Origin of the sequence: Shewanella sp. YQ_9 (assembly GCF_043103185.1) — a bacterium.
GTDB lineage: Bacteria > Pseudomonadota > Gammaproteobacteria > Enterobacterales > Shewanellaceae > Shewanella > Shewanella algae.
The window spans coordinates 1-46,535 of record NZ_JBICJO010000017.1; the positions used below are offsets into that span (position 1 = coordinate 1).

56 protein-coding genes, 4 tRNA genes and 1 rRNA gene are annotated in these 46,535 nt (G+C 50.1%); 53 read left to right on the top strand and 8 right to left on the bottom strand.

Annotation, left to right across the window (positions count from 1 at the left end):
- Window positions 1-67 precede the first annotated feature (67 nt).
- The 3 genes from rrf (at window position 68) to birA (ending at window position 2,617) form a co-directional block, all read left to right on the top strand.
- A 5S ribosomal RNA gene (rrf, locus tag ACF8D4_RS04830) occupies window positions 68-183 on the top strand.
- Between the two features lie 446 nt (window positions 184-629).
- Window positions 630-1,655: a UDP-N-acetylmuramate dehydrogenase gene (murB, locus tag ACF8D4_RS04835; protein ID WP_392464710.1), complete on the top strand. Its 1,026-nt coding sequence runs from the start codon at window positions 630-632 to the stop codon at window positions 1,653-1,655.
- A gap of 2 nt (window positions 1,656-1,657) precedes the next feature.
- Window positions 1,658-2,617, top strand: a complete 960-nt coding sequence (birA, locus tag ACF8D4_RS04840; RefSeq protein ID WP_345845625.1) for a bifunctional biotin--[acetyl-CoA-carboxylase] ligase/biotin operon repressor BirA — start codon at window positions 1,658-1,660, stop codon at window positions 2,615-2,617.
- On the opposite strand, the gene coaA is transcribed toward birA, so the two are convergent.
- A complete protein-coding gene (coaA, locus tag ACF8D4_RS04845; protein ID WP_096142847.1) occupies window positions 2,618-3,565 on the bottom strand; it encodes a type I pantothenate kinase in 948 nt (315 codons plus the stop codon).
- Between the two features lie 233 nt (window positions 3,566-3,798).
- Between coaA and ACF8D4_RS04850 the strand changes: the two genes are divergently transcribed.
- The 45 genes from ACF8D4_RS04850 (at window position 3,799) to rplQ (ending at window position 36,193) form a co-directional block, all read left to right on the top strand.
- Window positions 3,799-3,874: transfer RNA gene (locus ACF8D4_RS04850), tRNA-Thr, on the top strand.
- Between the two features lie 8 nt (window positions 3,875-3,882).
- Window positions 3,883-3,967: transfer RNA gene (locus tag ACF8D4_RS04855), tRNA-Tyr, on the top strand.
- Window positions 3,968-4,002: 35 nt separating this feature from the next.
- Window positions 4,003-4,076: transfer RNA gene (locus ACF8D4_RS04860), tRNA-Gly, on the top strand.
- Window positions 4,077-4,085: 9 nt separating this feature from the next.
- Window positions 4,086-4,161 (top strand) — tRNA-Thr (locus ACF8D4_RS04865).
- A gap of 116 nt (window positions 4,162-4,277) precedes the next feature.
- Entirely contained in the window at window positions 4,278-5,462 is a 1,185-nt protein-coding gene (gene tuf, locus ACF8D4_RS04870) for an elongation factor Tu (RefSeq protein WP_071239068.1), read from the top strand.
- Window positions 5,463-5,725: 263 nt separating this feature from the next.
- The gene (secE, locus tag ACF8D4_RS04875) at window positions 5,726-6,106 is read left to right on the top strand and encodes a preprotein translocase subunit SecE (protein ID WP_025012048.1); all 381 of its coding nucleotides are present in this window, start codon (window positions 5,726-5,728) and stop codon (window positions 6,104-6,106) included.
- An 8-nt stretch (window positions 6,107-6,114) separates the two neighbouring features.
- Window positions 6,115-6,666 carry a transcription termination/antitermination protein NusG gene (gene nusG, locus ACF8D4_RS04880; RefSeq protein ID WP_025012047.1) on the top strand — a complete coding sequence of 184 codons (552 nt, stop codon included), beginning with the start codon at window positions 6,115-6,117 and terminating at the stop codon, window positions 6,664-6,666.
- 123 nt (window positions 6,667-6,789) lie between these two features.
- The gene (rplK, locus tag ACF8D4_RS04885; RefSeq protein ID WP_025012046.1) at window positions 6,790-7,218 is read left to right on the top strand and encodes a 50S ribosomal protein L11; all 429 of its coding nucleotides are present in this window, start codon (window positions 6,790-6,792) and stop codon (window positions 7,216-7,218) included.
- Window positions 7,219-7,222: 4 nt separating this feature from the next.
- On the top strand, window positions 7,223-7,924 hold the full coding sequence (rplA, locus tag ACF8D4_RS04890) for a 50S ribosomal protein L1 (RefSeq protein ID WP_025012045.1): 702 nt from the start codon (window positions 7,223-7,225) through the stop codon (window positions 7,922-7,924).
- A 262-nt stretch (window positions 7,925-8,186) separates the two neighbouring features.
- A complete protein-coding gene (gene rplJ / locus ACF8D4_RS04895) occupies window positions 8,187-8,687 on the top strand; it encodes a 50S ribosomal protein L10 (RefSeq protein WP_025012044.1) in 501 nt (166 codons plus the stop codon).
- 54 nt (window positions 8,688-8,741) lie between these two features.
- On the top strand, window positions 8,742-9,110 hold the full coding sequence (rplL, locus tag ACF8D4_RS04900; protein ID WP_025890054.1) for a 50S ribosomal protein L7/L12: 369 nt from the start codon (window positions 8,742-8,744) through the stop codon (window positions 9,108-9,110).
- A 233-nt stretch (window positions 9,111-9,343) separates the two neighbouring features.
- Entirely contained in the window at window positions 9,344-13,375 is a 4,032-nt protein-coding gene (gene rpoB, locus ACF8D4_RS04905; RefSeq protein WP_025012043.1) for a DNA-directed RNA polymerase subunit beta, read from the top strand.
- 84 nt (window positions 13,376-13,459) lie between these two features.
- Window positions 13,460-17,671 (top strand): DNA-directed RNA polymerase subunit beta', encoded by a 4,212-nt coding sequence (gene rpoC / locus ACF8D4_RS04910; protein WP_044733357.1) that lies wholly within the window; start codon window positions 13,460-13,462, stop codon window positions 17,669-17,671.
- A 178-nt stretch (window positions 17,672-17,849) separates the two neighbouring features.
- Window positions 17,850-18,224, top strand: coding sequence for a 30S ribosomal protein S12 (rpsL, locus tag ACF8D4_RS04915; RefSeq protein ID WP_025012042.1), 375 nt, complete (start codon window positions 17,850-17,852; stop codon window positions 18,222-18,224).
- A 76-nt stretch (window positions 18,225-18,300) separates the two neighbouring features.
- Complete coding sequence (rpsG, locus tag ACF8D4_RS04920) at window positions 18,301-18,771, top strand: 30S ribosomal protein S7 (protein ID WP_025012041.1); 471 nt, start codon at window positions 18,301-18,303, stop codon at window positions 18,769-18,771.
- Window positions 18,772-18,843: 72 nt separating this feature from the next.
- Window positions 18,844-20,940 carry an elongation factor G gene (fusA, locus tag ACF8D4_RS04925; RefSeq protein ID WP_025890055.1) on the top strand — a complete coding sequence of 699 codons (2,097 nt, stop codon included), beginning with the start codon at window positions 18,844-18,846 and terminating at the stop codon, window positions 20,938-20,940.
- Window positions 20,941-21,020: 80 nt separating this feature from the next.
- The gene (gene tuf, locus ACF8D4_RS04930; RefSeq protein WP_071239068.1) at window positions 21,021-22,205 is read left to right on the top strand and encodes an elongation factor Tu; all 1,185 of its coding nucleotides are present in this window, start codon (window positions 21,021-21,023) and stop codon (window positions 22,203-22,205) included.
- Window positions 22,206-22,565: 360 nt separating this feature from the next.
- Window positions 22,566-22,877, top strand: coding sequence for a 30S ribosomal protein S10 (rpsJ, locus tag ACF8D4_RS04935; RefSeq protein ID WP_011635639.1), 312 nt, complete (start codon window positions 22,566-22,568; stop codon window positions 22,875-22,877).
- A 27-nt stretch (window positions 22,878-22,904) separates the two neighbouring features.
- Window positions 22,905-23,543: a 50S ribosomal protein L3 gene (rplC, locus tag ACF8D4_RS04940; protein ID WP_025889970.1), complete on the top strand. Its 639-nt coding sequence runs from the start codon at window positions 22,905-22,907 to the stop codon at window positions 23,541-23,543.
- 17 nt (window positions 23,544-23,560) lie between these two features.
- Window positions 23,561-24,166 (top strand): 50S ribosomal protein L4, encoded by a 606-nt coding sequence (gene rplD / locus ACF8D4_RS04945; RefSeq protein WP_025011959.1) that lies wholly within the window; start codon window positions 23,561-23,563, stop codon window positions 24,164-24,166.
- The gene (rplW, locus tag ACF8D4_RS04950; protein ID WP_025011960.1) at window positions 24,163-24,465 is read left to right on the top strand and encodes a 50S ribosomal protein L23; all 303 of its coding nucleotides are present in this window, start codon (window positions 24,163-24,165) and stop codon (window positions 24,463-24,465) included. The genes rplD and rplW overlap by 4 nt, the downstream gene beginning before the upstream one ends.
- An 11-nt stretch (window positions 24,466-24,476) precedes the next feature.
- The gene (gene rplB / locus ACF8D4_RS04955; RefSeq protein WP_025011961.1) at window positions 24,477-25,301 is read left to right on the top strand and encodes a 50S ribosomal protein L2; all 825 of its coding nucleotides are present in this window, start codon (window positions 24,477-24,479) and stop codon (window positions 25,299-25,301) included.
- A gap of 14 nt (window positions 25,302-25,315) precedes the next feature.
- Window positions 25,316-25,594, top strand: a complete 279-nt coding sequence (gene rpsS / locus ACF8D4_RS04960) for a 30S ribosomal protein S19 (RefSeq protein ID WP_025011962.1) — start codon at window positions 25,316-25,318, stop codon at window positions 25,592-25,594.
- Window positions 25,595-25,609: 15 nt separating this feature from the next.
- Window positions 25,610-25,942 (top strand): 50S ribosomal protein L22, encoded by a 333-nt coding sequence (gene rplV, locus ACF8D4_RS04965; protein ID WP_025011963.1) that lies wholly within the window; start codon window positions 25,610-25,612, stop codon window positions 25,940-25,942.
- A 9-nt stretch (window positions 25,943-25,951) separates the two neighbouring features.
- Window positions 25,952-26,641, top strand: coding sequence for a 30S ribosomal protein S3 (gene rpsC, locus ACF8D4_RS04970; RefSeq protein ID WP_025011964.1), 690 nt, complete (start codon window positions 25,952-25,954; stop codon window positions 26,639-26,641).
- Between the two features lie 11 nt (window positions 26,642-26,652).
- Complete coding sequence (gene rplP, locus ACF8D4_RS04975; RefSeq protein ID WP_025011965.1) at window positions 26,653-27,063, top strand: 50S ribosomal protein L16; 411 nt, start codon at window positions 26,653-26,655, stop codon at window positions 27,061-27,063.
- On the top strand, window positions 27,063-27,254 hold the full coding sequence (gene rpmC / locus ACF8D4_RS04980; RefSeq protein WP_011758342.1) for a 50S ribosomal protein L29: 192 nt from the start codon (window positions 27,063-27,065) through the stop codon (window positions 27,252-27,254). Before rplP ends, rpmC begins: the two co-directional genes overlap by 1 nt.
- On the top strand, window positions 27,254-27,502 hold the full coding sequence (rpsQ, locus tag ACF8D4_RS04985; protein WP_025011966.1) for a 30S ribosomal protein S17: 249 nt from the start codon (window positions 27,254-27,256) through the stop codon (window positions 27,500-27,502). Before rpmC ends, rpsQ begins: the two co-directional genes overlap by 1 nt.
- Window positions 27,503-27,682: 180 nt before the next feature.
- Window positions 27,683-28,051, top strand: coding sequence for a 50S ribosomal protein L14 (gene rplN / locus ACF8D4_RS04990; RefSeq protein ID WP_011494644.1), 369 nt, complete (start codon window positions 27,683-27,685; stop codon window positions 28,049-28,051).
- A gap of 11 nt (window positions 28,052-28,062) precedes the next feature.
- Entirely contained in the window at window positions 28,063-28,377 is a 315-nt protein-coding gene (rplX, locus tag ACF8D4_RS04995) for a 50S ribosomal protein L24 (RefSeq protein WP_025011967.1), read from the top strand.
- 12 nt (window positions 28,378-28,389) lie between these two features.
- On the top strand, window positions 28,390-28,929 hold the full coding sequence (rplE, locus tag ACF8D4_RS05000; RefSeq protein WP_025011968.1) for a 50S ribosomal protein L5: 540 nt from the start codon (window positions 28,390-28,392) through the stop codon (window positions 28,927-28,929).
- 11 nt (window positions 28,930-28,940) lie between these two features.
- A complete protein-coding gene (gene rpsN, locus ACF8D4_RS05005; RefSeq protein ID WP_025011969.1) occupies window positions 28,941-29,246 on the top strand; it encodes a 30S ribosomal protein S14 in 306 nt (101 codons plus the stop codon).
- Window positions 29,247-29,270: 24 nt separating this feature from the next.
- Window positions 29,271-29,666, top strand: a complete 396-nt coding sequence (gene rpsH / locus ACF8D4_RS05010) for a 30S ribosomal protein S8 (protein WP_025011970.1) — start codon at window positions 29,271-29,273, stop codon at window positions 29,664-29,666.
- A gap of 10 nt (window positions 29,667-29,676) precedes the next feature.
- Window positions 29,677-30,210, top strand: a complete 534-nt coding sequence (gene rplF, locus ACF8D4_RS05015) for a 50S ribosomal protein L6 (RefSeq protein WP_025011971.1) — start codon at window positions 29,677-29,679, stop codon at window positions 30,208-30,210.
- 10 nt (window positions 30,211-30,220) lie between these two features.
- A complete protein-coding gene (gene rplR, locus ACF8D4_RS05020) occupies window positions 30,221-30,571 on the top strand; it encodes a 50S ribosomal protein L18 (protein ID WP_025889969.1) in 351 nt (116 codons plus the stop codon).
- An 11-nt stretch (window positions 30,572-30,582) separates the two neighbouring features.
- Window positions 30,583-31,086, top strand: a complete 504-nt coding sequence (gene rpsE, locus ACF8D4_RS05025; protein WP_025011973.1) for a 30S ribosomal protein S5 — start codon at window positions 30,583-30,585, stop codon at window positions 31,084-31,086.
- Window positions 31,087-31,092: 6 nt separating this feature from the next.
- On the top strand, window positions 31,093-31,275 hold the full coding sequence (gene rpmD, locus ACF8D4_RS05030) for a 50S ribosomal protein L30 (RefSeq protein WP_025011974.1): 183 nt from the start codon (window positions 31,093-31,095) through the stop codon (window positions 31,273-31,275).
- Window positions 31,276-31,278: 3 nt separating this feature from the next.
- The gene (gene rplO, locus ACF8D4_RS05035; RefSeq protein ID WP_025011975.1) at window positions 31,279-31,722 is read left to right on the top strand and encodes a 50S ribosomal protein L15; all 444 of its coding nucleotides are present in this window, start codon (window positions 31,279-31,281) and stop codon (window positions 31,720-31,722) included.
- Window positions 31,723-31,729: 7 nt separating this feature from the next.
- A complete protein-coding gene (secY, locus tag ACF8D4_RS05040) occupies window positions 31,730-33,070 on the top strand; it encodes a preprotein translocase subunit SecY (RefSeq protein ID WP_025011976.1) in 1,341 nt (446 codons plus the stop codon).
- Window positions 33,071-33,092: 22 nt separating this feature from the next.
- On the top strand, window positions 33,093-33,206 hold the full coding sequence (rpmJ, locus tag ACF8D4_RS05045; RefSeq protein ID WP_006083579.1) for a 50S ribosomal protein L36: 114 nt from the start codon (window positions 33,093-33,095) through the stop codon (window positions 33,204-33,206).
- A 114-nt stretch (window positions 33,207-33,320) separates the two neighbouring features.
- Window positions 33,321-33,677 (top strand): 30S ribosomal protein S13, encoded by a 357-nt coding sequence (gene rpsM, locus ACF8D4_RS05050; protein WP_025011977.1) that lies wholly within the window; start codon window positions 33,321-33,323, stop codon window positions 33,675-33,677.
- A 14-nt stretch (window positions 33,678-33,691) separates the two neighbouring features.
- Window positions 33,692-34,084, top strand: a complete 393-nt coding sequence (rpsK, locus tag ACF8D4_RS05055; RefSeq protein ID WP_025011978.1) for a 30S ribosomal protein S11 — start codon at window positions 33,692-33,694, stop codon at window positions 34,082-34,084.
- Window positions 34,085-34,118: 34 nt separating this feature from the next.
- A complete protein-coding gene (rpsD, locus tag ACF8D4_RS05060; RefSeq protein ID WP_025011979.1) occupies window positions 34,119-34,739 on the top strand; it encodes a 30S ribosomal protein S4 in 621 nt (206 codons plus the stop codon).
- Window positions 34,740-34,763: 24 nt separating this feature from the next.
- Entirely contained in the window at window positions 34,764-35,753 is a 990-nt protein-coding gene (locus ACF8D4_RS05065; RefSeq protein ID WP_025011980.1) for a DNA-directed RNA polymerase subunit alpha, read from the top strand.
- A gap of 41 nt (window positions 35,754-35,794) precedes the next feature.
- On the top strand, window positions 35,795-36,193 hold the full coding sequence (rplQ, locus tag ACF8D4_RS05070) for a 50S ribosomal protein L17 (RefSeq protein WP_028781249.1): 399 nt from the start codon (window positions 35,795-35,797) through the stop codon (window positions 36,191-36,193).
- A 64-nt stretch (window positions 36,194-36,257) separates the two neighbouring features.
- On the opposite strand, the gene ACF8D4_RS05075 is transcribed toward rplQ, so the two are convergent.
- The 6 genes from ACF8D4_RS05075 to ccmA form a co-directional block, all read right to left on the bottom strand.
- Window positions 36,258-37,232 (bottom strand): ABC transporter substrate-binding protein, encoded by a 975-nt coding sequence (locus tag ACF8D4_RS05075; RefSeq protein ID WP_045284096.1) that lies wholly within the window; start codon window positions 37,230-37,232, stop codon window positions 36,258-36,260.
- 103 nt (window positions 37,233-37,335) lie between these two features.
- Window positions 37,336-37,824 (bottom strand): cytochrome c maturation protein CcmE, encoded by a 489-nt coding sequence (gene ccmE, locus ACF8D4_RS05080; RefSeq protein ID WP_025889966.1) that lies wholly within the window; start codon window positions 37,822-37,824, stop codon window positions 37,336-37,338.
- On the bottom strand, window positions 37,821-38,021 hold the full coding sequence (gene ccmD / locus ACF8D4_RS05085; RefSeq protein ID WP_025011982.1) for a heme exporter protein CcmD: 201 nt from the start codon (window positions 38,019-38,021) through the stop codon (window positions 37,821-37,823). Before ccmD ends, ccmE begins: the two co-directional genes overlap by 4 nt.
- Entirely contained in the window at window positions 38,021-38,767 is a 747-nt protein-coding gene (locus ACF8D4_RS05090) for a heme ABC transporter permease (RefSeq protein ID WP_025011983.1), read from the bottom strand. Before ACF8D4_RS05090 ends, ccmD begins: the two co-directional genes overlap by 1 nt.
- A gap of 1 nt (window position 38,768) precedes the next feature.
- Window positions 38,769-39,455 (bottom strand): heme exporter protein CcmB, encoded by a 687-nt coding sequence (gene ccmB / locus ACF8D4_RS05095; RefSeq protein WP_025011984.1) that lies wholly within the window; start codon window positions 39,453-39,455, stop codon window positions 38,769-38,771.
- Between the two features lie 12 nt (window positions 39,456-39,467).
- The gene (gene ccmA, locus ACF8D4_RS05100) at window positions 39,468-40,115 is read right to left on the bottom strand and encodes a cytochrome c biogenesis heme-transporting ATPase CcmA (protein WP_028781247.1); all 648 of its coding nucleotides are present in this window, start codon (window positions 40,113-40,115) and stop codon (window positions 39,468-39,470) included.
- Window positions 40,116-40,438: 323 nt separating this feature from the next.
- Here ccmA and ACF8D4_RS05105 point away from each other — a divergent pair, with 323 nt between their 5' ends.
- The gene (locus tag ACF8D4_RS05105; RefSeq protein WP_025011985.1) at window positions 40,439-40,732 is read left to right on the top strand and encodes a cytochrome c5 family protein; all 294 of its coding nucleotides are present in this window, start codon (window positions 40,439-40,441) and stop codon (window positions 40,730-40,732) included.
- A gap of 60 nt (window positions 40,733-40,792) precedes the next feature.
- Here ACF8D4_RS05105 and ccmI read toward each other — a convergent pair whose 3' ends face one another.
- Window positions 40,793-42,046: a c-type cytochrome biogenesis protein CcmI gene (gene ccmI, locus ACF8D4_RS05110; protein ID WP_025011986.1), complete on the bottom strand. Its 1,254-nt coding sequence runs from the start codon at window positions 42,044-42,046 to the stop codon at window positions 40,793-40,795.
- Between the two features lie 454 nt (window positions 42,047-42,500).
- Between ccmI and ACF8D4_RS05115 the strand changes: the two genes are divergently transcribed.
- Genes ACF8D4_RS05115 through ACF8D4_RS05130 form a run of 4 tightly spaced genes read left to right on the top strand, consistent with a single transcriptional unit; the run spans window position 42,501 to window position 46,108 of the window.
- Window positions 42,501-44,477, top strand: coding sequence for a heme lyase CcmF/NrfE family subunit (locus ACF8D4_RS05115; protein ID WP_025011987.1), 1,977 nt, complete (start codon window positions 42,501-42,503; stop codon window positions 44,475-44,477).
- A 16-nt stretch (window positions 44,478-44,493) separates the two neighbouring features.
- Window positions 44,494-45,048: a DsbE family thiol:disulfide interchange protein gene (locus ACF8D4_RS05120; RefSeq protein WP_025011988.1), complete on the top strand. Its 555-nt coding sequence runs from the start codon at window positions 44,494-44,496 to the stop codon at window positions 45,046-45,048.
- Window positions 45,045-45,524 carry a heme lyase NrfEFG subunit NrfF gene (gene nrfF / locus ACF8D4_RS05125; RefSeq protein WP_025889965.1) on the top strand — a complete coding sequence of 160 codons (480 nt, stop codon included), beginning with the start codon at window positions 45,045-45,047 and terminating at the stop codon, window positions 45,522-45,524. Before ACF8D4_RS05120 ends, nrfF begins: the two co-directional genes overlap by 4 nt.
- The gene (locus ACF8D4_RS05130) at window positions 45,524-46,108 is read left to right on the top strand and encodes a TlpA disulfide reductase family protein (protein WP_107006356.1); all 585 of its coding nucleotides are present in this window, start codon (window positions 45,524-45,526) and stop codon (window positions 46,106-46,108) included. Before nrfF ends, ACF8D4_RS05130 begins: the two co-directional genes overlap by 1 nt.
- The last annotated feature ends 427 nt before the right edge of the window (window positions 46,109-46,535 follow it).

Below are 46,535 nucleotides of genomic sequence, written 5' to 3' on the forward strand. Positions count from 1 at the left end.
AGATACTTGATTGAAGTTTGAACTCAGGCTCTGAAGAAGAGCACAGCTTTCCAGATTACCAAATATGTCTGGTGACAATAGCATTGTGGTCCCACCTGATCCCATCCCGAACTCAGAAGTGAAACGCAATCGCGCCGATGGTAGTGTGGGGTCTCCCCATGTGAGAGTAGGTCATCGCCAGACGCCTAATAAAATGAAAATCCCCAGCACTTTGTGTTGGGGATTTTTCGTTTTAATTGCATTTTGAAATGTCCACTCTCACATGGGGAAGATAAAGAGTCCGAACGTAGTGAGGCACAATCCCATGTGGAGTAGGGTGAGGTTGTCGCGTTTATCAAACTCAGTTTGATGCGCCAGACGAACGCGGAGAGCTTGCTCGAAGCTGGCCATCGCCAGACGCCCAATTAAGTAGAGAAGCCACCTGAATAAGGTGGCTTTTTTGCGTTTAGGGCCTGTGAGATTTGCCTTAATCCAGCTTTGATTCGGTAGCAGCCGAGTAGCTTGCCGCTGGATACATATAAACCCATACACACCTTTAACTGACCGTTATTCGCTTATGGGGGTTTTGCGGCTGAAATAGCCGGCTAATCCCGTTACAATGCTGCTTTTATTTGCAGTGAAAGCTTTAGATGCCAACTCTAGTCCACTCCCTTAAATCTTTGAACACTTTTGGAATCGACTGTTGCTGTCGGGAACTCATCAGAGTGAGTTCTACCACGGAGCTTGTCCAGGCTTGCATGCAGCATAAGGGCGATGAGACCCCTATGCTGATCCTCGGTGGTGGCAGTAATCTATTGCTGCTTGAAGATTATCAAGGGACAGTGATTCAAATCGGTACCAAGGGAATCGATGTCTGTGAGGATCAAGAGCATTTTTATCTAAAGGTTGCCGCCGGTGAAAACTGGCACGATTTGGTTTGCGAAACGCTTAAGCTGGGGATGCCGGGGCTTGAGAATATGGCTCTGATCCCGGGGACAGTTGGTGCAGCGCCTATTCAAAACATAGGCGCCTATGGAATTGAGCTGTGTCAGTTGTGTGACTGGGTCGAGTATCTAGACCTGCAGACCGGCGCGCTAACTCGTCTCGAGGCCGCTGATTGTGATTTTGGCTATCGTGAGTCAATTTTCAAAAATGAGCTCAAGGGTAAGGCTGTGATCACCTCTGTCGGCTTGAAATTGCTTAAAGCCTGGCAGCCCAAACTGAGTTATGGGCCGTTGCAGTCGCTTGCTGAAGAGACAGAGGTGACCGCGACCATGATTTTTGAGCGGGTATGTCAGGTTCGTCAGGAAAAACTGCCGGATCCTGTAGTGCTTGGCAATGCCGGCAGCTTTTTCAAGAATCCTGTGGTTGCTGCTGCCGACTATCTTAAGTTGGCCGAACGCTTTCCTGATTTGGTGGGTTATGCTCAGCAGGATGGTACTGTTAAGTTGGCCGCAGGCTGGCTTATCGATAAGGCAGGTTTGAAAGGTTTCCAGATGGGAGCGGCAGCAGTTCATGATAAGCAAGCCCTGGTACTGGTGAATAAAGGTGGTGCCAGGGGTAAGGATGTGGCTAATTTGGCGCGGGAAATTATCAGGCAAGTGCAAGCGCGCTTCGGTGTCGAATTGCAACCCGAACCGCGAATTTTTGCGGCAACAGGAGAGAGGAGTCTCTGACGATGACCGAACAGTGGAAGCGCAAGCGGGAAATATTACAGCTGTTGCAGCAGGGTGAGTTTGTCTCCGGCGAAAAGCTGGCCGAACAGCTCGGTGTCAGCCGTACGGCTGTCAGCAAACATATCAGTGCCTTGACTGCCTTTGGGATCGATATCTTCAGCGTGAAAGGCAAAGGCTATAAGTTAGCGAGAAGCCTGCATCTTATCGATAAGCCGCATTTGCTTTCCGCTATAGATAACCGTTGTTTCTACTTTGATGAACTCGGTGGTACCAATACATTCCTGCTCAACCATGTCGATGAATTGAGTAATGGCGATCTCTGTATTGCCGAGTACCAATCGGCCGGACGAGGGCGTAGAGGACGCCAGTGGGTGTCGCCCTACGGCAGTCACCTCTATTTCTCTATGTACTGGCAGTTCTCTCAAGGCCTTTCTCAGGCGATGGGCTTGAGTCTGGTGGTTGCCTGTTCACTGGTTAGTGTGTTGGAGTCTTTCGGTATTGCCGGTTTGGGAGTGAAGTGGCCCAACGATATCTATCTCGATGGCCGTAAACTTGCCGGTGTGCTGATTGAAATGAGTGGTACTGCCGACAGCGAATGCGATCTGGTGATCGGGATAGGCTTGAATATGGCTATGCCAGCTGAACTGGGTGAACAACTGGATCAACCCTGGAGCGATCTCAGTGGGCTTGAATCTATGCCGGACAAGACTGAGTTGGCTATCAATCTCCACCGACAGCTATTGAAAGATCTCAAGCTGTTTGAAACCCAAGGCTTGGCGGCATTCAGCACCAGGTGGCAGAGTGCCGATATCTTTGCCGGTCAACAGGTCAAATTGCTGCTGGGTGAGCAGCAGATTAGCGGCCACTACCTGGGAGTGGATGAGCAAGGTGGCGTTATCCTACAGACCGAAACGGGTCCACAGCATTTTGTCGGCGGGGAAATCAGCTTACGCGGCGCTTGATTATTTTCGCAGCAGCACTTTATCCATCAGGTGGTCCTGACCCTTTTTCAGAATAAGATGTGCCCGCTCGCGGGTGGGCTCAATATTCAGATTCAGGTTCGGGCCATTGATGGTGTCCCAGATATTGGCGGCTATATATTCGGCTTCGGCATCGCTCAGCTTGGCATAGTGGTGGAAGTAGGAGCGCTCATTGGCAAAAGCCGTATGCCGGAACTGCAGGAACCTATCTATATACCAATGTTTCAGCAGTGATTCGTCCGCATCTACATAGATAGAGAAGTCCACGAAATCAGAAACAAATGGCCGCTTGATACTCACGGGAGAATCCAGCTCTGTCTGCAGTACATTCAAGCCTTCAAGGATCAAAATGTCCGGCTGTCTGACCTGCTGCACTTCGGGGAGACGGTCGTAACTGATGTGGGAATATAGCGGAGCCTCGACCAATTCGGCGCCTGACTTGATGGCAGCGATAAACTCCACCAATAGTTTCATATCATAGCTTTCCGGAAAGCCTTTACGCTGCAACAACCCTTTTTGTTTCAGCTCGGCCAGCGGGTAGAGAAAACCGTCCGTAGTAATCAGATCGACCTTAGGGTGTTCGGGCCAATGGCTCAAAAGTGCCTGCAGGATACGGGCTGTGGTACTTTTCCCTACGGCGACACTGCCGGCAATACTGATAATGTAAGGACTCTTGGCCGGGGTTTGCCCCAAAAACTCATTTAACACCAAACCTCTTTGCTGCTTGGCGCCAACGATCAAGTTAAGCAGACGACTGAGGGGCAAATAGATGTCGGTAACTTCTGTGAGGGAAACTTTTTCATTAATCCCCCGCAGCTTTTTCAATTCGGTTTCGCTCAAGGTCAAAGGCACCGACTCGCGAAGTTCGGCCCATTGCTGGCGGTGAAACGGCATATATAATGCCTGTTGAATTGAGTTGGCTGTTGTCATCTGATTTCCTCTGCTCAGGCAAGGCACAGTACACCATGAATTATTCATGAACAATAAAAAATCCCTATGCCAAGCCGAATTGTTTATCCCGTGTACAGAGGGTTAAGAAGGAGTAGAATACCTACGCAGTGTCAGAGTAAAAAAGCACCATTCAGGGCTTTTTTTCGAAAAAAAGCCAATTTCCTATTGCACTCGCCCCAACATTTACCTAATATCCGCTACCGAAATGAAGTGCCGGCATAGCTCAGTTGGTAGAGCAACTGACTTGTAATCAGTAGGTCCCGAGTTCGACTCTTGGTGCCGGCACCAATTTTATCGGAGGGGTTCCCGAGTGGCCAAAGGGATCAGACTGTAAATCTGACGGCTCCGCCTTCGAAGGTTCGAATCCTTCTCCCTCCACCATTTTCAAGGTAAGTAGGTAGCCTTAAGTAGGTTGCGCGGGCATCGTATAATGGTATTACTCCAGCCTTCCAAGCTGATAACGCGGGTTCGATTCCCGCTGCCCGCTCCAAATTTGCATGCTGATATGGCTCAGGTGGTAGAGCGCATCCTTGGTAAGGATGAGGTCGGCAGTTCGAATCTGCCTATCAGCACCAGCCTATCTTAAATTTTACCTCTGCCTTTTATAATCTGTTCGATGTCATTCATTTGCATCGGACTTTTTCACTATATATGGTTTCACCACCAGAAAATCTTAGATTGAGGCAATACCATGTCTAAAGCTAAATTTGAACGTAGTAAACCCCACGTTAACGTGGGTACCATTGGCCACGTGGACCATGGTAAAACCACTCTGACTGCTGCTATCTCAACTGTACTGTCTAAGACTTACGGTGGTGAGGCGCGTGACTTCGCAGCGATCGATAACGCTCCAGAAGAGCGTGAGCGCGGTATTACCATCAATACCTCTCACATCGAGTATGACACTCCAACTCGTCACTACGCTCACGTAGACTGCCCAGGTCACGCTGACTATGTTAAAAACATGATCACCGGTGCTGCCCAGATGGACGGCGCAATCCTGGTAGTAGCTTCTACTGACGGTCCAATGCCACAGACTCGTGAGCACATCCTGCTGTCTCGTCAGGTAGGTGTACCTTTCATCATCGTATTCATGAACAAGTGTGACATGGTAGACGATGAAGAGCTGCTGGAACTGGTAGAGATGGAAGTTCGTGAACTGCTGTCTGAGTACGATTTCCCAGGTGATGACCTGCCAGTAATTCAGGGTTCAGCTCTGAAAGCTCTGGAAGGCGACGCTCAGTGGGAAGCCAAGATCATCGAACTGGCCGAAGCACTGGATACCTACATCCCTGAGCCAGAGCGTGATATCGATAAGCCATTCCTGCTGCCTATCGAAGACGTATTCTCAATCTCTGGTCGCGGTACTGTAGTAACAGGTCGTGTAGAGCGCGGTATCATCAAAGTCGGTGACGAAGTAGAAATCGTGGGTATCCACGACACTACCAAGACCACCTGTACTGGTGTAGAAATGTTCCGTAAGCTGCTGGACGAAGGTCGTGCCGGTGAGAACTGCGGTATCCTGCTGCGTGGTACCAAGCGTGATGAAGTAGAGCGTGGTCAAGTACTGGCTAAGCCTGGTTCAATCACTCCACACACCAAGTTCGAATCAGAAGTTTACGTCCTGTCTAAAGAAGAAGGTGGTCGTCACACTCCATTCTTCAAAGGCTACCGTCCACAGTTCTACTTCCGTACAACTGACGTGACCGGTACTATCGAACTGCCAGAAGGCGTAGAGATGGTAATGCCAGGTGACAACATCAAGATGACAGTAACTCTGATCTGCCCAATCGCGATGGATGAAGGTCTGCGCTTCGCCATCCGTGAAGGTGGCCGTACAGTTGGTGCTGGTGTTGTAGCCAAGATCATCGCTTAATTGCGAGACAGGTTACTTTGAAAAAGGAAGCTTCGGCTTCCTTTTTTGCTTGCTGGCGTAAAGTGTCAGGCTTTCTCTTGGTTTCGCCCTGTGTATCCTTGATAACAAAGCTGATTAAGAATACAATCTATGGCCGATTTTTGTGCCCTGAGCCGGAGAATTCTCGTCAGGGGCGAGTTCGAAAGCGGGCTGGCGCTGATTTAAGCCTTAAACTTACTCAGCTGTCCCTTGGCTCAGGTCGTAATGAGTAACGGAATTAACCGATGACAACAAATACTGAAAACCAGGGCAACTCTCTGGATATCGTAAAGTGGGTAATAGCTATACTACTGGTGGTAGTGGCTATCGTTGGCAACCAGATGTACAACAACAGTGAAATCATCACTCTGCCAATCCGCGCTGCGGGTGTGGTTGTTGTATTTGCTATTGCTGGTTTTATTGCTCTGCAAACTGTTAAGGGTAAGCAAGCATTGGCCTTTGCCCGTGAGTCTCAAATTGAAGTACGCAAAGTCGTATGGCCGACTCGTCAAGAGGCGTTGAATACCACCTTTATCGTACTGGCTGCGACAGGTATCCTGGCCTTGATTCTCTGGGGACTGGATGCGGTATTGCTGCGCATTGTCAACTTTATTACTGGCGTATAGGCACTAGAATGACTGAAGCTAAAGAAGCTAAGAAAAGATGGTATGTGGTTCAGGCTTTTTCCGGTTATGAAGGCCGTGTATGTAAGTCTCTGCTTGAACACATCAAAATGCACGGTATGGAAGAGTTCTTCGGCGAAGTCCTGGTTCCGACCGAAGAAGTTGTGGAAATGCGTGCCGGCCAACGCCGCAAGAGCGAGCGCAAGTTCTTCCCCGGCTATGTGCTGGTACAGATGGAAATGAACGATCAAAGCTGGCACTTGGTGAAAAGCATCCCACGTGTGATGGGCTTTATCGGCGGCACTTCAGATCGTCCTGCTCCTATTTCCGATAAAGAAGCCGAGGCTATCCTGCGTCGTCTGCAGGAGACTACAGATTCTCCTACTCATCGCGTTATGTTCGAACCCGGCGAAGTGGTTCGAGTTACCGATGGTCCGTTTGCCGACTTCAATGGTACTGTTGAAGAAGTGGATTATGACAAGAACCGTGTCAAGGTGTCTGTGATGATCTTCGGTCGTTCGACTCCGGTTGAGTTGGACTTTAATCAGGTCGAGAAGTCCTGATTAAATAAAATACAAAATCCGTTTGGCAACGGGTGCGGATTTCTATATAATCCGCACCCGTTGTTTTCGGGGAGCTCAAGGCATGTCGCCTGAGCGTTTGAACCCAAACTGAGGAAATGTCAGATGGCAAAGAAAATTGAAGCTTACATCAAGCTGCAAGTAGCAGCCGGTGCTGCAAACCCGTCTCCACCAGTTGGTCCAGCTCTGGGTCAAAAAGGTGTGAACATCATGGAATTCTGTAAAGCATTCAACGCTCGTACTGAAAAGTTCGAAAAAGGTATGCCAATTCCAGTAGTGATCACTGTTTACAACGATCGCTCATTCACTTTCGAAACCAAGACTCCACCTGCAGCCTTCTTGCTGAAGAAAGCCGCTGGTCTGAAGTCAGGTTCTGCTCGTCCTAACACTCAGAAAGTGGGTACTATCAAGCGTAGCCAGGTTCAGGAAATTGCTGAAACCAAGGCAACCGATATGACTGGTGCTGACATTGAAGCGATGACTCGCTCAATCGAAGGTACTGCGCGTTCCATGGGTTTGGTAGTAGAGGACTAATATAATGGCAAAGCTGACTAAGCGCATGCGCACCATCCGCGAAAAAGTGGACGTAACCAAAGCATACGACATCAACGAAGCTGTAGCTCTGCTGAAAGAACTGGCTACTGCCAAGTTCGTTGAGAGCGTAGACGTTGCCGTTAACCTGGGTGTTGATCCTCGTAAATCTGACCAAAACGTTCGTGGTGCCACTGTGCTGCCACACGGTACTGGTCGTGAAGTACGTGTTGCTGTATTCACTCAAGGTGCCAATGCCGAAGCTGCGAAAGAAGCTGGTGCTGAACTGGTAGGTATGGAAGATCTGGCTGAGCAGGTGAAAGCCGGCGAAATGAACTTCGACGTAGTTATCGCATCTCCTGATGCAATGCGCGTTGTTGGTATGCTGGGTCAGATCCTGGGCCCACGCGGCCTGATGCCTAACCCTAAAACTGGTACTGTAACTCCTAACGTTGCCGAAGCTGTTAAGAACGCCAAGGCTGGTCAGGTTCGTTACCGTAACGACAAGAACGGTATCATCCACACTACTATCGGTAAAGTGGACTTCGAAACCGCTCAACTGAAAGAAAACCTGGAAGCACTGCTGACTGCACTGAAGAAGGCCAAGCCTGCTGCAGCCAAAGGCCAGTACGTGAAGAAGGTAAGCATCTCCACCACTATGGGTGCAGGTGTAGCTGTTGACCAGAACACTCTGGACACTGCTAACTAATTTTACAAAATGCGCGCGTTAGCCTATAATGCGCGCACTTTTGTGGGTTGGAACCTATGACGAGTGTTTACACTCAGATGGGTTTCCGTCCAAGACCGCAGGTGTTGACCGTCTGGGATACTTAATTTCCTGCGTAGACGGTGTCAGGCCCCAGATAGATTTATTTCTGCTGGATTATCTGCACCGTAAGTAACTGAGTACGTTTGTATTCAGTATGGTAAACACTGGGGGATTCCCCAGGTAGAATCCAGGAGTAAAGCCAATGGCATTAAGACTCGAAGACAAAAAAGCGATTGTTGCTGAAGTCAACGAAGCTGCCAAAGGTGCGCTTTCTGCAGTTGTCGCCGATTCACGCGGTGTAACTGTAGGTGCTATGACAGTTCTGCGTAAGACTGCTCGCGCAAACGGTGTGTATGTACGTGTAGTACGTAACACTCTGGCTCGCCGCGCAGTTGAAGGCACTGCTTTTGAGTGTCTGACAGAGGTGTTCTCTGGCCCAACTTTGATCGCTTTCTCTAACGAGCACCCAGGTGCTGCAGCTCGTCTGTTAAAAGACTTTGCTAAAGAGCAAGCCGCTTTCGAAGTTAAAGGTGCAGCTTATGAAGGGGAATTCATCCCTGCAGCTGACATTGATCGTTTGGCAAAACTGCCAACTTACGAAGAAGCACTGGCACAGCTGATGATGACTATGAAAGAAGCATCTGCTGGCAAGTTCGTTCGTACTCTGGCCGCTCTGCGCGATCAAAAACAAGAAGCCGCTTAATTTCAAGCTGGCTGCTTAACAGAATTGAATTCAGAACAATAGGAAACATTTGTTATGTCTATCACTAAAGACCAAATCCTTGAAGCCTTTGCAGCTATGTCTGTAATGGAAGTTGTTGAACTGATCGAAGCTATGGAAGAGAAGTTCGGCGTATCTGCTGCTGCCGCAGTAGTTGCTGGCGGCGCTGGTGAAGCTGCTGCTGCTGAAGAGAAAACCGAGTTCGACGTAGTTATGACTTCTCACGGTGACAACAAAGTTGCTGTGATCAAGGCTGTACGTGGTGCCACAGGTCTGGGTCTGAAAGAAGCCAAAGCTATGGCTGAATCTGCTCCAGTAGCTGTTAAAGAAGCTGTCTCTAAAGAAGAAGCTGAAGCTCTGAAGAAAGAACTCGAAGAAGCTGGTGCTCAAGTAGAGATCAAGTAAGTCATACTGACTTACAATCACCCAAGCCAATTGGGTGGAGGCTGGCGGTTTTTTGACCGTCGGCCTTTTTTGCGCTGTAAGCGTTGGCGATTTTTTTCACCGTTTGTCGCCAGATTTTGCAGTCCCTAGCAGTGATTATTGGTTAGGTTCTTGCCATCAACGGTGATGGGCAAACGTGCTGGATTAACTGTGTTGATTCAGTCTTGGTCACATCTCGCAAGCAGAGGAAACCCATGGTTTACTCCTATTCTGAAAAGAAGCGTATTCGCAAAGACTTCGGTAAGCGTCCACAGGTGTTGGACATCCCTTATCTGTTGTCGATTCAGTTAGACTCTTTTAAGAAGTTCACCGATCAAGATCCTACCGGTGAGCGTGGCCTAGAGGCCGCCTTCCGTAGCGTTTTTCCCATCAAGAGCTTTTCTGGTAATTCAGAACTGCAGTACGTCAGCTATAAGCTGGGCGAGCCTGTTTTTGATGTGAAAGAGTGTCAAATCCGCGGTGTGACATACTCCGCTCCACTGCGCGTTAAGCTGCGCATGGTGCTGTATGATCGTGAAGCTGCCGCCGGCACTGTAAAAGATATTAAAGAACAAGAAGTCTACATGGGGGATATCCCTCTGATGACTGAAAACGGTACCTTTGTTATCAATGGTACTGAGCGTGTTATCGTATCTCAGTTGCACCGTAGCCCAGGTGTGTTCTTCGACCACGACCGTGGTAAGACACACTCTTCAGGTAAAGTGCTGTATAACGCGCGTATTATTCCTTACCGCGGTTCATGGCTCGACTTCGAGTTCGACCCTAAAGATGCGTTGTTTGTACGTATCGACCGTCGCCGTAAGCTGCCTGCCAGCATCATTCTGCGTGCCCTGGAATATTCTACTCAGGATATCCTCGACATCTTCTTTGAGCGTGTCGACTTCAAGATCAAGAAAGATTCTCTGGTCATGACACTGGTTCCTGAGCGTCTGCGTGGCGAAACTGCCAGCTATGACATCAAGGATTCAGAAGGCACTGTGCTGGTAGAGAAGGGCCGTCGTATCACTGCCCGTCATATCCGCCAACTGGAAAAAACCAACACCACTGAACTGGAAGTCCCGGTTGAGTACATAGTTGGTAAAGTGGCGGCTCAGGACTATATCGATCCTGACACAGGTGAAGTACTGGTTACCGCCAACAACGAGATCAGCCTGGAAGACCTGGCCAATCTGTCACTGGCCGGTATCAAAGAGGTCAGCACCCTGTACATCAACGAGCTGGATCACGGTGCTTACATCTCTGACACTCTGCGTATTGACTCAACCACCAACCGTTTGGAAGCGTTGGTTGAAATCTATCGCATGATGCGTCCTGGCGAGCCACCAACCAAGGATGCCGCCGAAGCTCTGTTCCAGAACCTGTTCTTCAGCGAAGAGCGCTATGACCTATCTAAAGTGGGCCGGATGAAGTTCAACCGTCGTCTCGAAATCGACGAGAACGAGGGTACCGGTGTACTGACCAAAGAAGACATAGTTGCCGTAATGAAGAAGATCATCGAAATCCGTAACGGTTTTGATGAAGTCGATGATATCGACCACCTGGGTAACCGTCGTATCCGTAGCGTTGGCGAAATGGCCGAGAACCAGTTCCGTGTCGGTCTGGTACGTGTTGAGCGCGCTGTACGTGAACGTCTGTCTCTAGGCGATCTGAACGAGCTGATGCCTCAGGATCTGATCAACGCCAAGCCAATCTCTGCTGCAGTGAAAGAGTTCTTCGGTTCTTCTCAGCTGTCGCAGTTTATGGATCAGAACAACCCACTGTCAGAAGTGACTCACAAGCGCCGTATTTCGGCTCTTGGTCCTGGCGGTCTGACCCGTGAGCGTGCCGGCTTCGAAGTTCGAGACGTGCACCCAACTCACTATGGTCGTCTGTGTCCAATTGAGACCCCTGAAGGTCCAAACATTGGTCTGATCAACTCACTGTCTACCTTTGCCCGTACCAACTCATACGGCTTCCTGGAAACACCTTATCGTAAGGTGATCGACAGTGTGGTTACCGATGAAGTGGAATATCTGTCAGCCATCGAAGAAGGCCGCTATGTGATTGCACAGGCCAACATCGAGCTCGACAACGAAGGTCGCATTGTGGAAGAGCAGGTTGCCTGTCGCCACAAGGGTGAATCTACCTTTATGCGCGCTTCCGATATCCAGTATATGGACGTATCTCCACAGCAGATCATCTCTGTGGCGGCATCTTTGATCCCATTCCTTGAGCACGACGACGCTAACCGTGCATTGATGGGTGCAAACATGCAACGTCAGGCAGTACCAACACTCAAGTCAGAGAAGCCTCTGGTGGGTACAGGTATTGAACGTACACTGGCCGTTGACTCAGGCGTGGTTGTGGCTGCCAAGCGTGGCGGTGTGATCGACTATGTTGATGCCAGCCGCATCGTGGTTAAGGTTAACGAAGATGAGCTGCGCCCAGGCGAAGCCGGTATCGATATCTACAACCTGACCAAGTACACCCGTTCCAACCAGAACACCTGCATCAACCAGCGTCCATGCTGTAGCGTAGGTGAGCCTGTGGTGCGTGGTGACGTGCTGGCCGATGGTCCGTCAACCGACTTGGGCGACTTGGCTCTGGGTCAGAACATGCGCGTGGCCTTCATGCCATGGAACGGTTACAACTTTGAGGATTCCATCCTTATTTCCGAGCGCGTAGCGCAGGAAGACCGTTTCACGACTATCCACATTCAGGAACTGTCCTGTATTGCCCGTGACACCAAGCTGGGTAGCGAAGAGATCACTGCTGACATCCCTAACGTAGGTGAGTCTGCACTGAGCAAGCTGGATGAATCCGGTATCGTTTACATCGGCGCCGAAGTAAAAGGCGGTGACATTCTGGTTGGTAAGGTAACGCCTAAGGGTGAAACTCAGCTGACTCCGGAAGAGAAACTGCTGCGGGCTATTTTCGGTGAGAAAGCGTCTGACGTTAAAGACAGCTCTCTGCGTGTACCTAACTCAGTGAAAGGTACAGTTATCGACGTGCAAGTCTTCACCCGTGACGGTGTTGAAAAAGACAAGCGCGCCATCGAAATCGAAGAGATGCACATTGCTCAAGCCCGTAAGGACTTGACTGAAGAGTTCAAGATCCTCGAAGAGGGTGTACTGAGCCGTGCCCGTAACCTGCTGCTGAGCGCCGGTTTCAGTGAAGCCAAACTGGCTGAATTGCCGCGCAAAGATGTATTGGTTCAGGTTATCGACGATGAAGCCAAGCAAACCGAACTGGAACAGCTGGCTGAACAGCACGAAGAGCTGAAAGCCGACTTTGACAAGAAGTTCGAAGTCAAGCGTCGCAAGATCACCCAAGGTGATGATCTGGCTCCAGGCGTACTGAAGATCGTTAAGGTTTACCTGGCGGTTAAGCGTACCATCCAGCCTGGCGACAAGATGGCCGGTCGTCACGGTAACAAGGGTGTGATCTCCAAGATCTGTCCTATCGAAGATATGCCATACGACGAGCAGGGTAACCCTGTCGACATCGTACTGAACCCTCTGGGTGTACCTTCGCGGATGAACATAGGTCAGGTACTGGAAGTTCACTTGGGTGCTGCGGCTAAAGGTATTGGTAATCGCATCAATGCCATGCTGGAAGAACAGCGTGAGCTGGCCGAACTGCGTGGCTACATCAAACAGGTCTATGAACTGGGCGATGAAGTGAAGCAGCGCGTGGATATCGATTCATTTACCGATGATGAAGTTCTGCGTCTGGCCAAACACCTGAAGGATGGTCTGCCAACGGCAACCCCAGCCTTCGACGGTGCCAAAGAAAAAGAGATCAAGCAGATGCTTGAGCTCGCAGGTCTGCCGACTTCTGGTCAGCTGAATCTGTTTGATGGTCGTACCGGTAACCAGTTCGAGCGTCCTGTGACCGTAGGTTACATGTACATGCTCAAACTGAACCACTTGGTTGATGACAAGATGCACGCCCGTTCTACCGGTTCGTACAGCTTGGTTACTCAGCAACCTCTGGGCGGTAAAGCTCAGTTCGGTGGTCAGCGTTTCGGTGAGATGGAAGTGTGGGCCCTGGAGGCATACGGTGCTGCGTATACTCTGCAGGAAATGCTCACAGTGAAATCGGATGACGTTAACGGTCGTACTCAGATGTACAAGAACATCGTTGACGGTAACCATCAGATGCAGCCAGGAATGCCAGAGTCCTTCAACGTATTGCTGAAGGAGATCCGTTCTCTCGGTATCAACATCGAGTTGGATCAAGAGTAAGACGCGGTTTAAAGCCTGCGTTTGGCAACGAATTGGTGCTCCGCGAGAGCGGGGCACCGGGTTTAACTCCTTCAGGAGAGAAACGTGAAAGACTTATTAAAGTTTCTGAAACAGCAAAGCAAGACTGAAGAATTTGAAGGCATCAAGATCGGCCTGGCGTCGCCTGATCTGATCCGTTCTTGGTCATTTGGTGAAGTTAAGAAGCCTGAAACCATCAACTACCGTACATTCAAGCCTGAGCGTGAAGGCCTGTTCTGTGCCCGTATCTTTGGCCCGGTCAAAGATTACGAGTGTCTGTGCGGTAAGTACAAGCGTCTCAAGCACCGCGGTGTGATCTGTGAGAAGTGTGGCGTTGAAGTGACCCAGACCAAAGTACGTCGTGAGCGTATGGGCCACATCGAACTGGCCAGCCCAGTTGCCCACATCTGGTTCCTCAAGTCACTGCCATCCCGTATCGGTCTGATGCTGGACATGACTCTGCGTGATATTGAGCGGGTACTCTACTTCGAATCTTATGTGGTTATCGAGCCAGGCATGACCAGCCTGGAGCGCGGTCAAATGCTGACCGAAGAAACCTACCTGGATGCGCTGGAAGAGTATGGTGACGAGTTTGAAGCCAAGATGGGTGCCGAAGCGGTTCTGGAACTGCTGCGCGCTATCGATCTGGAGAAAGAAGTTGAGCAGATGCGTGAAGAGCTGCCATCTATCAACTCTGAGACCCGTCGCAAGAAAGTCACCAAGCGTTTGAAGCTGGTTGAGGCCTTCTACCATTCAGGCAACAAGCCAGAGTGGATGATCCTCAAGGTGCTGCCGGTTCTGCCACCTGATCTGCGTCCTCTGGTTCCACTGGACGGCGGCCGTTTTGCGACTTCAGATCTGAACGATCTGTATCGCCGCGTGATCAACCGTAACAACCGTTTGAAGCGTCTGCTGGATCTGGCTGCTCCGGATATCATCGTTCGCAACGAAAAGCGTATGCTGCAGGAATCTGTTGATGCCCTGCTGGATAACGGTCGTCGCGGTCGTGCCATTACCGGTTCCAACAAGCGTCCTCTGAAGTCCTTGGCCGACATGATCAAGGGTAAGCAAGGTCGTTTCCGTCAAAACCTGCTGGGTAAGCGTGTAGACTACTCAGGCCGTTCGGTAATTACCGTGGGCCCAACTCTGCGTCTGCACCAGTGTGGTCTGCCGAAGAAAATGGCGCTGGAACTGTTCAAACCATTCATCTACGGCAAGCTGGAAGGTCGTGGCCTGGCCACTACCATCAAAGCCGCCAAGAAGATGGTTGAGCGTGAAGTTGCCGAGGTTTGGGACGTACTGGATGAAGTGATCCGCGAACACCCTGTGATGCTGAACCGTGCACCAACACTGCACCGTTTGGGTATCCAGGCGTTCGAACCTGTACTGATCGAAGGTAAAGCGATTCAACTGCACCCACTGGTGTGTGCGGCCTATAACGCCGACTTCGACGGTGACCAAATGGCGGTACACGTGCCTCTGACGCTGGAAGCCCAGCTGGAAGCCCGTGCGTTGATGATGTCAACCAACAACATTCTGTCGCCTGCCAACGGTGAGCCGGTTATCACTCCTTCTCAGGACGTGGTACTGGGTCTGTACTACATGAGCCGTGAACGCGTAAATGGCCGCGGTGAAGGTATGGCCTTTGAGTCTGTTGCCGAAGCCGAGAAAGCCTATCGCACTGGTGCCGCCGAGCTGCACGCCCGGGTTAAAGTTCGTATCACCGAAACTCATATCGATGAGAACGGTGAGCGCACCCAGCAGCGCCGCATTGTCGACACCACAGTAGGTCGTGCTCTGTTGTCACTGATCCTGCCAGCCGGTATGTCTTTTGATCTGGTTAACCAGAACATGGGCAAGAAGCAGATCTCCCGTTTGCTGAACACCTGCTACCGTCAGCTGGGTCTGAAAGATACTGTTATCTTTGCTGACCAACTGATGTACACAGGTTTCCAATACGCCACTATCTCTGGTGCCTCTGTCGGTATCAACGATATGGAAATCCCGGAAGCCAAGTACAAGCTGGTTGCCGACGCAGAAGCCGAAGTTCTGGAAATCCAGGAGCAGTTCCAGTCTGGTCTGGTTACTGCCGGTGAGCGTTACAACAAGGTTATCGATATCTGGGCCAGCGCCAACGAGAAAGTCTCCAAGGCGATGATGGAAAACCTGTCTTCCGAAGTGGTTATCAACCGCGACGGTGAAGAAGAGAAACAGGCTTCCTTCAACAGCATCTACATGATGGCCGACTCAGGCGCTCGTGGTAGTGCCGCTCAGATCCGTCAGTTGGCGGGTATGCGTGGCCTGATGGCCAAGCCAGACGGCTCTATCATCGAAACGCCCATCGTGGCGAACTTCCGTGAAGGTCTGAACGTACTGCAGTACTTTATTTCTACTCACGGTGCTCGTAAGGGTCTGGCGGATACCGCACTTAAGACAGCTAACTCAGGTTACCTGACTCGTCGTCTTGTGGATGTTGCCCAGGATCTGGTCGTTATCGAAGATGACTGTGGTACTCACGAAGGTCTGATCATGAAGCCGCTGATTGAGGGTGGTGACGTGGTTGAGCCGCTGCGTGAGCGGGTACTGGGTCGTGTTGTTGCCGAGGATGTTTACTATCCTGGTTCAGACGAAGTCCTGGCGCCACGTAACACTCTGCTGGATGAAGCATGGTGTGACAAGCTGGAAGAGTACAGTGTTGACGAAGTTAAAGTTCGCTCTGTGATCTCCTGTGATACCGACTTCGGTGTGTGTGCCAAGTGTTACGGTCGTGACCTGGCCCGAGGCCACCTGATTAACCAAGGTGAAGCAATCGGGGTTGTCGCTGCTCAGTCAATCGGTGAGCCTGGTACACAGCTGACGATGCGTACCTTCCACATCGGTGGTGCGGCATCCAGGGCTTCTGCAGAAAACAACGTTCAGGTGAAGAACGCCGGTAACCTGAAGCTGCATAACGCCAAGTTCGTTAAGAACAGCGATGGCAAGCTGGTTATCGTATCGCGCTCGTCCGAGCTGGCGATTATCGATGAACTGGGCCGTGAGAAAGAGCGCTACAAAGTGCCTTACGGTACTGTGCTGGAAACGCTGGAAGGCGCCGAAGTTACAGCTGGCCAGACTATCGCTAACTGGGATCCACATACTCACCCCATCATCACTGAGGTGGCGGGTTATGTGAAGTTTGAGCAGATGATTGACGGTGTCACCATCTCGCGTCAAACCGACGAGCTGACCGGTCTGTCTTCTATCGTGGTATTGGATGTGGCCCAGCGCCCAAGCGCCGGCAAAGAAATGCGTCCAATGATCCGTTTGGTTGACGAAAACGGTAATGACCTGACCATTCCTGGTACCGACGTACCTGCGCAGTACTTCCTGCCCAGCAATGCGATCGTAAACCTGGAAGATAATGCTCAGATCAGCGTCGGTGATGCACTGGCTCGTATTCCTCAGGAATCGTCCAAGACTCGCGATATTACCGGTGGTCTGCCAAGGGTTGCTGACCTGTTCGAAGCCCGTAAGCCAAAAGAGCCTGCGATTCTGGCTGAGATCAGCGGTACCATCTCCTTCGGTAAAGAGACCAAAGGTAAGCGTCGTCTGGTTATTACCCCTGCTGAAGGCGGTAACCCATACGAAGAGATGATCCCTAAATGGCGTAACCTGAACGTGTTCGAAGGTGAAAAAGTCGAACGCGGTGAAGTGATCGCTGATGGTCCAGAGTCTGCTCACGATATTCTGCGTCTGCGCGGTATCCACAACGTAGCCAACTACATTGTGAATGAAGTACAGGACGTATATCGTCTGCAGGGTGTGAAGATTAACGACAAGCACATTGAGGTGATCATTCGCCAGATGCTGCGTAAGTGTCTGATCACTGAAGCCGGTGATTCTGAGTTCCTCGAAGGGGAGCAGGTTGAAGTGTCCCGCGTCAAGATCGCTAACCGCGAACTGGAAGAGCAGGGCAAGATTCCGGCCAAGTTCGAACGCGAACTGCTGGGTATCACCAAAGCCTCTCTGGCGACTGAGTCCTTCATCTCTGCGGCCTCGTTCCAGGAAACCACTCGCGTACTGACCGAAGCGGCAGTAGGCGGTAAGAGTGATAACCTGCGCGGTCTGAAAGAGAACGTGATCGTAGGTCGTCTGATCCCGGCCGGTACCGGTTATGCTTACCACAACAACCGTAACCAGGCTCGTGGTGAAGTAGCGACTGAAGCACCTAGCATCAGCGCCAGCGAAGCCGAACAGAACCTGGCCGATCTGTTGAACCTGGCAGGTAGTCAGGAATAAGTAGCATAGATGTTATAAAAGGCGCCGAAAGGCGCCTTTTTCATTGGAATACGCTGCAAAAGTTGGCTATTTCTTGACAGCCAAGCCTTACCTTTCTAAAATTCCGCGTCCCACTATTGTGGGATTAGATTTTTCACACCTTATTGTTGAGTTGAAATCAACTGATTCGGAGCTATACATGGCAACTGTAAACCAGTTGGTACGTAAGCCTCGCGCACCTAAAGTCGAAAAGACTAACGTGCCTGCGTTGAACGCGTGCCCACAAAAGCGTGGTGTTTGTACTCGTGTGTACACCACTACTCCAAAAAAACCTAACTCTGCACTACGTAAAGTAGCTCGTGTGCGTCTGACCAACGGTTTCGAAGTAACTTCGTACATCGGCGGTGAAGGCCACAACCTGCAGGAACACAGTGTAATCCTGATCCGTGGTGGTCGTGTTAAAGACTTACCTGGTGTGCGTTATCACACTGTTCGTGGCGCCCTGGACTGTGCTGGTGTGACTTCACGTCGCCAAGCTCGTTCTAAGTACGGTGCTAAGCGTCCTAAGTCTTAATGGTTTTCCGTTAAGTAAGGCCAAGCTAAATATAAATTCCAGTTTTGGAAATACCTGAAGCATACGGAGAATAGTTATGCCAAGACGTCGCGTAGTAGGACAACGTAAGATCCTACCTGATCCAAAGTTTCAAAGTGAGTTGCTGGCTAAGTTCATCAACGTCATTATGCAGGACGGCAAAAAGTCGACTGCTGAAAAAATTATCTACAAAGCACTGGATGTTGTCGCCGATAAGAAAGGCGAAGAGCATCTGGTTATCCTTGAAGCAGCCCTGGAAAACGTTCGCCCAGCGGTAGAGGTTAAGTCTCGCCGTGTTGGTGGTTCTACTTACCAGGTTCCATGTGAAGTTCGCCCAGTTCGTCGTAACGCACTGGCGATGCGCTGGTTGGTTGAAGCTGCTCGTAAGCGTGGTGAAAAATCTATGGCTCTGCGCCTGGCAGGTGAACTGCTGGACGCTTCCGAAAACAAAGGTACTGCCGTTAAGAAGCGCGAAGACGTGCATCGTATGGCAGAAGCCAACAAAGCGTTTGCTCATTACCGTTGGTAATATCGGGCGCGGGCTTGCCCGCGCTTTCTCTGACATTGCTAAGATTTTTATCTTAGTCAAGAGGGTATAATCGTGGCTCGTACAACTCCAATTGAGCGTTATCGCAACATAGGTATTTGTGCTCACGTTGACGCAGGTAAAACCACTACCACAGAGCGAGTCCTGTTCTATACAGGGGTAAACCACAAGATGGGTGAAACCCATGACGGTGCGTCTACCACTGACTGGATGGTTCAGGAGCAGGAGCGGGGTATTACTATTACCTCTGCGGCTGTTACCACGTTCTGGCGCGGTATGGATGCCCAGTTTACTGAGCATCGTATCAATATCATCGATACCCCAGGTCACGTCGATTTTACTATTGAGGTAGAGCGTTCTCTGCGCGTACTTGACGGTGCCGTAGTGGTCTTTTGTGGTTCTTCTGGTGTGGAACCTCAATCTGAGACCGTATGGCGTCAAGCCGACAAGTATCATGTCCCCCGTCTGGTGTTCGTCAATAAGATGGACCGTGCCGGTGCCGACTTTGATCGCGTAGTAGGACAGATCCGTAACCGTCTCGGTGCAACTTGTGTGCCTATTCAATTGAATATTGGTACAGAAGAAAACTTTAGCGGGGTTATCGATCTCATCAAGATGAAAGCCATCAACTGGAATGAAGAAGACCAGGGCCTGACTTTCACTCACGAAGAGATCCCAGAGCATTTGCTTGCCAAGGCAACCGAAATGCGCGAATACCTGGTAGAGAGTGCCGCAGAGGCTTCTGATGAGCTGATGGACAAATACCTTGAAGAAGGTGAGCTCACAGAAGAAGAGATCAAAAAAGCGCTTCGTCAACGTACTATCAACAACGAAATTGTGCTGGCTACCTGTGGTAGTGCCTTTAAAAATAAAGGCGTACAGGCAGTTCTCGATGCCGTTGTTGAATACCTTCCTGCTCCTGTTGATGTTCCTGCGATTAAGGGCATCGATGACAGAGAACAGGAAGTTGAGCGTGTTTCTGATGACAATGCACCTTTCTCTGCGTTGGCATTCAAAATCGCAACAGACCCATTTGTGGGTACTTTGACCTTTATCCGGGTTTACTCAGGTGTCCTGGAGTCGGGTTCAGCCGTTTACAACTCTGTAAAAGAGAAGCGTGAGCGTATCGGCCGTATCGTGCAGATGCACGCCAACGACCGTAAAGAACTGAAAGAAGTGCGCGCAGGTGATATAGCTGCTGCTATCGGCCTGAAAGATGTGACAACCGGTGACACCCTGTGTGACCCAGACCATAAAGTAATTCTGGAGCGGATGGAATTCCCCGAGCCGGTAATTACCATTGCTGTGGAACCTCGTTCCAAAGCCGACCAGGAAAAGATGGGCATTGCGCTGCAGAAGCTGGCAATGGAAGATCCTTCTTTCCGGGTTGAGACTGATGAGGAGTCGGGTCAGACTCTGATTTCAGGTATGGGTGAGCTACACTTGGACATTATCATCGACCGTATGCGCCGTGAGTTCAGCGTTGAATGTAACGTTGGTAAACCTCAGGTGGCTTATCGTGAAACTATCCGCAGTGCCGTGGAAGTGGAAGGTAAGTTCGTGCGTCAGTCTGGTGGTCGTGGTCAATTCGGTCATGTCTGGCTGAAACTGGAGCCTCGTGAAGAGGGTGCCGGTTATGAGTTTGTCAACGAAATCGTTGGTGGTGTAGTTCCTAGGGAATACATCCCTGCGGTTGACAAAGGGATCCAAGAACAGATGAAGAACGGTGTTCTCGCCGGCTTCCCTGTATTGGACGTGAAGGTCACTCTGTTCGACGGTTCATATCATGATGTGGACTCGAACGAAATGGCGTTCAAAGTTGCAGGTTCTATGGGCTTCAAGAAGGGGGCGCTGCAAGCTAACCCTGTGTTGCTCGAGCCTTGCATGAAGGTTGAAGTGACAACCCCAGAAGACTACATGGGTGACGTAGTAGGTGATCTGAACCGTCGTCGTGGTCTAATCGAAGGTATGGATGACGGCGTCGCCGGTATCAAGATCATTCGAGCTGTGGTACCTTTGGCTGAAATGTTTGGTTATGCAACAGATTTGCGTTCAGCGACTCAGGGTCGGGCTTCATACTCCATGGAGTTTTTGAAGTACTCTGAAGCGCCGCAAAACGTTGCTAAAGCAGTTATCGAAGCTCGTACCTGATTTAGGTAACGGCATTAACTGTTATTTTGATTGATGGTGTCCGGCAGCGCCGGACTCTTCTGAAAAGAAAGGAATATATCGTGTCTAAAGCTAAATTTGAACGTTCCAAGCCCCACGTTAACGTGGGCACCATTGGTCACGTTGACCATGGTAAAACCACTCTGACTGCTGCTATCTCAACTGTACTGTCTAAGACTTACGGTGGTGAGGCGCGTGACTTCGCAGCGATCGATAACGCTCCAGAAGAGCGTGAGCGCGGTATTACCATCAATACCTCTCACATCGAGTATGACACTCCAACTCGTCACTACGCCCACGTAGACTGCCCAGGTCACGCTGACTATGTTAAAAACATGATCACCGGTGCTGCCCAGATGGACGGCGCAATCCTGGTAGTAGCTTCTACTGACGGCCCAATGCCACAGACTCGTGAGCACATCCTGCTGTCTCGTCAGGTAGGTGTACCTTTCATCATCGTATTCATGAACAAGTGTGACATGGTAGACGATGAAGAGCTGTTGGAACTGGTAGAGATGGAAGTTCGTGAACTGCTGTCTGAGTACGATTTCCCAGGTGATGACCTGCCAGTAATTCAGGGTTCAGCTCTGAAAGCTCTGGAAGGCGACGCTCAGTGGGAAGCCAAGATCATCGAACTGGCCGAAGCACTGGATACCTACATCCCTGAGCCAGAGCGTGATATCGATAAGCCATTCCTGCTGCCTATCGAAGACGTATTCTCAATCTCTGGTCGCGGTACTGTAGTAACAGGTCGTGTAGAGCGCGGTATCATCAAAGTTGGTGACGAAGTAGAAATCGTGGGTATCCACGACACTACCAAGACTACCTGTACTGGTGTAGAAATGTTCCGTAAGCTGCTGGACGAAGGTCGTGCCGGTGAGAACTGCGGTATCCTGCTGCGTGGTACCAAGCGTGATGAAGTAGAGCGTGGTCAAGTACTGGCTAAGCCTGGTTCAATCACTCCACACACCAAGTTCGAATCAGAAGTGTACGTGCTGTCTAAAGAAGAAGGTGGTCGTCACACTCCATTCTTCAAAGGCTACCGTCCACAGTTCTACTTCCGTACAACTGACGTGACCGGTACTATCGAACTGCCAGAAGGCGTAGAGATGGTAATGCCAGGTGACAACATCAAGATGACAGTAACTCTGATCTGCCCAATCGCGATGGATGAAGGTCTGCGCTTCGCCATCCGTGAAGGTGGCCGTACAGTTGGTGCTGGTGTTGTAGCCAAGATCATCGCTTAATTGCTGATCTAAGCTATCGTAAAAAGGCGACCCCAGGGTCGCCTTTTTATTGGCCGTTTGTCAGTCGTTCAAAAACGGTTGGCAATGAGTGCTAAAGTCAGTATAATCTGCGCCACTTTTTGACAGCGTTAATGCTGTTGATAATTCCGACAGTAGGCTTGTAATCCGTAACTGGATGAGTATAATAGCCTCCTCGCTTAACTTGAGTAAGCGACAAAGTTGATTTAGCCCTAGGGGCTAAACACAAATACAGCGACTCCGATTGGGAGTCGAACGGTTAAATCATCTCGCTCTGTCTTTCCAAGAAAGGAAATGGCTAGAGGGTGATTTTTTATGTGTCCATTTTAGGAGCTCTGGTCAATGCAGAACCAAAGAATCCGTATCCGCTTGAAAGGATTTGATCATCGTTTGATTGATCAGTCTACTGCGGAAATCGTTGAAACTGCTAAGCGTACTGGCGCCCAGGTACGTGGTCCTATCCCACTGCCTACGCGCAAAGAGCGTTATACCGTTTTGATCTCTCCGCACGTTAATAAAGATGCTCGTGACCAATACGAAATCCGTACTCACAAGCGTTTGGTTGACATCGTAGAGCCAACTGAGAAGACAGTCGACGCGCTGATGCGTCTGGATCTTGCGGCTGGTGTCGACGTACAGATTAGCTTGGGTTAATTGAGATCCTTAGAAGAGGTTTGAGAGATGGCTATCGGTCTTATTGGTCGTAAAGTGGGTATGACCCGCATCTTCACCGAAGATGGCGTGTCTATCCCTGTTACTGTAATTGAAGTAAATGCAAACCGCGTTACTCAGGTGAAAACTCTGGAAAACGACGGCTACCGTGCACTTCAAGTTACTACTGGTGCCAAAAAAGCCAACCGCATCACTAAACCAGAAGCAGGTCACTTTGCCAAAGCGGGCGTTGACGCCGGCCGTGGTTTGTGGGAAATGCGTCTGGCAGACGGTGAAGGCGAAGGCATTGAAGTTGGTGCTGAGCTGAACGTAGATATCTTCGCTGACGTAGCGAAAGTAGATGTTACCGGTCAATCAAAAGGTAAAGGTTTCCAAGGTGGCGTTAAGCGCTGGAACTTCCGTACCCAGGATATGACTCACGGTAACTCATTGGCGCACCGTGCTAACGGTTCTATCGGTCAGAACCAGACGCCAGGTCGCGTATTCAAAGGCAAAAAAATGTCAGGCCACATGGGTGCTGAGCGTGTTACCACTCAAAATCTGGACGTAGTACGTGTAGATGCTGAGCGTAACCTGCTGCTGGTTAAAGGTGCTGTTCCAGGCGCTACCAATGGCGACCTGATCATCAAGCCTGCCGTTAAAGCCTAAGGTCTGAGGAGATAGTAATGGAATTGGTATTGAAAGACGCGCAAAGCGCTCTTGAAGTTTCCGAAACTACCTTCGGCCGTGACTTTAATGAAGCACTGGTTCATCAGGTAGTTGTAGCTTACGCTGCAAACGCGCGTCAGGGCACTCGTGCTCAGAAAACTCGCGCTGAAGTGACTGGCTCTGGCAAAAAGCCATGGCGCCAAAAAGGTACTGGCCGCGCTCGTGCGGGTGGTGTCAAGGGCCCAATCTGGCGTGGCGGTGGCGTAACTTTCGCTGCTAAAACCCAGGATCACAGCCAGAAAGTCAACAAGAAAATGTACCGCGGCGCTCTGAAGAGCATTCTGTCCGAGCTGGTACGTCAAGAACGTCTGATCGTTGTTGAAAAGTTTGCTGTTGAAGCTCCTAAAACTAAAGAGCTGAAGGCCAAGCTGAAAGACATGGGTCTGGAAGACGTATTGATTGTGACTTCCGAAGTTGACGAGAACCTGTTCTTGGCAGCTCGCAACCTGTACAAGGTTGATGTTCGTGATGTTGCTGGTATCGACCCAGTAAGCCTGATCGCGTTCGACAAAGTGCTGGTAACTGCTGATGCTGTTAAGCAAATCGAGGAGATGCTGGCATGATCCGCGAAGAACGTTTACTGAAAGTTATTCTGGCGCCTCACATCTCTGAAAAGAGCACTGTGGTTGCTGAGAAGAACAACACTGTAGTTTTCCGTGTAGCTATCGACGCCACTAAAGCAGAGATCAAAGCTGCAGTTGAAAAACTGTTTGAAGTTGAAGTTGATTCAGTTCGCACTCTGGTGAACAAAGGCAAAACCAAGCGTCACGGTGCCCGTGCTGGTCGTCGCAGCGATTGGAAAAAAGCCTATGTTACTCTGGCTGAGGGTGCTGACATCGATTTCGTCGGCGCTGAAGCGTAAGGAGATTACTCATGGCAGTTATTAAGTGTAAGCCAACCTCTCCAGGTCGTCGCCACGTCGTTAAAGTGGTGAACACTGACCTGCACAAGGGTAAACCTTTTGCTGGCCTGTTGGCGAAAAAATCTAAGAGTGGCGGCCGTAACAACACTGGTCGTATCACTGTTCGTCACGTTGGTGGTGGTCATAAGCAACACTACCGTCTTATTGACTTCAAACGTGATAAAGATGGTATCCCAGCGAAGATTGAGCGTCTGGAATACGATCCAAACCGTACTGCGCACATCGCGCTGGTACTGTACGCAGACGGTGAGCGTCGCTATATCCTGGCAGCCAAAGGCATGCAGGCTGGTGACAAAATCGTTTCTGGCGTAGAAGCTGAAATCAAGACAGGTAACGCCCTGCCACTGCGTAACATCCCAGTTGGTAGCGTAGTTCACGCTGTTGAAATGAAACCTGGCAAAGGTGCTCAAATTGCACGTTCTGCCGGTGCTTATGTACAAGTTGTAGCTCGTGATGGCGCTTATGCCACTCTGCGTCTTCGCTCTGGCGAAATGCGCAAAGTGCCAGTTGATTGCCGCGCGACTCTGGGTGAAGTTGGTAACGCCGAGCACATGCTGCGTCAGCTGGGTAAAGCTGGTGCCAAGCGCTGGAGAGGCGTACGCCCAACAGTTCGTGGTGTTGCAATGAACCCAGTAGACCACCCACATGGTGGTGGTGAAGGCCGTACTTCTGGTGGTCGTCACCCAGTGACTCCATGGGGTGTGCCAACTAAGGGTTACAAGACCCGTAGTAACAAGCGCACTGACAAGTACATCGTACGTCGTCGTAATAAATAGTAAGAGGATTCGCCATGCCACGTTCTCTCAAGAAAGGTCCATTCATTGACCTGCACTTGCTGAAGAAGGTAGAGAAAGCGGTGGAAGCAGGTGACAAGAAGCCTATTAAGACTTGGTCACGTCGCTCTATGATCATTCCAAACATGATTGGTTTGACCATCGCTGTCCATAATGGTCGTCAGCACGTTCCTGTGTTCGTAACTGACGAAATGATCGGCCACAAACTTGGTGAATTCTCACCAACTCGCACTTATCGCGGCCATGCTGCTGATAAGAAAGCGAAGAAGCGCTAATACGGGAGGAGTAAGATGGAAGTTTTAGCTAAACATCGTTTTGCCCGTACGTCGCCTCAAAAGGCTCGTTTGGTAGCTGATCAGATCCGCGGTCTGCCTGTTTCTAAGGCCCTCGAGATCCTGACCTTCAGCCCCAAGAAAGCCGCCGTACTGGTCAAAAAAGTACTGGATTCAGCCATTGCCAATGCTGAGCACAATCAAGGTGCCGACATTGATGAACTGAAAGTTGGAAAAGTCTTCGTTGATGAAGGCCCAACCATGAAGCGCATCATGCCACGTGCTAAAGGCCGCGCCGACCGTATCATGAAGCGTACCAGCCACATTACTGTGGTTGTATCAGATCGCTAGGAGAGAGCAATGGGACAGAAAGTACATCCTAATGGTATCCGTCTGGGTATCACTAAGCCTTGGATCTCTACCTGGTACGCTGATAAAGCAGACTACGCTGCTAATCTGCACGGCGACTGGGAAGTGCGTAAGTTTCTCGAAGAGAAGCTGAAAGCCGCATCAGTATCTAAGATCGTTATCGAACGCCCAGCGAAAAGCATCCGCGTTACCATTCACACTGCCCGTCCAGGTGTTGTGATCGGTAAGAAAGGTGAAGACGTTGAGGTTCTGCGTGCTGAAGTTGCCAAAATTACTGGCACTCCTGCGCAAATTAACATCGCTGAGATCCGCAAGCCTGAGTTGGACGCCAAACTGGTTGCCGATTCAATCGCTCAACAGCTGGAACGTCGTGTTATGTTCCGTCGCGCTATGAAGCGTGCGGTACAGAACGCTATGCGTCTGGGCGCTAAAGGTATCAAAGTTGAAGTTAGTGGCCGTTTAGGCGGCGCTGAGATTGCGCGCACCGAGTGGTATCGCGAAGGCCGTGTGCCTCTGCATACACTGCGTGCTGACATCGACTATTCAACCTCTGAAAGTCACACTCAATACGGTGTGATCGGCATTAAAGTTTGGGTCTTCAAAGGTGAAGTTCTGGACGGTATCATGCCTCAGATCGAAGAGCCGAAGCAGCAACCTAAGCGCAAGCCTCGTGGTAAATAGGAGAGCCGGCAATGCTGCAACCTAAACGTATGAAGTTTCGCAAAATGTTCAAAGGCCGCAACCGCGGTCTGGCGAACGGTACTGAAGTTAGCTTCGGTACATTTGGTCTGAAAGCAGTTGGCCGCGGCCGTTTGACTGCACGTCAGATCGAATCTGCCCGTCGTGCAATGACACGTCACGTTAAGCGTCAAGGAAAAATCTGGATCCGGGTTTTCCCTGACAAGCCAATTACCTCTAAGCCTCTTGAAGTGCGTATGGGTAAAGGTAAAGGTAACGTTGAATACTGGGTATGTCAGATTCAACCAGGTAAGGTACTCTATGAAATGAATGGCGTTTCAGAAGAGCTGGCCCGCGAAGCTTTCGCACTGGCCGCTGCTAAACTGCCTATCAAGACTACCTTCGTAACTAAGACGGTGATGTAATGAAAGCGAGCGAACTGAGAGAAAAGAGCGTTGAGGAATTGAACGCTGAACTGCTTGGTCTGCTGCGTGAGCAGTTTAACCTGCGTATGCAACACGCCACTGGTCAGCTGGCACAAACTCACCAGCTGAAACAAGTGCGCCGTAACATTGCGCGCGTTAAGACCATTATTACTTCTAAGGCAGGTGCATAATGTCTGAGAAAATCCGTACTTTGCAGGGTAAAGTCATCAGCGACAAGATGGACAAGTCCATCACTGTAGCTGTTGAGCGTCAAGTTAAGCACCCAATCTACGGTAAGTACATCAAACGTACTACTAAGATCCATGCACATGACGAACAAAACCAGTGTAAAGAAGGTGATTTCGTGTCTATTCGCGAATGTCGCCCTCTGTCCAAGACCAAGTCATGGACCCTGGTTGAAGTAGTAAGCAAGGCCTAATTTTTAATTAGGTTAACTGGTAAACGGCTCCTTTTCGGGGCCGTTTGTTTTTTAATACTATCCATCCTCTATTTATGGTGTTATACTTGCGCGCCATTTTTGACCGATTTGAACGGCAAAAGTGGTGTTTATTTAGCCCCATGGTGGGGATTGTGTAGTAACGATAGCGGAGCACTTAAAATGATCCAAATGCAATCGACTCTCGATGTCGCATGTAACAGCGGCGCGCGCAGAGTTCAGTGTATTAAGGTCTTGGGTGGCTCTCATCGTCGTTATGCCGGTATCGGCGACATCATCAAGGTTTCTGTTAAAGAAGCCATTCCTCGCGCTAAAGCGAAGAAAGGTGATGTGTATAACGCGGTGGTAGTCCGTACTAAGAAAGGCGTACGTCGTCCAGACGGTTCTGTCATTCGCTTCGATCGGAATGCAGCGGTATTGCTTAACGCAAACCTTGCCCCGATTGGTACTCGTATCTTTGGACCTGTGACACGTGAACTGCGTACTGAGCAATTCATGAAAATTGTGTCGCTGGCACCAGAAGTACTGTAAGGAGCTTCAAAATGGCAGCAAAAATCCGTCGTGAAGACGAAGTAATTGTACTGGCCGGTAAGGATAAGGGTAAGCGCGGTAAGGTTACTCGTGTACTTACTACCGGTAAGTTAATTGTTGAAGGCATCAATCTCGTTAAGAAGCACCAGAAGCCTAACCCACAACTGGGTGTGACTGGTGGTATCGTTGAGAAAGAAGCACCGATTCAAGCATCTAATGTTGCGATCTTTAACCCTGTCACTGGCAAGGCGGATCGTGTTGGTTTCCGATTCGAAGACGGTAAGAAAGTCCGTTTCTTCAAATCGAACAGTGAACTCGTTAAGTAACTGGAGTAAACGATGGCGAAACTGCATGATAGATACAAAGAGACTGTTGTTGCTGAACTGACTAAAAAGTTCGGTTATACCAGTGTCATGCAAGTCCCTCGGATTGAGAAAATCACCCTGAACATGGGTGTTGGCGAAGCCGTAGCTGACAAGAAAATCATGGAAAATGCTGTCCGTGATATGACTGCTATTGCCGGCCAAAAACCAGTTGTGACTGTAGCTCGTAAGTCAGTTGCTGGTTTTAAAATCCGTGAAGGCTACCCTATTGGCTGTAAAGTGACCCTGCGCGGTGAGCGTATGTGGGAATTCTTTGAGCGTTTAGTTGACATCGCAATCCCTCGTATCCGTGACTTCCGTGGTCTGAGCGCTAAGTCGTTCGACGGCCGTGGTAACTACGCGATGGGCGTGCGCGAGCAGATCATCTTCCCAGAAATCGACTACGATAAAGTCGATAAGATTCGTGGTATGGATATTGTTATCACTACCTCTGCGAATACTGACGAAGAAGGTCGCGCTTTGCTTGATGCTTTCAACTTCCCATTCAAGAAATAAGGGGTAGCGAAATGGCAAAACTGTCAATGAAGGCACGTGAAGCAAAACGTGCAAAGCTCGTGGCCAAGTATGCTGAAAAGCGTGCAGCTCTTAAGGCTATCATCAGCAGCCCTGAGTCTTCTGACGAAGCTCGTTGGGATGCGGTTCTTAAGCTGCAAGCTCTACCACGTGATTCAAGCGCATCGCGTCAACGCAATCGCTGTAATCAAACTGGCCGCCCTCATGGTTTCCTGCGCAAATTCGGCCTGAGCCGTATCAAGCTGCGTGAAGCAACCATGCGTGGTGAAGTTCCTGGTCTGCGTAAGGCCAGCTGGTAAGCACTTGTCACGGAGTAAGCTAATATGAGCATGCAAGATCCTATTGCGGATATGTTGACCCGTATTCGTAACGGCCAAGCTGCTAACAAAGTATCTGTGAAGATGCCTTCTGCCAAACTGAAAGTTGCTATCGCAAAGCTGCTGAAAGATGAAGGTTACATCACTGACTACGCCGTAGCAGAAGAAGGCGCTAAGCCTGAACTGGAAATCACTCTGAAGTATTTCCAGGGCCAACCTGTTGTTGAGACTATCCAGCGCGTAAGCCGTCCTGGTCTTCGTATTTACAAAGGTAAAGACGAGCTGCCAAAGGTTATGGGCGGACTGGGTGTCGCAATTGTGTCCACTTCTAAAGGCCTGATGACTGATCGTGCCGCCCGCCTTGCAGGCATGGGTGGTGAGGTTATCTGCTACGTAGCGTAAGGAGCTAGGAATGTCTCGTGTAGCAAAAGCACCAGTATCTATTCCAGCCGGCGTAGAGGTGACTTTAAACGACCAAACTATTACCGTTAAAGGCGGTAAAGGTAGTCTGACTCGAGTAATCAACAGCGCAGTTAACGTTGTTGTTGAAGGTGCAGAAATCAAGTTCTCTCCTGTCGAAGGCGTTGCTAACGCTTGGGCACAGGCTGGTACTGCTCGTGCACTGATCAACAACATGGTTGTTGGTGTTTCTCAGGGTTTCGAAAAGAAGCTGAAGCTGGTTGGTGTGGGTTACCGTGCCAAAGTTAGCGGCAGCGCTCTTGACCTGACCTTAGGTTTCTCTCACCCTCTGGTTCATCAATTGCCAGCAGGCGTTACAGCTGAATGCCCAAGCCAAACAGACATCGTACTGAAAAGTATCGATAAAGAGCTGGTTGGTCAGGTTGCGGCTGAAATTCGTGGCTATCGTCCACCAGAGCCTTATAAGGGCAAGGGTGTTCGCTATGATGACGAACAAGTACGCCGTAAAGAGGCTAAGAAGAAGTAGGTAACGCGATATGGATAAGAAAACATCTCGCTTGCGCCGCGCGACTCGCGCTCGCAAGAAGATCCAAGAGCTGGGCGTCAACCGTCTGGTTGTACATCGTACACCGCGTCACATTTACGCTCAGGTAATCAACCCTGAAGCTCAGGTGTTGGCTGTTGCCTCTACTGCCGAGAAAGCAGTAAAGGAACAACTGAAGTACACCGGTAACGTAGATGCGGCCAAAGCAGTAGGTAAAGCTATTGCTGAGCGCGCGATCGAAAAAGGCGTAACTGTTGTTGCTTTCGATCGTTCTGGGTTCAAGTATCACGGTCGTGTTGCTGCTCTTGCAGAAGCCGCTCGTGAAGCTGGCCTCCAGTTCTAAGGGGTAAAACAATGGCTAAATTAGAAGCTCAGCAAAAAGACGATCTGCAAGAAAAGCTGATTGCAGTTAATCGTGTTTCTAAAGTAGTTAAAGGTGGTCGTATCTTTAGCTTCACCGCTCTGACTGTAGTGGGTGATGGTAACGGTAAGATCGGCTACGGCTATGGTAAAGCGCGTGAAGTTCCAGCTGCTATTCAAAAAGCAATGGAAAAAGCCCGTCGCAACATGGTTACTGTAAACCTGAACGAAGGCACTCTGCACCATCCAGTGAAGGGTCGCCACTCTGGTTCACGCGTTTACATGCAACCTGCTTCAGAGGGTACCGGTATTATCGCCGGTGGCGCAATGCGTGCCGTATTGGAAGTAGCAGGCGTTCACAACGTTCTGTCGAAAGCATACGGTTCTACTAACCCGATCAACATCGTTCGTGCAACTGTTGACGCTCTGGTACACATGAAGTCACCAGCGCAGATTGCAGCCAAGCGTGGCCTGAATGTTGATGAAATTCGGGGGTAATGCACCATGGCTACTAAAACTATCAAAGTAACCCAGACCAAAAGTGCTATCGGCCGTCTGCCTAAGCACAAGGCCACTCTGACTGGTCTTGGTCTGCGTCGTATTGGTCACACCGTTGAGCTGGAAGATACTCCTGCTGTTCGCGGTATGATCAATAAGGTCTACTACATGGTAAAGGTGGAGGACTAATCAATGCGTCTGAATACTTTATCTCCAGCAGCAGGCGCTAAGTCTGCACCTAAGCGTGTAGGCCGTGGTATTGGTTCTGGCTTGGGTAAGACCGCTGGTCGCGGTCACAAGGGTCAAAAATCTCGTAGCGGTGGCGGTGTACGCCCTGGCTTCGAGGGTGGTCAAATGCCACTTAAGATCCGTCTGCCTAAGTTCGGCTTTACCTCGCGTATCGCTATGGTAACTGCTGAAGTTCGCTTGAGCGAACTGGCAAAAGTTACTGGTGACGTTATCGACCTGAACGCACTGAAAGATGCGAACGTAATAACTCGCAACATCCAGTTTGCGAAAATCGTTCTTTCAGGTACCATTGAGCGCCCAGTGACCGTAAAAGGTCTGAAGGTAACCAAAGGTGCACGCGCAGTTATCGAAGCTGCCGGCGGTAAGATCGAGAATATCGAGGAATAATAGGTCGATGGCAAAACCAGGACTTGATTTAAAAAGCGCGAAAGGTGGACTTTCTGAGTTGAAAGCTCGCCTCCTGTTCGTGATTGGCGCAATTATCGTGTTTCGTGCCGGTTCATTTGTGCCAATTCCTGGTATTGACGCTGCTGTATTGGCAGAGCTCTTTGCTCAGCAAAAGAGCACCATCCTGGGCATGTTCAATATGTTCTCGGGTGGTGCCCTTGAGCGCGCCTCTATTTTTGCATTGGGGATCATGCCGTATATTTCGGCCTCGATCATCATGCAGTTGCTGACTGTTGTGCATCCCGCACTCGCTGAACTGAAGAAGGAAGGTGAGTCAGGACGCAAGAAAATCAGCCAGTATACAAGATGGGGTACGCTGGTGTTGGGTACATTCCAGTCGATCGGTATTGCAACAGGATTGCCAAATCTGGTGAACGGCCTGGTGGTCGATCCTGGTTTTGAGTTCTATTTTGTTGCAGTCGTCAGTTTAGTCACCGGAACCATGTTCCTGATGTGGCTTGGCGAGCAAATTACCGAGCGTGGTATAGGTAACGGTATTTCGATCCTGATTTTCGCAGGTATCGTAGCCGGTCTGCCTTCTGCTATCGGTCAAACGGCCGAGCAAGCGCGTCAAGGCGACTTGAACGTACTGGTATTGTTGTTGATTGCGGTGATTGTGTTTGCCGTAACCTATTTCGTGGTATTTGTGGAGCGTGGTCAGCGTCGTATCGTCGTTAACTATGCCAAGCGTCAGCAAGGCCGTAAGGTGTTTGCCGCGCAGTCAACCCACCTGCCGCTGAAGGTTAATATGGCCGGCGTAATCCCGCCAATTTTTGCGTCCAGCATTATTCTGTTCCCAGGCACACTGGCTCAGTGGTTTGGTAAGAATCCGTCTATGGAATGGCTGTCTGAGGTTTCTCTCGCAGTTTCTCCTGGACAGCCGCTGTACTCTCTGTTGTATGCAGCAGCAATTATTTTCTTCTGTTTCTTCTATACCGCGTTGGTATTTAATCCACGCGAGACAGCAGATAACCTGAAGAAGAGTGGTGCGTTTATTCCCGGGATCCGTCCCGGCGAACAGACTTCGCGTTACATTGATAAAGTGATGACCCGTTTGACTCTGGCAGGCGCGTTGTATATTACCTTTATCTGTTTAATTCCGGAGTTCATGTTAATCGCATGGAAAGTACAGTTCTATTTTGGCGGTACTTCACTACTGATTATGGTAGTTGTGATCATGGACTTCATGGCTCAGGTTCAGACCCATATGATGTCTCATCAATATGAGTCTGTGATGAAGAAAGCTAATCTGGTGAACAAAGCGAATCTCGATCGCTTTGGTCGATAAGATAGCTTTACGGAGTGATGAAATGAAAGTTCGAGCTTCCGTGAAGAAGATCTGCCGTAACTGCAAGATCGTCAAGCGTAGTGGCGTTGTACGCGTTATCTGTGTTGAACCAAAACACAAACAGCGTCAAGGCTGAAAAATCTTGGCCAGCTCTTAACTGGGCTGGCCAAAAATATTGTTTGCAAACTAGTCATCTGTCGAGTATCCTTTCGGGCTTTTCACAGATGGCCTTTAACTTAAGGAGTGCATAGTGGCCCGTATCGCTGGCATTAACATTCCTGATCAAAAGCACACAGTCATTGCACTGACTGCTATCTACGGTATCGGTCGTACTCGCGCTAAAGCTATCTGCGCGGCTACAGCCATTGCCGAAGACGCTAAGATCAAGGAATTGAGCGAAGCTCAAATCGATACTCTACGCGAAGAAGTTGCCAAATACTCAGTAGAAGGTGACTTACGCCGTGAGGTTTCAATGAACATCAAGCGTCTTATGGACCTTGGTTGTTATCGTGGCCTCCGCCATCGCCGTAGCCTGCCTCTCCGTGGGCAACGTACTAAGACCAATGCGCGTACTCGCAAAGGTCCACGTAAACCAATCAAGAAGTAACGGGAAGGTAGACAATGGCTAAAGTTCCGTCACGTTCTCCGCGTAAGCGCGTACGTAAACAGGTTGCTGATGGCATGGCTCATATCCATGCGTCTTTCAACAATACAATTGTTACTATCACAGATCGTCAAGGTAACGCTCTGTCATGGGCGACTGCAGGTGGTTCAGGTTTCCGTGGTTCACGTAAATCTACTCCATTTGCTGCGCAGGTGGCAGCTGAGCGCGCAGGCACTGCCGCTCAGGATTATGGTGTTAAAAACCTTGAAGTTTTCGTGAAGGGTCCAGGTCCAGGTCGTGAGTCAGCCATTCGTGCGCTGAACGCTGTTGGTTACAAAATTACCAACATCACTGATGTGACGCCGATCCCTCATAACGGTTGTCGTCCTCCTAAAAAACGCCGCGTGTAATTGGCAGTTTCGTTAGGATAGTTGGAGAAAGATCATGGCAAGATACTTGGGTCCCAAGCTCAAGCTCAGCCGCCGGGAAGGTACTGACCTTTTCCTGAAAAGCGGTGTGAGAGCAATCGATTCGAAGTGTAAGCTGGAAGCAGCACCTGGACAGCATGGCGCTCGTAAGCCACGTCTGTCTGATTATGGCTTGCAGTTACGCGAGAAACAAAAAGTTCGTCGTATTTACGGTGTGCTGGAAAAGCAATTCCGTAACTACTACAAAGAGGCTGCACGTCTGAAAGGCAACACAGGTGAAAACCTGCTGCAACTTTTGGAAACCCGTCTGGATAACGTAGTTTATCGTATGGGCTTTGGTGCGACTCGTGCAGAAGCACGTCAGCTGGTTAGCCATAAGTCAATTATGGTCAACGGTCGTGTTGTTAACATTCCGTCATTCAAAGTGTCTGCGAATGATGTTGTAAGCATTCGCGAGAAGTCACAGAAGCAAGCCCGTATCAAGGCTGCTCTGGAAGTGGCTGCTCAACGCGAGAAGCCTACATGGGTTGAAGTCGACAGCGCAAAAATGGAAGGTGCTTTCAAGCGTCTGCCAGAACGTAGCGATTTGTCTGCGGAAATTAACGAACAGCTGATCGTCGAGCTTTACTCTAAGTAAGGCTAACAAACAAGAGAGGACACAATGCAGGGTTCTGTTACAGAATTTCTTAAACCGCGTCTCGTTGATATCGAGCAGGTTAACCCAACTCGTGCCAAGGTGACTCTGGAGCCACTCGAGCGTGGTTTCGGTCATACTTTGGGTAACGCGTTGCGTCGCATCCTATTGTCGTCTATGCCCGGCTGCGCGGTTACCGAAGTCGAGATCGACGGCGTACTGCATGAATACAGCAGTAAGGAAGGCGTACAAGAAGATATCCTTGAAATATTGCTGAACCTGAAAGGGCTGGCAGTCATTATCGAGGGTAAAGACGAGGCTATGCTCACTCTGAGCAAGTCCGGCGCAGGCCCTGTTACCGCAGCCGACATCACCCACGACGGCGATGTCACAATCGTGAACCCGGATCATGTTATCTGTCATCTGACTGGTAACAATGACATCAGCATGCGTATCCGTGTTGAGCGTGGTCGTGGTTATGTACCGGCTTCTGCCCGTGCACAAACCGAAGACGATGATCGCCCAATCGGTCGTTTGCTGGTTGATGCTTCATTCTCACCTGTTGCTCGCATTGCCTACAATGTAGAAGCAGCTCGTGTGGAACAGCGTACTGACTTGGACAAGCTGATCATCGATATGACCACTAACGGTACTATCGATCCTGAAGAAGCTATCCGTCGTTCTGCGACTATCCTGGCTGAACAGCTGGATGCCTTCGTTGAATTGCGTGATGTGACCGAGCCAGAGCAGAAGGAAGAGAAACCGGAGTTCGATCCGATTCTGTTGCGTCCTGTCGACGATTTAGAGCTAACTGTACGTTCGGCTAACTGTTTGAAAGCCGAAGCGATTCATTACATCGGAGATCTGGTACAACGCACTGAAGTTGAGCTGCTCAAAACACCTAACCTGGGTAAGAAATCTCTTACCGAGATCAAGGATGTGTTGGCATCTCGCGGACTGTCGCTAGGTATGCGTCTGGAAAACTGGCCACCGGCTAGTTTGGCAGACGACCTGTAAGTCCCAGGTTTTGTACAGATTTAGGTTATAAGGATTAGGTCATGCGCCATCGTAAGAGTGGTCGTCAACTTAACCGCAACAGCAGTCACCGCCAAGCCATGTTCCGTAACATGGCAAGTTCACTGGTTCGTCATGAAATCATCAAGACAACCGTAGTGAAGGCCAAAGAACTGCGTCGCGTAGTTGAGCCTCTGATAACACTTGCTAAAAGTGACAGCGTAGCAAACCGTCGTCTGGCGTTTGCTCGTACTCGCGACCAAGAAGTCGTAGGTAAACTGTTTAACGAACTGGGTCCACGCTATCAGGAACGTCCTGGTGGTTACACCCGTATCCTGAAGTGCGGTCTGCGTGCCGGTGATAAAGCCCCTATGGCTTACATCGAGCTGGTTGGTCGCCCAGAAGCTGCTGAAGCTGTAGAAGTTGAAGCTGCTGCTGAGTAATCTCAGGTAAGTTCTGAAAAAGCCCCGCTAACCGCGGGGCTTTTTATTTGTTCGTCGCCGAAGGTCAATCCACGAGTTCGGCCTGCTCCCTGACCCTTTCCGGCAAACTCAGTTGCCATCGCTTTAAACCACTCTCACTGAATAGATAAGCACCACTGGTATCCATCTTGGGGAATATCTCTGCCGGCATTTTGCCCGCCAGGATCTGTTTCGCTATGGTACCCGCTATGCGTCCATGTTTGTTGCCATCCAGAATATAGCCCCCAATATTGCCCTCAGGGCCGACACTGAAATGCCAAAAACCAAAATGAGGCACAGTGGCGTTGTCGTGGGTCCAACGCGCTACCTGCAGCTCATCTACCGTTTGTTGCTTATCGTCTTGCAGCGTTTGATACAGGGCCACAAACACGGCGTCATAGCCACGTTCTCTGGCACTCGAAACAGACGACTGCCAACTGCTGAACTTCTGATGTTGTTCTATATCGATTTGGTTGTTGCCTATCATCAAATTTTGGTTGAGCTTTTTGATGGAGGCTACCGCTGTATCCGAGGTATAGCCTGAGTCAAACAGTAACAAAAACTTGTGTGGTGGTTGAGTTGGCAGCATGGCCTGTGCCATCAAGAGGGAACGTTTGAACAGGGGGCGCTCCAGCACACCGGTAATGTTACCTGTATGCTTTATTCCGTAGTCACGAGGATTGCCGTTGATCCCTAGATAAACCACAGGAGTCTGGGTTTGGCTGAAGCGCTCATGTAGCAGCATCAAGGCATTGTCATCGGCGAGAAATACCAAATCGGGTTTAAGTTCCAGGTATCTTTGCCAAGCACTATCGGCCTGGATTTTAAATTGCGCTTTGGGTAGTCGCTTGGTATCGAGAGCGAAGGTGTGAAATTGGTGCTTATCACCGAGGATAGCTCTTATGCCGGCTTTATAACTTTGATCCCAGGGATATTCAGCATGGTAGGACTCAATCAGCAAGAGATTGGCGGCACCGGTTGGCAGTGAAAGCAGTAACCCCAGAAAAACCAATGCGCGCATGCTAAGTCCTTGTATCCAGTCTATAGAATTTTAGCGTGGCAGAAATTTCAGACTCTGCAAGTAATAAAAAAGCCTCCGAAGAGGCTTTTTTATCTATGGGCATTTACTTGGCGCCGCCGACCTGTTGCGTGTTGTACTCAAGCTTTTCATGGGTCTGGCCCATGGCTTCGGCAACTTCAGGTGGCATATAGTTTTCATCATGCTTGGCCAGCACTTCAGAGGCTTCTAACTTACCACCTTCAATCAATACGCCCTGAGCGACGATACCCTGGCCTTCACGGAAGAGGTCAGGCAAGAGGTCATCATAAGTCACAATGATTTCGCCGCCGGCGGCATCATGTACGGCAAACTCAACATGCAGGCTTTCAGGGTCACGCACCATAGAGCCTACAGTAACCATGCCGCCCACGCGGATCCGCTGGCCCACTTCCGGCTTGATGCCAGTATCCTTTTTACCATTGACTATCTCGGTGGGAGTATAGAAGAGGTTAAGGTTGGAGTTGAGGGCATATAACAGCAAGGAAGCCACGGCAGCAACACCTGCAATCAAGGCTACAGCCAATACCAGTCTCTTTTTGCGTCTTGGGTTCACGATCTGTTACTCCGGTTTTGAGCGAGGCGTTCCTCACGTTGCACTTTGGATGCTATTTCCTGCAGTACCCGACGCTTCTTCATCGAACTGACCAGGATAAGCAGGCTAAGGGACACGAAAGTGACACCGTAGGCCAACCACACATAGAAGGCATAGCCGCCCATGTTGAAAAACTCTGCTAAAGATTGAAACTGCATTATTTGACTCCTTCGGCCTTGGCCAGTTCCCTAACCCAAGGGCGCATTCCGTTACGGGCCAGAATTTCGGCACGGAAACGCACTAGAGTGATGGCACCTATCATCAAACCAAACCCAAATATGTTGATCAATAAAGGGTAGAGCATGTCGGTAGACATGGTCGACTTTTCGGTGATTCGGATAGTGGATGGCTGGTGCAGTGAGTTCCACCATTCAACCGAATACTTAATGATAGGGATATTGATCACTCCAACTATGGCCAGAATGCCGGCGGCTCTGGCGGCCAGAACCTTGTCTTCGAATGAGGCATAAAGAGAGATAACCCCTAGATACAGGAACAACAGCACAAGTTCAGAGGTCAGGCGTGCATCCCAAACCCACCAAGTGCCCCACATGGGTTTACCCCAGGTGGCACCAGTGAACAGAGCGATAAAGGTGACCACGGCACCAATTGGTGCGATAGAAGCGGCGGCCCAATCGGCCAGCTTGATCTGCCACACCAGGCCTATGAAGGCTGCGGTTGCCATACCCATGTAAGCAGCCATCGACATGGATGCCGCTGGTACGTGGATAAAGATAATACGGTAGCTGTCACCTTGTTGGTAATCTGTGGGAGCAAATGCCAAACCCCACACGGTTCCGGTTGCGATAAGTGCCAGGGCAAGCAGTGCAAACCAAGGCAGTAGTTTTCCTGACAGTTGATACGCCCTTTGAGGGTCGGCGTAGGGATGTAACCATTTCCACATTTCAGTTAGTACTCACTCGCAATGAGGCACCAATAGCAAAAGGTGCCAAGACTAAAGAACCGACCAGCATGGCGCCTAGAATCGCCAGCTGACCATCATAGGGTTGTTTGGATGCTGCAAAGTCGATCGCGCCGGTCGCAAAGATCAACACTGGTATATACAGTGGCAAAATCAGCAAGCTAAGCAGCACGCCGCCTTTGCGTAAGCCCACTGTAAGAGCAACACCTATGGCGCCAAGCAGACTCAATACAGGTGTCCCCAGCATCAAGGTGGCTATCAAGGCGCCGTAACTGTTGTCGTCCAGATGCAGCAGCACAGCCAACAGCGGTGCAATTATAATTAAAGGTACGCCAGTCAGTAACCAGTGAGCAAACACTTTGGCCAGTACCAACAGCGCCAGTGGCTGCGGGCTAAGCAACATCTGCTCCAGACTTCCGTCACTGAAGTCTGCCTTGAACAGCCGCTCCAGTGACAACATGGCTGCCAGCAAGGCCGCAACCCAGATAATCCCGGGAGCAATCCGGGTCAACACCTGTGGCTCAGGACCTATACCCAGCGGAAACAGGGTAACCACTATGATAAAAAACAGCAGTGGGTTAAAAATATCACCACGATGACGCACGGCAATCTGTAGATCCCGTTTCAGCAGGGTGAAAAATGCCTTGGTAAAACTAATGCCTCTGTTCATCTCTGCTAAGCCTTATACGAAGCGATAATCCAAGCGGATTTTCCGCAACCTTTCATCTGTAATGATGCCCATATCCTGGTGGGTCGTCAGAATGACGCAACCACCGGCATCGGCATGGCGAATATAGAGTTGCTCCAATTCAGCGACCCCTTTCTTGTCGATCGCGGTAAAGGGCTCATCCAGAATCCAGATTTTACAGGCGGTATGCCAGAGCCTGGCGAGTGCGGTTCGTCTGTGTTGGCCAGCAGAAAGGTGGCCTGCAAGCGCTTCTTCAAACCCGGTCAGGTTGACTTTGGCAAGGATTTCCCGTGCATCAAAGTCATCATACCCACTGATTCTTAAATTGAAGTTAAGGTTTTCCTCGGCGGTGAGTTCACTTTTCACGCCGGCGAGATGGCCCAGATAAAGCAGGTTTTCATTGAACTCATCGCGGCAACGAGTGATAGCTTCTCCCTGAAACAGGACTTCCCCCCCGTATGGGCGCGACAGACCTGCGAGGATCCGCAGCAGGCTGGTTTTACCGGCGCCGTTGGGACCTTCAATTTGGACTATATCGCCAGGGTTGATATCGAAGCTGAGTTCATCGAACAGTATCCGCTCTTCACGAATACAAGTGAGGCTGCTTGCCGACAGCAGTGATGTAGGTTTTGGTTCTGCCACTGAGCCCTCTATAACAAGCGGTAAGGAAACACAAGAGATACTAACACATGCTCTGGCTGGGGTTTACCACTGCATCGCACTAAGTTTCAGCAATTTGATATGCTTCCAATAAAAGTGAATTTTTGGGAACTTTTTAATCTGTTACTAATATATTAATGAATTCGCGACCTTTGTCCTTATTTACAGGACAAGCTGCGATTTTAATCACAAAAAGATGAGATTTGTTGAAGTTTGTTGTACTCTTAGCGAGCTAAAATGAGTCTGCCTACTTTAACCAAGGGCAGCGTTGAGCTTTGTAAGTATTTGCATTAGGAACATTGAACATGAAAAAACTGTTAGCAATGACCGCAGTAGCTGCATTGACTATGTCTGCGAACGTGTCAGCCCAAGAAGGTGAGGCCGTTTTCAATAAAGCCTGCCAAGTCTGCCATAGCATGGGTGTTGCCGGTGCACCTAAAGCACACGATGCTGCTGCTTGGGAGCCTCGCCTGGCCAAAGGTATCGACACCCTGCTTAACAGCGTTAAGTCTGGTTTGAACGCTATGCCTCCTGGTGGCATGTGCACAGATTGTACTGATGAAGATTACAAGAACGCTATCGAGTTCATGTCCAAGTAATCAGGTATCATCATAAAAAAACCGGCATCAGCCGGTTTTTTTATGTCTGTTTACCAAGGATTACTGGACTTCGGTATCCAGCACCAGTTCGCCGCTGGCACCAACTTTAATGCTGGCCAGCTTACCTTGCAGATCGCCAGGCTGAGGCTTAACGCTGCCATGCTTGGACAATACCGCAATCACTTCAACGTCGGTTGCATCACTGAGTTTGACGTTGCCGCCCATGTTGGTAGAGTCATCCAGAGTCACAGTCACAGGTAATGACTTGGCACTCACCTTGGTGGCCGCCAGTGGAACTTTGGGGCCTTCCGTCGCTCTGGCAAAGATGAACAGCATATCAGTATTGCTGACCTTGGCTGCCAGTTCAGGAGCGATAGAAACATTCAGTGTCACTGTCTTGGCTGTGGCTGCCTTCAGGCCTTTATGGGCTTCGTCATTCGGCATGGTGGCACCACCTTCTGCCTGCATACGCATCTTGGCGCTGTCAATGGCATTGATCAGTGCGGCACGATCCACGTCGGCTCTATCGCTGTCGAGAATAGTCTGCCAAGCGCCGATGGCCTTGTTGTAGTCTGCGGTAAAGAAAGCATCCATACCAACCAGCAGTAAAGTGGAAGGGTCTTGTGGATCCAGCTTCAGTGCCTGATCGATCAGCGACTGAACCACAGGGATCATCTGCTGGCCAGCCTTATAGTAGAGGGCGGTGGCTTTAGGACCCAGCAGCTCGGCATGTACACCCACAAGTTCGATCACTTTATCGAAGGCCGCGACTGCCTGATCATATTGTCCGGCAGAGATATAGGCGTGACCCAGGCTGAACCAAGCCTGGCTGTTTTCAGGCTCCTGTTGCACAGCTGACTCCATCATCTGCACTCGCTGCATCATGATCTGCTCAGTGCTCATACCGGCATGGGGATTCTCTGGTTGAGGCGAATCGATATTTTGATAGGCACCCAACTGCTGATAGGAGTAGCCGGCAACAACCAGTAATACAACCGACATCAGACTTGGCCAGAGTAGCCCTTTAGGCTTAGCCTGAGAGTCGAGTGATTCGTCGGCTCCTTGTTTGATGTCCTGCAGTAAGCTGACTTCCAGTTCTTTTTTCAGGGATTCAAATTCGTCTTGATCCAGCAGTTCTTCCTGGTGTTCCTTCTCCAGAATGGCTAGACGTTCATTAAACAGTTCCAGGTTGGTCTGTTTGCGGACACCGGACTCTTCAGCCTTGAGCAGCTTCTGTTGCCGGAAGTGAGGAAGCCAGATCAGCCCCAGGCTGACTAACACAACAATCGCAATAAAAATCCAAAAAGTGGTCATTATGTTTATTTCACGTTGGTTTGTGACAAAGCGGGGTTACCGCACGGCCTGACTGCAAGATTATACGGAAAGATGATTCATTGAACAGTAATATAAGCCCCCCATCTGGGTTAATGGTCATAGTTGGGCACTGGTTCACAGTTCCAAATTTCAGCAAAAAATTCAATGAAACTTCTCTAGTTAACGCCTGTCACAGCCTTGAGTCTTGCCGCCTTTTCCCTACCGATATTGGCCTCTCGGAGAATGAGAGCCGCGACCCATAATTGGTGGAAAGTGGCAGACAGGAACAAAAGCAAATACTAAAATGAGCAAAAATTCGTAATATATACCTGTTAACCGTTACGGCTTTTAAGCCGTGATTAAGTTAATAAGGTAATGGTGTGTGCCCCGTAGTTGTGCGTCTGCCCAGAATAAGAAGCTTGGCAGACATTGACCTGGAAACTGAGGAAAACCCATGATCCCAGAACTTGGACATTTCTCATTGATCATAGGGATGGCGTTCGCTGTACTGCTGATGACCGTCCCCCTGATCGGTGTTGCCCGCAAAGACCAATACTTAGTGCGCTATGCCTGGCCTCTGAGTTACGGTATGTTTTTATTCATCTTTTTATCGGTAATCGCGCTGGGTTACAGCTTCGCAACCGATGACTTCTCAGTCGCCTATGTGGCCCATCATTCCAATTCTCAATTGCCTATCTTCTTTAAGATTGCAGCAGTTTGGGGTGGTCATGAAGGTTCGCTGTTGTTCTGGGTCTTCTCACTTTCTGTATGGGCTGCAGCTGTAGCCTTCTTCAGTAAGGGGTTGGAAGAGGTGTTCACCGCTCGGGTATTGGCCGTGTTGGCGATGATCACCATAGGCTTTACCCTGTTCATGCTACTCACTTCCAGTCCATTCGAACGTTTATTCCCGATCCCGGCGGAAGGGCGCGACCTTAATCCCATGCTGCAGGATGTGGGTCTGATCTTCCACCCGCCTATGCTGTATCTGGGTTATGTGGGTTTCTCTGTCAGCTTTGCTTTCGCCATCGCCGCACTGATGAGCGGTCGACTCGATTCTGCCTGGGCTCGTTGGAGCCGCCCTTGGACTCTGGCCGCCTGGATTTTCCTAACAGGTGGTATCGCACTGGGCTCCTGGTGGGCATATTACGAGCTCGGCTGGGGTGGTTGGTGGTTCTGGGATCCGGTTGAAAACGCATCCTTTATGCCATGGCTGGTCGGTACAGCGCTGGTTCACTCCTTGATAGTGACAGAGAAACGCGGTGCCTTCCGTAACTGGACAGTACTCTTGTCTATCTTTGCCTTCTCCCTGAGCTTATTGGGTACCTTTATCGTTCGTTCTGGTGTGCTGACCTCAGTGCACTCCTTTGCGGCAGACCCAAGCCGGGGTATGTTCATTCTACTGCTGCTTGGCTTGGCCATAGGCGGTTCGCTGACACTGTTTGCTTTCCGTGCCAGTGAAATGAGCAGCCCTGCCCGTTTCGAGCTGAAATCCAAAGAAACCATGCTGCTGGTCTGTAACGTATTGCTGACCGTAGCGGCAGGTACCGTATTGCTTGGTACCCTTTACCCGCTGCTGATCGATGCTTTGGGCATGGGTAAGATTTCCGTTGGCCCACCATACTTCAATGCAGTATTTGTTCCCATCGTGCTGGTACTGTTCGGCTTTATGGGGATTGGCCCCATCATTCGCTGGAAAAAATCCAAGCAGGGTGAGCTCAAGCGCCAGCTGTTGTTGCCTGCGATCATTTCAGCTGTACTGGGCGTGATAGCGCCATTTATTGCCGGTGGTGAGTTCAACATCTGGGTTGCACTGGGTATAGGTGCGGCTGTCTGGATTGTGCTGGCGACTCTGCGTGCCGGTTACAACGTGATTAAAGCGAAAGACGGCAGTGTCAGTTTGGCGCGTATGGGCCGCAGTGAACTGGGGATGATCATCGCCCACCTGGGTATTGCTGTCTCTGTAGTGGGGGCCACCATGGTGTCCAACTACTCTATTGAGAAGAGTGTGCGCATGGGCCCAGGCGTCAGCCATGAGTTGGCCGGTTACACCTTTAAGTATCTGGAAACCCGTAACGTTGTTGGCCCTAACTACACGGCACAGCAAGGGCAGGTTGAAATACTGAAAGATGGCGAAAAGATTGCTCTGTTGCAGCCGGATCGTCGTCAATACAATGTTCGCACCATGGATATGACAGAGGCCGGTATCGACTGGGGGCTGTTCCGGGATCTCTATGTCACTATGGGCGACCCTGTAAGCCGTACTGAGTTTGCAGTGCGACTGAACTACAAACCTTTTGTTCGTTGGTTGTGGTTTGGCGGTATCTTTATGATGGTTGGTGGTTTCTTTGCGGCTTCAGATAAGCGCTATCGTGCCAAGGCCCGCGCTGAAGAAGCGGCTGCAGCCAAGAAAGCCAAACTGGCAACAGCCTGAAACAGGTAAGAAGAAGATGAAGAAGCTAATACTTTTTATTCCACTGATATTGTTTCTTTTGATGGGGATCTTCCTTTACAAGGGACTGTTCTTGAATCCGCAGCAGTTGGATTCTGCGTTGGAAGGTAAGCCTGTGCCTGCCTTCCAGCTGGAGAAACTGGAAACGCCGGGAGAGATGATCACCAACGAAGATCTTAAAGGTAAGGTATCTATGCTGAACGTATGGGCGACTTGGTGCCCATCCTGTAAGTATGAACATCCCTACCTGATGCAGTTGGCTCGACAAAACTTGGTGCCCATCTATGGCATCAACTACCGTGACGAGCGGGCGCTGGCGGTAAGAGAACTCTCTCGCCAAGGCGACCCCTACACGTTGAATATCTATGACAAGGACGGTCGTCTCGGTCTGGATCTCGGGGTATATGGTGCGCCGGAGAGTTTCATCGTGGATCACAACGGTGTCATTCGTTATCGCTATGCCGGGCCGGTAGATATGCGGGTTTGGAAAGAAACCTTGTATCCCATGATCCAACAGTTGCAGGCCGAGGCCGCTAAGGATAAAGCGTCATGAGAAAGTTGTTGCTGAAAACCTTTGCTGTTGCGGCGCTCCTGCTCGGTTATGCCGCTCAGGTGGCGGCAACGCCGGTGGATACCTTCGAGTTCAGTTCTCCTGATAAGCAGAAGCGGGCATTGTCGCTGGCTCATGAGCTGCGTTGCCCCCAGTGTCAGAATCAAAACCTGATCGATTCCAACTCACCGGTTGCCCGCGATCTGCGTCTTGAAGTGTACAAGATGGTGGAAGAGGGCAAGGCTGATGATGAAATCGTCCAGTTCATGACCAGTCGCTACGGCGAATTCGTTCTCTATAAGCCAAGGCTTGAGACCAAGACCTACGTCCTTTGGCTGGGCCCTGTGGCGTTGCTGTTGTTCGGTGGTTTGATTGGCTTTATTTTCATCCGCAAACAGCGTACTACCGGTGGTAAAGCGCTCGAACTGTCTGCCGAAGAACAACGCCAGTTGGATGAGCTATTGAAGCGAGACAAGTAATGAGCAAACTCAGATACTCATTACTCTTGCTGGCGTCCCTGTCTCTGGGGGCGCAGGCTTATCCCGGTATGCAGCCGAAGGATCACAATCAGATCCAATCCAGTGTCGACAAAATCAATGTGCTACCCCACAGCTTCCCTCTGGAAGTGGTTCCCTTCCAGGATAAGACCGGTAGCCAATTGGATTTCAGCCAACACAAGGGAAAAGTGGTGTTGGTCAACATCTGGGCTACTTGGTGTCCTCCTTGTGTCAGGGAGTTGCCTGCTCTGGAACGGCTTGAAGGGCAGTTCAGTGATAAAGAGTTTGTCCTGCTGCCGATTTCCATCGATCAGGGCGGCCAGGAGCAAGTTGCCAGTTTTCTACAATCCCTGGGGATGGCAAATTTCCGCAGTTACTACGACCCACAAATGCAGTTGGGGCAGATATTCCCACTCGATACTATCCCGGCGACCTTTATTCTTAATGGTAAAGGGGAGCTGATTGCCTTTGTCCGTAGTTTCGTCGACTGGGGTGACCCAAAGGCGATAGCCTTACTCAAAGGTTTTATTGAACAGGAAAATGCACCCAAGTCGGCCGCAAACTGAGTAAATTAGGGCGTAAAATAGCCATAATTGCAGAAAAAGATCGTTTTTGCCTAAAAGATCGGCAAGCGATCTTTTTTCTTATAAAAAGCCCTTGCACAAAAGTTTTGGCTCCCTATAATGCGCTCCCACTGACACGGCACAGCGGCAACGCAAAAGACGTGACAGGGTCGAAGAAAAACGGCTCTCGAGTCCTTTCAACGACAGGCGAAAAAAGATGGTAATTACCTCTTGACGCCGCAGCAGGAAAGCGTAGAATACGCAGCCCTGACCCGATGGCCACAGCGCCTAAGGGATTGCTCTTTAACAAGATAAACAAGCAAATCTGTGTGGACACTCACAGGCATTGAGAAATCGACAAAACGATTTAACTCGATGAAGAGTGTTCATACGAACAGAATTCATTGAGTCGATTCTTCGGAATCAACCA

What these genes read in the sequence shown, in the direction of transcription:
- murB (WP_392464710.1), top strand. Translation starts at nt 630, where the DNA reads ATGCCAACTCTAGTCCACTCCCTTAAATCTTTGAACACTTTTGGAATC.
- birA (WP_345845625.1), top strand. Translation starts at nt 1,658, where the DNA reads ATGACCGAACAGTGGAAGCGCAAGCGGGAAATATTACAGCTGTTGCAG.
- coaA (WP_096142847.1), bottom strand. Translation starts at nt 3,565, where the DNA reads ATGACAACAGCCAACTCAATTCAACAGGCATTATATATGCCGTTTCAC.
- tuf (WP_071239068.1), top strand. Translation starts at nt 4,278, where the DNA reads ATGTCTAAAGCTAAATTTGAACGTAGTAAACCCCACGTTAACGTGGGT.
- secE (WP_025012048.1), top strand. Translation starts at nt 5,726, where the DNA reads ATGACAACAAATACTGAAAACCAGGGCAACTCTCTGGATATCGTAAAG.
- nusG (WP_025012047.1), top strand. Translation starts at nt 6,115, where the DNA reads ATGACTGAAGCTAAAGAAGCTAAGAAAAGATGGTATGTGGTTCAGGCT.
- rplK (WP_025012046.1), top strand. Translation starts at nt 6,790, where the DNA reads ATGGCAAAGAAAATTGAAGCTTACATCAAGCTGCAAGTAGCAGCCGGT.
- rplA (WP_025012045.1), top strand. Translation starts at nt 7,223, where the DNA reads ATGGCAAAGCTGACTAAGCGCATGCGCACCATCCGCGAAAAAGTGGAC.
- rplJ (WP_025012044.1), top strand. Translation starts at nt 8,187, where the DNA reads ATGGCATTAAGACTCGAAGACAAAAAAGCGATTGTTGCTGAAGTCAAC.
- rplL (WP_025890054.1), top strand. Translation starts at nt 8,742, where the DNA reads ATGTCTATCACTAAAGACCAAATCCTTGAAGCCTTTGCAGCTATGTCT.
- rpoB (WP_025012043.1), top strand. Translation starts at nt 9,344, where the DNA reads ATGGTTTACTCCTATTCTGAAAAGAAGCGTATTCGCAAAGACTTCGGT.
- rpsL (WP_025012042.1), top strand. Translation starts at nt 17,850, where the DNA reads ATGGCAACTGTAAACCAGTTGGTACGTAAGCCTCGCGCACCTAAAGTC.
- rpsG (WP_025012041.1), top strand. Translation starts at nt 18,301, where the DNA reads ATGCCAAGACGTCGCGTAGTAGGACAACGTAAGATCCTACCTGATCCA.
- rpsJ (WP_011635639.1), top strand. Translation starts at nt 22,566, where the DNA reads ATGCAGAACCAAAGAATCCGTATCCGCTTGAAAGGATTTGATCATCGT.
- rplC (WP_025889970.1), top strand. Translation starts at nt 22,905, where the DNA reads ATGGCTATCGGTCTTATTGGTCGTAAAGTGGGTATGACCCGCATCTTC.
- rplD (WP_025011959.1), top strand. Translation starts at nt 23,561, where the DNA reads ATGGAATTGGTATTGAAAGACGCGCAAAGCGCTCTTGAAGTTTCCGAA.
- rplW (WP_025011960.1), top strand. Translation starts at nt 24,163, where the DNA reads ATGATCCGCGAAGAACGTTTACTGAAAGTTATTCTGGCGCCTCACATC.
- rplB (WP_025011961.1), top strand. Translation starts at nt 24,477, where the DNA reads ATGGCAGTTATTAAGTGTAAGCCAACCTCTCCAGGTCGTCGCCACGTC.
- rpsS (WP_025011962.1), top strand. Translation starts at nt 25,316, where the DNA reads ATGCCACGTTCTCTCAAGAAAGGTCCATTCATTGACCTGCACTTGCTG.
- rplV (WP_025011963.1), top strand. Translation starts at nt 25,610, where the DNA reads ATGGAAGTTTTAGCTAAACATCGTTTTGCCCGTACGTCGCCTCAAAAG.
- rpsC (WP_025011964.1), top strand. Translation starts at nt 25,952, where the DNA reads ATGGGACAGAAAGTACATCCTAATGGTATCCGTCTGGGTATCACTAAG.
- rplP (WP_025011965.1), top strand. Translation starts at nt 26,653, where the DNA reads ATGCTGCAACCTAAACGTATGAAGTTTCGCAAAATGTTCAAAGGCCGC.
- rpmC (WP_011758342.1), top strand. Translation starts at nt 27,063, where the DNA reads ATGAAAGCGAGCGAACTGAGAGAAAAGAGCGTTGAGGAATTGAACGCT.
- rpsQ (WP_025011966.1), top strand. Translation starts at nt 27,254, where the DNA reads ATGTCTGAGAAAATCCGTACTTTGCAGGGTAAAGTCATCAGCGACAAG.
- rplN (WP_011494644.1), top strand. Translation starts at nt 27,683, where the DNA reads ATGATCCAAATGCAATCGACTCTCGATGTCGCATGTAACAGCGGCGCG.
- rplX (WP_025011967.1), top strand. Translation starts at nt 28,063, where the DNA reads ATGGCAGCAAAAATCCGTCGTGAAGACGAAGTAATTGTACTGGCCGGT.
- rplE (WP_025011968.1), top strand. Translation starts at nt 28,390, where the DNA reads ATGGCGAAACTGCATGATAGATACAAAGAGACTGTTGTTGCTGAACTG.
- rpsN (WP_025011969.1), top strand. Translation starts at nt 28,941, where the DNA reads ATGGCAAAACTGTCAATGAAGGCACGTGAAGCAAAACGTGCAAAGCTC.
- rpsH (WP_025011970.1), top strand. Translation starts at nt 29,271, where the DNA reads ATGAGCATGCAAGATCCTATTGCGGATATGTTGACCCGTATTCGTAAC.
- rplF (WP_025011971.1), top strand. Translation starts at nt 29,677, where the DNA reads ATGTCTCGTGTAGCAAAAGCACCAGTATCTATTCCAGCCGGCGTAGAG.
- rplR (WP_025889969.1), top strand. Translation starts at nt 30,221, where the DNA reads ATGGATAAGAAAACATCTCGCTTGCGCCGCGCGACTCGCGCTCGCAAG.
- rpsE (WP_025011973.1), top strand. Translation starts at nt 30,583, where the DNA reads ATGGCTAAATTAGAAGCTCAGCAAAAAGACGATCTGCAAGAAAAGCTG.
- rpmD (WP_025011974.1), top strand. Translation starts at nt 31,093, where the DNA reads ATGGCTACTAAAACTATCAAAGTAACCCAGACCAAAAGTGCTATCGGC.
- rplO (WP_025011975.1), top strand. Translation starts at nt 31,279, where the DNA reads ATGCGTCTGAATACTTTATCTCCAGCAGCAGGCGCTAAGTCTGCACCT.
- secY (WP_025011976.1), top strand. Translation starts at nt 31,730, where the DNA reads ATGGCAAAACCAGGACTTGATTTAAAAAGCGCGAAAGGTGGACTTTCT.
- rpmJ (WP_006083579.1), top strand. Translation starts at nt 33,093, where the DNA reads ATGAAAGTTCGAGCTTCCGTGAAGAAGATCTGCCGTAACTGCAAGATC.
- rpsK (WP_025011978.1), top strand. Translation starts at nt 33,692, where the DNA reads ATGGCTAAAGTTCCGTCACGTTCTCCGCGTAAGCGCGTACGTAAACAG.
- rpsD (WP_025011979.1), top strand. Translation starts at nt 34,119, where the DNA reads ATGGCAAGATACTTGGGTCCCAAGCTCAAGCTCAGCCGCCGGGAAGGT.
- ACF8D4_RS05065 (WP_025011980.1), top strand. Translation starts at nt 34,764, where the DNA reads ATGCAGGGTTCTGTTACAGAATTTCTTAAACCGCGTCTCGTTGATATC.
- rplQ (WP_028781249.1), top strand. Translation starts at nt 35,795, where the DNA reads ATGCGCCATCGTAAGAGTGGTCGTCAACTTAACCGCAACAGCAGTCAC.
- ACF8D4_RS05075 (WP_045284096.1), bottom strand. Translation starts at nt 37,232, where the DNA reads ATGCGCGCATTGGTTTTTCTGGGGTTACTGCTTTCACTGCCAACCGGT.
- ccmD (WP_025011982.1), bottom strand. Translation starts at nt 38,021, where the DNA reads ATGCAGTTTCAATCTTTAGCAGAGTTTTTCAACATGGGCGGCTATGCC.
- ACF8D4_RS05090 (WP_025011983.1), bottom strand. Translation starts at nt 38,767, where the DNA reads ATGTGGAAATGGTTACATCCCTACGCCGACCCTCAAAGGGCGTATCAA.
- ccmB (WP_025011984.1), bottom strand. Translation starts at nt 39,455, where the DNA reads ATGAACAGAGGCATTAGTTTTACCAAGGCATTTTTCACCCTGCTGAAA.
- ACF8D4_RS05105 (WP_025011985.1), top strand. Translation starts at nt 40,439, where the DNA reads ATGAAAAAACTGTTAGCAATGACCGCAGTAGCTGCATTGACTATGTCT.
- ccmI (WP_025011986.1), bottom strand. Translation starts at nt 42,046, where the DNA reads ATGACCACTTTTTGGATTTTTATTGCGATTGTTGTGTTAGTCAGCCTG.
- ACF8D4_RS05115 (WP_025011987.1), top strand. Translation starts at nt 42,501, where the DNA reads ATGATCCCAGAACTTGGACATTTCTCATTGATCATAGGGATGGCGTTC.
- ACF8D4_RS05120 (WP_025011988.1), top strand. Translation starts at nt 44,494, where the DNA reads ATGAAGAAGCTAATACTTTTTATTCCACTGATATTGTTTCTTTTGATG.
- nrfF (WP_025889965.1), top strand. Translation starts at nt 45,045, where the DNA reads ATGAGAAAGTTGTTGCTGAAAACCTTTGCTGTTGCGGCGCTCCTGCTC.
- ACF8D4_RS05130 (WP_107006356.1), top strand. Translation starts at nt 45,524, where the DNA reads ATGAGCAAACTCAGATACTCATTACTCTTGCTGGCGTCCCTGTCTCTG.